The following is a 57,671-nucleotide window of genomic DNA, read 5'->3' on the forward strand; positions in this document are numbered from 1 at the left end:
TGAATCACATCCCCTGAGTGGCTAAGCATGACTCAATGTTAACCTAATAGCCAAGCCATCACCTGTTGACCAAGGCAAGTCCCATTGAGGCGATCGATCTCACGAACGCCCGTGGGGCTAGTGACATTCACTTCTGTCAAATAGCCACCAATGACATCAATCCCCACAAAGTACAGGCCATCGCGCCGTAGGGCAGGGGCTAAAGTTTGACAAATCTGGCGATCGCGCTCGGTAATTTCCACTGCTGCCACGCGTCCGCCGGTGGCCATATTGCCCCGAAAGTCATCCCCTGTGGGAATCCGATTCACAGCACCAATGGGTTCCCCATTGAGAAGAATAATCCGCTTATCGCCTTCCTTGGCCGCGGGTAGGTACTCCTGCACCATCACCGGTAGCTGTCCCCACTGAGTACTCATTTCAATCATGGAATTGAGGTTGCGATCGCCCACCTGCAAAAAGAGAATGCCTTCTCCGGCTTTGCCCCCCAAGGGCTTGAGAACGGCCATGCCCTGCTGCTGCACAAATTCCCGAATGCGCTGCTTATCTCCTGTGACAATGGTCTTGGGAGTCACACTCGTAAATTGCAGGGCATACATCTTTTCATTGGCATGGCGCAACCCTGCGGGCGAGTTGAGGACAAGGGTGGTCTGGGGATCGATTAAATCAAGACAGTACGTGGCATAGAGGTAGGCGGTATTCACGGGGGGATCCTTGCGCATCCACACGGCTCGAAAGGTGTTGAGGGGTCGCCATTCCACTGCCCCCGTCTGAAACCAAGGTTGGGGAATCTGCCACTGGCCAGCCACTAATTGCACGGGCGATAACTGGATCGGGGTGAGCGCTGCCCATACCTGACCTTCGCGGATCAGCAGTTGGGAAATTTCCGTTACCCACACCTGTGCGCCTGCCGCTTGCGCTGCTTCCATCAAGGCCACACTGGTATCGTGGCCGGGGTCAAGGCGGGCGATCGGGTCAATAATAAAGGCAATATCCACCGTCATTAAGCTGCCGCTTGCAACAGAGCGTCCAATTTCCCTTGTGCCTCTAGGGCATAAAGATCATCGCAGCCGCCAATGTGTTCGTTGTTAATAAAAATTTGCGGGAGCGATCGCCGGCCATGGGCACGTTGAGCCATTGCAGCACGAGCCGCTTCATCGCCATCAATGACGTACTCGGTAAATTTTACTCCCTTGCGGGTTAACAGCTGCTTTGCCCGAATACAAAAAGGACAACGAGACCACGTATAAATTTCCACGTTGGCCACGGCTTTACCTCGTTACAAAAATTCACTTTGATTCCAGCCTAGCAAAAAGGGAGAAGAGACACACCCCCTCTCCCTAATGTCCTGTCCTACAACTCCCTACAAATAATTGGGATCTTGGACATTGCGAATTTTGCAGGCTTCAGCAATGCCGTACTGCGGTCGCAAGAAGCGATCCATCTGAGCCACAAAGAAACGCCGGTTGGCCATGAGATGCTCCGGATTAGGATCATCTAAGGGGTAGTAGAAGGCGGCACGGGTTGCTTGCAAAACAGCGGAGGTCACCGTGTACATCGCATGCTGGAAGGCAATTCCCAACTGCACCAAAATATCATCCTCGCCGCGACAGTGCTGGTGGAAGTAATCCTTCAGGTACTGGGGTAGGAAGTGATACATGTCCTGATGCAGCAGTGTGGGGGGAATCCCCGCCGTCCCCACCGGGAATTTATCGGCAAAGAGAATGCCATAGTGGAAGTCCACCTGATCAGTGGGCACCTGATTGGCTTGGGCATTGTAGGACTTCGTTCCCCGGAAGGGCGCCGTGCGGTAAAAGACCGCTTCCACATAGGGGAAGGCCGCTTCATAGAGCCACATAAAGCCCTTTTCCTTGGGCACAAGGACATGCACCTCGCCATCAATATAGACGTGGTGGTAAATCGGGCGACCGGCAATGGCAAAAATTCCATTGACCAAGAAGTTCATGGCATCCTTGACGCTGGTAATGCTGCCCTCGTCATAGCGATCGCTCATCTCAAGGAAGACGGGTGCCATCACTTCCCAAAATAGCCCCAGCACGTTCATGTAGGTGGCTTGGCGAGCCTGCTCCAAGAAGAGGTCGGGAAAGAGCTTGTACAGCCCGAGCATCAGCGGGTTGCCTTTGAAGTAGGCGCGGATTGCCCTATCGGCGGCGGCTTTGTACTCTTCAGAGTCAAGGTAGATATCCAGCTGCCCCCCCATGCGATGCCACATCATTGAGCGCGCCAAGCTTTCGGAAAACTCCATGTTGATGCGGTCGTGCCAAAGGTGGTGGAGCAGACGCGGCATTTTCCCTGTTTCCCCCTTTGCAATAAATTCCATCAATTCGGGGTGGGCATGGGCAGGGCCACGCCAAATCCGCAGATCCGCTGTATCCCCAGCATAGTGATTGGCCAACTCAAAGTAGTCCTTGGTTGGAAAATACTTGAAGAAGGGAAAAGGATGGATAAATACCCGCTCACCGAGGTACAGCAAATTCCGCCAGTAAAAGTCCATTGGAATGGCGTAGGCCTTGTACATACCGATGATCTTCATCAGGTTCACTGGCGTGTCGGGAATGAGGGCACCCCCCGCCTCAAGGCGGTAAATAATGTCGGCGAGGGGGTGATCCAGTGGGGGCAGTTTTGCCGAACTGGGACGCTCAATTGTTTCAACCATGGTTTCCTCTCTGAGCTATAGGGGTAAACTGGCAACGGTTTCGGTGGCAGTGGGGATGGCGGCAACCAGTTGCGCACTGGTGGTTTCACTCCAACGCACCAGCCATGTTGGTTGGATGCCCAGAACCAGAATCAGCAGTGTCAGTACCATAGCGGGGAACTTCTCTGACCAAACCACCCGTGGGTAGTAGGCAGTGGCATTGTCAAGACGACCAAAGCAGGTGCGGTTAATCAAAATTACAAAATAAACAGCCGTGAGGCCGGTGCCCACCACCGCAATTAGAGTTGGCATCGGGAAGGTACCATAGCTGCCTTGGAAGATTAAAAATTCCGCCACAAACCCCACTAATCCTGGAATACCGGCACTGGCCATCCCCCCCAAAATGAGGAGAGCACTGGTGGTCGGTAACCCCCGCAGAGGATTGAGCAAGCCATTGAGCACATTGAGTTCGCGGGTGCCAACTTTCGTTTCAATGACGCCAACCAAATAGAACAGCAATGCCAAAATCAGGCCATGGCTAATCATTTGGGCAATGGCGCCGACGATGCTGAGGTGGGTATGGGCTGCTGCCGCCAACAATACGTAGCTCATGTGACCAATGGAGCTATAGGCCACCATGCGTTTAATGTCCTTTTGGGCGATCGCAGCCAGTGCTCCATAGCTAATGCCAAGAGCCGCTACAAGGGCCAGCAGGCCAGAAAACTGCCCCCAAGCCTCTGGAAAACAGCCTAAGGCAAACCGCACTAGGCCATAGGCACCCAGCTTAGCTAGGATCCCCCCAAGGAGAATGGCGGTTGGCATTGAGGCTTCCACATAGGCATCGGGCAACCAACTGTGGAGGGGCACCAAGGGCATTTTGATGCCAAAACCTAGGATCAACAGCAGCAGCAGAATCCCTTGGGTCGTCGGTGCCAAGCCAGCAACCTGAATATCTTGATAGTCAAAGCTAGGAGCGTGGGTGAGCCAGCCCATCCCCAAAAAGGCAGCTAGCACGAGAATTCCTGAGACTGCCGTATAGATCAGAAACTTGATCGCTGCCTGCTCGCGACGCTGCCCGCCCCAGATCAAAATCAACAGGTAAAAGGGCACCAACTCAACTTCGTAAAAGAGAATGAACAGCAGCAGATTTTGTGCTGCGAACGCCCCGGTAATTCCCGCATTGGCCAAAAGAACAAGGGCATAGAAGAGCCGATGGCCACTTTTTTCACCCGTGAACACAACCACAAGGGTTAAGAACGTTCCCAAGACAATCAGCGGGAGGGACAACCCATCCACACCAAGGGAATAGTTCAATCCCAAGGGCGACAGCCACGGCACAAATTCCGTAAATTGTAGTGCGGTCTGCTGGACATCAAACTGCGTCAGCATCCAGAGGGACAGGGCAAAGGTGACACCAGCGCTCACCAAAGCAACCGAACGCAAGGCTCGTTCTGGCAGCAGCGGCATCAGCAGCGCACCGATGACAGGCAAAACAATTAACAGCGTCAGCATAGGGCAAGAACCTCAAGGAATGGAGCACTAAGCCAGCAGTGGCCAACAAATGGCAATCACCAGAAGGGCGACCCCCATCAAAATGGTGAGGATATAGGCTTGGGATTGACCCGTTGTACTGTACTTCAGGCGATCGCCCCCCAACAGGGTTGCCCCGCCAAAGGCATTGCCAGTGCCATCCACAAACGTGCGATCAAACCAAGCAGTCATGCGGGAAATCATATCCACTGCTCCCACCACGGTGGCTTTGTAGAGCTTCGGCGTATAGAAATCGTAGGCCAGCAGATCCTGTACCGACGGTAGGGGAAACTGCACCGGCTTGGGAATGGCTTGGCCGAGATAGACCCATGCGGCTGCACCCCAACCCAAAAGGGCAGTTACGGTCAGTGCAACTGGGGTGGTCAAGGAGGGATGGGTCCAAATCACCCAATCAAAGCGCCCCATGAGAATGGGCAAGTGCAGCACCAGACCCAGATCAACGGTCATCGGCAAAATCATCGGCCAAAAGACCTCGGGCGATCGCGCCGTCATTGGTTTGACCTCACCGCCCCAAATCAGGCAGAACGTGCGACCAAGACTAAAGGCAGCAAACGCATTCATCAATAGAAGCACCACCCCCACCCAAGGCAGTTGGGCAAAGGCCGTGTCCAGCAATTCTGCCTGTGGGAAAAAGCTGGCCAAGGGGGGAACTGCCAGCAACCCTGCAGAACCAACGAGAAACGAAATACCGGAAATGGGGCGCCGCGACCACAGCCCGCCCAATAGGCGCAGATCTTGGGTAATGCTATTCCAAATAATGCTGCCAATGCTCATCATCAGCAGTGCCATGGCCACGCCGTAGGTGAGAATAAAGACAAAGGCTAAGCCCGGCTCCTTGAGACCAACGGCAATAAACACCCAGCCCATGTAGGCACTCACCAAATAGGAGAGGGCGCGTTTAATGTCCACTTGGGCAATGGCAATCAGGGTTCCTCCCAACGCCGTGACGCTACCAATGACCAGCAAACCTGTTAGAGCGACAGAGGAAAGGCTCAGCACCGGCGTCAGCTTCACCAGCACCCATGCCCCCGTGCCCACAACGATGGCATTCCGCAGAATAGAGGCAGGCACAGGGCCTTCCATGGCCTCATCCAACCACAGGTGCAATGGGAATTGGGCACATTTCCCCATTGGCCCGGCAATCAGCGCCAAACAAATTAAGGTAATGAGGGTGGGATCTACCTGAGCCGTAGCTGCCCAACCCGCTAAATCGTCGTAGTTCCAAGAGCCAGCAAGGGGATAAATCGCCAACACCCCCATCAGCAGCACCAAGTCTCCCACCCGCTTGGTGAGGAAGGCATCGCGGGCACCGGTCACCACCAGCGGTTGGTTAAACCAAAAGCCGATGAGCAAATAGGTCGCTAGGGTCAGAATTTCGAGCATGACATAGTTAAAAAACAGAGAATCCAGCAGCACCAGCGCCCCCATCCCCCCTTCAAACAGAGCCAATAGGGCAAAAAAGCGCGCCCAGCCCCAATCCATCTCCATGTAGCCGATGGCAAAGATCTGAGCCATGAGGTTCAAACCCGTAATCAGCATCAGGGCAGTGGTCGTCAAAATCGAAATTTCAACGGGAATGTCAAAGTGCAGACCCGCCACATCCAGCCACGTCCAGTGCAAATACTGCGGCGGTTGGTTGGCGATCGCCACCGTGGCCAACAGTGCATGAACAAAGGAGAACAACGTGAGCAAGAGATTCAAATAGCCCGCTGGACGAGGTCCCGTTTTCCGGGTGATCCCCGGTGACCAAATCAAGGACAGCACCATTCCCGCCAGCGAGTAAAAGGGAATGAGCCATACTGTGTCCGCAAATGATTGCAACATAAACCCCGCTTATGCCTATGGACAAGACTAATTAGATTTAATCTTATCTATGAATGGCACCAGACCTTCTAGGGCTAAGTGCAAAGTTGCATCAATATCTCTTATCGCCCAGATAAAAGGCAACTATGAAGGATTGAGCATTGTTTAGGATAGCTATAAACGCTTAGGGGGAAATTTGAAAGGTCACCCGTGCGGTGTAGCCCACATAACAGAAATTGCCTTCACCCCAGTCTTGATCAGCGTCTAATTCAACGCGCACTTGGCTTTGACGCGGATAGTTCTCGGGAATCGGGATCACCTGATCGTCGCCGGGGTTGAGGCGACCCAAGCCAGAGCGAATGTTGGTGACTGTGCCCCAAACCACCTTGCCTTTGCTGCCATAGAGTTCAATTTTGGCCTTGGTACCGGGGTGGATTAGCCGCAGGGACTGTTCCTCTACAAACACATCAATCCAGCGCCGTTGACAATCCAATAACTGCAAAATTTGATCCCCTTTGCCGAGAAACATCCCCGGACGGGCATCCACCCGCCAGACATAGCCGGCAATGGGAGCCGTTACCTTCACCACCTTGCGCTGAGCAACCTCCTGCCGGGCTTGGGCAACCTGTCGCTGTTGAGCCGCAATTTCCCGTTTCAGCCCTTGGACGATCGCCTGCTGTTCGCTAATCTGAATTTTTAGCTCCTGAAGCCGCAGGCGGGGGTCATAGTTGCTGCGAGTGTTGCGCAGGGTCAGTCCCAATTCAGCGGCACGGGCATCGGCCTTGAGCGCCTCTACCCTATCAGCGGCAGCCTCCACTTCCCGTTGGCGAGCAGCCACTTGCGCTTGGCTTTGCTGCAATTCCGTTAGAGCCGCATCTGCTTGGGCTTGGGGTACCGCTCCCTGCTGCGCCAACTGGCTAAAGCGCTGGTAGTTAATTTTTGCCAATCGATAGCGTGCCTTGGCATCGGCCAGATTCGCTCTAGCAGCCCCTAGTTCCGCTTGGGCAGCCGCCACTTGGCGATTGGTTTGTTTTACCTCAAGCAGCTGTTGATGGCGTTCATCCCCTTGGGCAGAGGCGAGGAGTCCTTGCAACTGAGCCAGTTTTGCCTGAGCGGCTTCTAGTTCACCCTGCCGCCGTTCCAGCCATTTTTCAACTTCCTTGAGGTTGCCTTGGCTAAGGTAGGCATTTTCTAGCACGGCTAGGGGCGTCTCCTCCGCTGGCTTGATAAATTGCCCCACCTTTGCCCTCAGTTGCTGGAGGGTTCCTTCCTCCGGAGCCCGCACATTGACAATGACGCCATTAATGACCGCATCACGACTGCGCACGGTTGTTAAATGGCGGTAGAGAAACAAGCCTGCAAAGGCAAGGATGCCACACCCGGCTGCGAACACTAACAAATTGGCAAGGAGCGATCGCCGTAGCTTCAGTTGCTGAGTCGGTACAACCTGATTTTTAATCTCCGTCAAAGGGGAGACTTGGCTTAAACTAGATGCAGAATCTGAAGCTGGCTTTTTCATAGAAAACTCACAACAAGTCAATTAAAGTGAATAAAATCGCCCAGCTATTTTGCATAATTGACAGGTAAAAGCTTTGTGCTAAAAACGCCTCATGTTTCCCTCACAATTGAACCTTAAAGAGTCTTGAATATTTTTTTACTAGCTTCATCTAAACATACTCACTAACCTTTTGTTATCCGTACAACTACTGAAGCTGACAGACATCCAATCTTGGATTACCACAGGTTTTCAGAGCCTTAGCCCGCCCCAAAAGTATGGATAGAGTACGTATGATAAAAGTATCCGTGGCAGACCCCTATGACCCACCTTCCAGACGTTGACAAACAAGCATGGCTAATTGTGCGCTCCCAAGGTACGGTGGTCGGCAAGTATCACCTCGCAGGAAAGGCGTTCTGGAAAATTGGCCGCGCCAGCGACTGTGACATTATTATTCACGACCCCTATATTTCCCGACATCAGGCAACCATTGAACTACGCCCTCGGGGCAATGCCCTAGTGTACCTGATCCGTGACAACAATAGTCGCAATGGCACATTAATTAACGGTACACCCCTGTCGGAGGAGCGAGTCTTATACCATGGAGACCTTATTATGATGGGGGATACGGATCTCGCGTTTCACTATACAAGTCCGACCCCGTCTGTCCCGCCTAATGTGTTGCAGTGCTCTTGAGAACCAACCTGTCACCCCTCGATGAATTTTTGTGGGCCATTTTAGGCCTCCTGCTGACAGTGGCTGGAACCTTCATGGAGGCGGCGATCGCCCTCCCCAACCTCCTCAATGAGGAAGGGCAATTTGTTTTGCCCAGTTCATGGGCCGCCGTTCCCGTGTATGGGTTACCCGTATCCTACCAAGTAGCAGCGGTTCTCTTGGTCGGGTGTATGGGGGGACGGCAAGCCGCCGCCCTCTCCCAAGTGGCCTATTTGATTCTGGGGCTGAGTGGCTTTCAGGTTTTTTCCCAAGGGGGCGGTCTGGACTATTGGCGTGAACCGACATTCGGTTACCTCTTGGGTTTTGTGCCGGGGGCTTGGGTCTGTGGTTGGCTGGCTTTTCGCCCCCAAAAGCGAGTGAGTTTAGAATGGCTTGCTTTGAGTGGCCTAGGGGGACTGGTGCTCATTCATGTCTGCGGAGCCCTCTACCTCAGTGGTCTGGCTCTTGCAGGGCAGTTGAGTCAACCCTTGGTGGAGCTACTAGAGCAGTATTCGCTTTTTGCCTTGCCAGGGCAGTTGGTGATTGTCTGCTTGGTGGCAGCGATCGCGCGGGTATTGCGCTTGATTTTGCTGTATTAAAGCTAAACCATTAAAATTTGCCTTCAATTAAACCTTCGGCCTCTAGGGCGATCGCTCGCAGGCGGTCTAGGATCTGCGAATCCGGTGCTTGCCACAGTTGACGCTGGGCAGCTTCGAGGAGTCGCTCCGCCATGTCCCGCAGTGCCCAAGGATTATGCTGCGCCACAAAGGCTTGCATTTCGCTATCAAGCAAATAGGTCTGAGTAATGCCTGTAAACACATAATCGGGCACACAGCGAGCCGTAGCGGCATAGCCAAAGAGATAATCCACTGTGGCGGCCATTTCAAAGGCACCTTTGTAGCCATGGCGCTTGATGCCGGCTAGCCATTTGGGATTAATGACGCGGGAGCGATAGACTCGCAGCAGTTCCTCTTGGAGGGTGCGAATTTTTGGCTGCTCTGGCCGTGAGTGATCGCCAAAGTAAACCGTGGGCTGCTGCCCCGATCGCGATCGCACGGCAACGGTCAAGCCCCCCTGAAACTGGTAATAATCATCGGAGTCCAATAGATCATGCTCGCGGTTGTCTTGGTTTTGCAGCACCACTTGCAATTGACTCAGCCGCTGCTCTAGGGCTTCCGCTGCATTGTGGCTGTGGGCTTCGCCGGTGTAGGCATAGCTACTCCAGTGAATATAGGCGCGGGCAAGATCGTCATCCCCCTGCCAGTTTTGGGCTTCGATCAGTCCTTGGAGTCCCGCCCCATAGGCACCGGGCTTGGAACCAAAGATGCGAAAGCGTGCCCGTTCCTGAGCTTGATTCAGGGAGAGACCCTGCTGTTGCCAATAGGCCGTTTCTTTGGCCACTTGCGCTGCCAAGGGATTTTGATCCGCGGGTTCATCCAACTGGCTGACCCGCTGCACCGCCTCATCAAAGAGGGCAATTAGGTTAGGAAAGGCATCGCGGAAAAAGCCAGAAATCCGCAGCATGACATCCACACGCGGTCGTCCCAACAGCGACAGGGGAATCACCTCCAAATCCACCACCCGCCGCGAGGCGCCCTCCCAGACAGGACGAACCCCCAACAGGGCAAGGGCTTGGGCAATATCGTCGCCCCCGGTGCGCATAGTTGCGGTGCCCCATACCGAAAGACCTAGGGTACGGGGAAATTCTCCCTGCTCTTGACAATAGCGTTCGATGAGGGCTGCCGCCGATCGCTCCGCCAACGCCCAAGCAGCTTCCGTCGGTACCGCTCGCAAATCCACTGCATAGAAATTCCGTCCGGTGGGTAGGACATCCGGACGACCACGACTGGGGGCACCGGCAGCGCCACTGGGAACATAGCCGCCATTGAGGCCATGGAGAAAGTGGTCAATTTCTTGGCGGGTCTGTTGCAGGGCAGGGTAGAGCACCGTACGAATCCAATCCAGTACCTGCTGAGTTGCACGGCCACAGGGGAGATCAGGGGTGCCCTTCAGTAAGTCCTCCACCAGTTTTGCCGCGGTTTCCTCGAGGACATGCTGCCACTCACCAACGGAACGGTATCCAGGTACAGGACTTGGATCGGTTGGGTTAGCGGTCAGGGGATCTAAATCAACCCCTTGATCCTTTGCTAAGGCACGAGTGAGACCCATGTGCTGGCCACTGGGACTGCGGGCGATCGCCACCATCAGATCTCGCAACTGCCGTCCCTGGGGGCATTGGCCAAGAATATGCAGGCCATCGCGAATCTGGGCATCCCGCAGATCACAGAGGTAGCCATCGGTGCGCGCTAGCCACGCCGTCCAGGTTTCCTCAGGATTGGGGGCACCAATTTCTTGATCGAGATCGAGTTCTTTGACGAGGGCTTCAATCTGCTGCCGCAGCACACTCAAACGGGGGCGATCGAACTGCTCAGCGGCGTAGTATTCCTCAATGTAGTGGCTGAGGGTCTCTAGACCACCGTACAGCTCAGCACGGGTGAGGGGGGGAGTCAGATGATCCAAAATCACTGCTTGAGCACGGCGTTTGGCTTGGGCACCTTCACCGGGATCGTTGACAATGAAGGGGTAAAAGTGGGGGACAGGGCCAAGGGCAATTTCGGGAAAACAGGTGTCACTGAGGGCAATGCCTTTGCCAGGGAGCCATTCTAGATTGCCGTGCTTGCCGACATGGACAATCGCATCCACCCCAAAAACATGGCGCAGCCAAAAGTAAAAGGCGAGATACGCTGGGGTGGGTTCCAAATCGGGGGCATGGTAATTCAAACTGGGGTCGCGATCGTAGCCCCGACTGGGTTGGACACCGACAAAAATGTTGCCCCAACAGTCACCAGCAATGGGGAGGTCTGTGGTGGGCGACGGCCAGCGTTCGTTAATGGCCACCTGTACTGCCCTTGGTAGGTTCTGAAAATAGTGCTGGTAGGCCTCAAGGGGAAGGGTGTAGCGGGGCTGCCGCCAGTGATTGCCTTCGGGGTCGTTGGTGCGGTAGCGGCTGAGGTGGTGGATCAGGGCATCGCCATCCTTGGGCAACGGGTCAGTACCCAGATCATAGCCAGCCTGCTGCAATGCCTTCAGGAGTGCTACCGTACTGTTGGGGGTGTCGAGACCGACGCCATTGGCAAGACGACCATCGCGGCAGGGATAGTTGGCTAAAATCAGGGCAATGCGGCGCTCATGGGGGGCTTTGTGGCGCAGTTTCAGCCAGTTGGCTGCCAGATCACTGACCCAGTGCAGGCGATCGCCCGCCGGGGCATAGGTGGTCACGGTGGTTTCCACATCTGTTTGAATTTGCGACACCGCCTTAAAGGACACCGCACGGGTAATGATGCGGCCATCCACCTCCGGCAGGACGACGTGCATGGCAAGGTCGCGGGGCGTCAGTCCTTGGGGATGGTGTTGCCAAGTCTCGTGGGTGCTGCTGCTGAGAATGACCTGTAGCACGGGGACATCCAATTGCTGCCAAAAGTTGACCTCCTTGGGCTTGGCGATCGCGAACCCCGTCGTATTGAGAATCAATTCCACCTTGCCCCGCCATGCCGCCAGCAGTTCCCGTTGAATGTCTAGATCTTGCAGCGAGGAGACAAACAGGGGGACAGGTGCCAATTGCCGCTGCAGCAAGGCCTGAGCGAGGGCATCCATCACCGCCGTATTGCCCGCTAAGTAATGGGCACGGTAAAAGAGAATCCCCACCTGCGGCCAGTCGCTGGCTATCTGCCCCGCAATCGGATAGCTGCCCCAGCGGGGAATCCTTTGGGGGGGTGGGGGGGGCTGACCCCAACCGCAACCGTAGTGGCCAATGAACTCTAGGGCACGCTGAATATTTTCCTGTCCGCCCTCGCGGAAGTATTGCCAGAGGCGATCAACTTGGGCCAGCGGCCAACTGGAGAGGCTCATGAGTTCTAAGTCGGGGCGATCGTCCCCCGGCAATAAGATCAACTGCCCACCGCGATCGCTGACCATTTGCTGCGCCACCTCTAGGCCATAGCTCCAATAGCCCCGTCCCCCCAAAAGGCGAATCACGACCACGTCGGCCTTGGCTAGGACGCGATCGCCATAGTCATCAATGGCCGCTGCCGCTTGTAAATGCAGTAAATTCGCCAAGCGTAGAGGGGGAAAGTTCTCGGGTAGCTGCTTGTAGGCTTGAGCCAGCAGGGCAATATCCGTATCCGCTGCCGTTAAAATAATAACGGGAGCACTGCTTTGCTGTAGAAATGCAACATCGCTGTTATCTGTGGCAACAGTCAGATCATTTAATGTAAGAATTCGATGCATGCGTTGACAACAATCATTAAAGAAACTGGTGGGTTTTCCCCCCTGTCCCCCTTGAGCCGCTACAACAGAAATTAATGGGAAAAGCCTCTAGCGATCGCAACCCGCATGGCAATGCCACTTTCTGTGATGAACCGATCAAGGATTGAACTTCAAAAACTATGCGCCAGCCCGTCTTTGATCGAATTTTACCAGCATTTTTCTACGAGCGAATCGCCACAGTCCTGCTCGCAGAAGCTAGCCATCGCGGCGCAACTGTCCTTACCCGTGAAGAGGTGATAGCGTCTGCCGATGCCCCTTTTCTCGTCGTCGTGGCAGAGACCTTTGCGCTGCTGTTGCAGGCAGAAACCGTACCGCAGATGAGTGCCTATCGGGTGAAAATCCTCACTGAGCCGGTGGCGATCGCTCGCTTTCTGCGCAAAATTCGCAGCCAGACACCCCTAGGCCAGCGTTCCCTGATCCGCTCAGTTTTGCAGCAGTTGATTCCCTTGACCGCCAAAGACCAAACGTTGCCCGCCGACTTGGCCTTTTCGCTGATGAATGTGCTCAGCGAAGACATGGCTCAGCAGTGTCAAAATTGTGCCCCCCTTGTCACTGCTGCCTTGAGCGAACGACAGGCCAAAGAGCGCCTGCTGCATCAGGTCACCACCCAAATTCGCCAAAGTCTGGAGCTACCAGAACTGTTGAAGATGGCAGTGGATCGGATTCGCGAATTTTTAGGTGCCGATCGGCTACTGGTGGGACAGTTTTACAATTCTACTGGTCAATTGCAGGGGCAAATTGCCTACGAATCTTGCCGCCATGGCGGAATTCCGTCGGTTCTTGGGCTCTGGGATGACTGCTGGCAGTGGTCTGCCCTACCCAGCAGTAGCTATCAGCGTCTCAGTCGTGGCCAAACCATCACAGTCAGTGACATTGACGAATTTTATCAAGAGGTTCCCTGCCTACAGGCCTTTGCCGCCCGCTGGCAGATCAAGGCTTGGCTAATTGTGCCAATCATTGTTCAAGAAAAACTTTGGGGAGTGCTCATTGCCCACCAGTGCGATCGCCCCCGCCAATGGCAACCCCAGGAAGTTGAGTTTTTGACCCATTTGAGTCAACACCTGAGTATTGCCATTTACCAAGCGCAACTCTACAGCGAGCTGCAACAGCAAAAGGCTACCCTTGAACAGCGCGTGAATGAACGCACCCAAGCCCTGCGGGAAGCCCTGAGTGCCATGGAAGCCGCCCATCGGATTAAGAATGACTTTTTGGCCACCATGAGTCATGAGTTGCGCACGCCCCTCACCTGTGTGATTGGGGTTTCGGCCACCCTCTTGCGCTGGCCCCTCGGTCCGCTAACGGAAAAACAGCGGGAGTATTTGGAAATTATCCATGAGAGTGGCACGCACCTGCTGGAGTTAATTAACAGCATTCTTGATCTCTCCCAAGCGGAATTGGGGCGATCGCGGCTGCATTACAGTGCCTTTTCGATTCGGCAACTCTGTACCGACTGCCTCGCAGTGGTCAAATCCCAAGCCCAGCGCCATCAAATTCACTTGCAGCATCAACTGATGATCCCGCCAAGTCGTGATCGCTTTTGGGGAGACTACCGCCGCATCCAGCAAATTCTCATTAACCTGCTCAGTAATGCCATTAAGTTCACGCCTGCGATGGGGGAAGTGATTCTGCGGGCATGGTGGAAAGAGGATGAACTGATTTTCCAAGTGCAGGACAATGGCATCGGCATCCCTGGGCACCTGCAACCCTTGCTCTTTCAGAAGTTTCAGCAGTTGGATAGCTCCTTTGGCCGTGCCTATACCGGCGCTGGTCTCGGCTTAGCCCTCACCAAGCAATGGGTGGATCTGCACAATGGCTGGATTGAAGTTGAGTCCACTGAAGGCAAAGGCAGCACTTTCACCGTTGGCTTACCTGCAACCTCTACGGACACCCTCTTGGAGCCGACCAAAGTCAAATTGGATGTGCCGCCCCTCGCCACAACGGATGTACTGGTCGAACCGGAGGGGCGAATTGTGCTTGTCAGTGAAGAGGAAGCCACAGCCACCCTCATCTGCTCGATTTTAACCACAGCGGGTTACCAAGTGATTTGGCTTGTAGACGGTGAAGTTGAGCGATTGCTAGCCCTGACGCCCATTGCCGTTATTTTGGCAGAACCCTTTAGCTCTGGGGATTTGCAGGAGCTTGTAGATCAATTGCGGCAACGCTGTACCCCTGAGCAACTGAAGATTTTTATTTTGGGATCAGAGCGCCCTTATCGGGGGGTCGATCGCCACATTTCTCTGCCCATTCATCCAGAAAGTTTTCTGCAACAGGTAACGATGGGGCTAACTTCCCTTGCGATCCCTGCCCAGTAGGGAAAAGGCTTGATCCACTTGACGGTAGAGTTCTTGAAGACCACTTGTATTCCAAAGAACGGTGTCTGCTCGTCGAATTTTCTCTTCTAGGGGAAGTTGACTGGCTAGGCGTAGGGCGGCGGCACTTTCAGAGAGACCATCCCGCTGCTGAAGGCGAGCTAACTGCTGTGCAGGTGTGGTGGCAACGACCCAGATCTGATCCACTAACCCTTCGAGGTTAGCTTCAAACAAAAGGGGAATCACGAGGGTCAACAGGGGCTGATCACATGCTTGAATGGCTTGCTGCATCTGGGCAATGACCCAAGGGTGAATTTGCGCTTCTAGCCAGTGGCGCTCTTGGGGTTGGGCAAAGACAATTTCCCCTAAACGGGAGCGATCAAGGCTGCCATCAGCACGGCAAATCTCAACACCATAGCGATCGACAATGGCTTGATAAATGGGTGTGCCCACGGCAACCGCCTGCCGCGCTAACTGGTCGGCATCGACAATAGGCACACCATACTGCTGCTGCAAATAGGCAGCCACCACCGATTTACCGCAGGCAATTCCCCCCGTGATACCGAGGCGAAGCGGTCTAGACACCCCCTTGCAGCTGTACCGCTGGCTGCATTAAGCGCACCCGTGCCCCAATATCCGCTGGCACAGTGGGGAGCATTTGTTGATAGGTCACTGTCTGACCGGGACCAACAGTTGCCGGTTCTGGTGTCGCTGCACCCGTTTGTAGAATTTGGCCATTAGGCCCCACGACCTCATAGTTAACGGATTGAATCGTTACCGGTTGGCGGTTATTGTTCGTCACGGTACCGGTCACCACTGAAGAGCCTGGTAACTTCAGTACAGGTTGAAGCTGCGGCTGCCCCACGCGGATATTGCGCAGGAGCTGTTGTTCCAGCACTTTGGGATCGACTTCTTGGGGCGTCTCTGATGGTGTTGGCGTAGAAGCGGCTGCCGTTGCGCCAGAAAGGTTGAGCAAATGATTCCAGTAGCGTTGATTGCGTCCCCACTCATAGGGAGAGTTGCCAATAATCACAATGTCGCCCGCAGCCCGCTGTGCCAAGGCAGGGAGGGGGGCGATCGCTCCAAGAAGCACAATACTGGTTAGCCAAAGGGGAAATGGCGATCGAGTTATCTTTAGCATGGCGCACGCTCCTGTCAATGCAGCCTACTCTCCATCCTACTGCAACTTGATGTGGGGTTTGGGGTCAGCCAACCGCCCTCAATATCGGCACAGGGGCAGCTATCGCAACAGCGGCATATTAACAATTTGGGGATCAATACCGGCACTCTTGAGCACATCTTGCCACTGCTGTTTGATGGCAGCGTCATTGGGATTGCTTTGCTGCAACTCCACAAGGGTTGCCAAGGTATCGTTCCAGAGTTGACTGGTGGCCAAAAGGGGCAGGCGATCAGCCGGAGGCATGGTGGTAATCACCTGGGCAAGGTTGCTGTCCAGCTCAGCCCGCTCAATCCAGCCCGTCACAAAGGGATTGGCATCGGGTTCATTGGACTTACAGGTGAGGGAGAAGATCCACTGGTATTTTTGCCCCGGTTGTAGCTTCGCCTTACTGGCATCCACTGTCACAGGTAAAATGCCGGCTTTACCATTCAGGGGCACTTGTTGGGTGAGGAGCAGATCGCCAGCTTCTGAGAGCAGCATCAGTTCCGCCGATTTGGCCGTGCTTTGGGGAACAAAGAAAAAGAGACTGGGATTGGCCGCAGCGGTCATCCCCAAGTTGTTATCGGGCACAAGAGCAACAATTTTTGTCAGAGAGCCTTGGGTACATTCCCCAAAGCGGGTGGCGCCTGCGATCCGTTGCCCTGGCATGCCGCGATTTGAGGGTACAAAGGTGAGACGATTACTCGATTGGGCAGCGTAGCGATCGCGAGCAATATAGGCCTCGACATTACTAATCGCTGTGAGGGCATAGCGGTTACCGGGGCGCAGACTGAGGGCACGGCGGAAATTCACCAAGGCGGATGGATAGTCGCGTTTGGCGGTGAGTTGATACCCCCGCTGCATGTAGCGATCGAACTCACTGGCTTCGCTAGGGGAAGTTTGGCCAACAGCAGGTAACGATGGCAAAATAACTGGCAGGGCACCCATCCCCATTGCCAAGGTACCGACAAGCAGCCACGAAAGGCCAAAACGGTGGGTAGACATAGCACTTACCTACTGAACATGCTAACTATCTTTAAGGTACTATCGGAAAGAAAACCCGATTGTGATCAGGCTTGCACATCCCCTGTGATTTCCGTAAAAGAGCAGCAAACGAGCAATCATTCCTCCCTTCCGCCGATCACGCTTCCCTTGGTGGAGATGTTCTCAGCGATTCAAGGGGAAGGCGCTAATGTGGGGTGTCGGCAAATTTTTATTCGCTTGGCGGGTTGTGATCTCCGCTGCACCTATTGTGACAGTGCCCACACATGGTTTGTTCCCGCCCATGCCCTAATTGAAGCACAAGTGGGCGATCGCTACTTTCAAACCGTACCCAATCCCGTCACTGCCGCCCATATTCTCGAAGCCGTACAGCAGCTCAATACTCCCCCCATCCACGACAGTATTAGTCTCACCGGCGGCGAACCGCTGCTCCATGCTGCAACACTGGCACTATTTTTGCCCCTCCTCAAAGCCCATAGCTCCCTGCCTCTCTACCTTGAAACTGGCGGACACCATCCAGAAGCACTGGAGCAAATTCTTCCCTATCTCGATAGTGTCGGCATGGACATTAAGCTCCCCAGCGTCAGTGGTGAGTGCCATTGGTCAGCTCATGAAGCCTTTTTGCGCCTGTGCGATCGCGCCCCTGTCGAGGTCTTTTGCAAAGTGATTATTTCCCAAACAACGGATCCTGCTGATTTAGACCGCCTCGCTACCCTTGTGGCCAGCGTCAATCCCCATATCCCGGTCTTTCTCCAACCTGTAACGCCCGTAGGTACCGGTCGCTGTACCCCCCCACCCACCCCGGAACAACTCCTCAGGTGGCAAGCGCAATTGAAGGCACAGCTGACCCAAGTGCGCGTCGTCCCCCAAACCCATAAATATCTCGGCCAGCGCTAGGGGTATTTTTTAATTACTTTTTAATCAAAATGTACGCACGGACATAATTGGGGATGCGACGGGCAGCCGCTTGATAGCTGGCACGGTCTGGAAAAATTCCCGCCAGAAAGTCCAACTGATAGAGATTGGGCATAAAAGCTCCTCCTGTATCGGCAATCACACCGAGGCGCAGTTTGGGTTGCCCCCCCTGTGTATCTTCAACTACAATGACTCGCCCTAGACCAATATTCCAGACATCTGCTGCAAAGGTGACTTCAGGTTCAATGTTAATTTTGTTCTCAATGGTGCTGCCGTAGCCCTTGATGGCGGCCACTTGGCGAAAGTACCAATAGCGTTGCTGCTCGTAGGGGGAAAGCCCCTTGACGAAGGGAATATCATTATTGCGATCCACATTGAAAAAGGCTTCAGTGCCATCGGTAAATTGCACCAGAATCGTCCCCTGCATCAGGGCATCCTCAAGCCCTCTCCTCGTCAAGTAGGCCAAAGGCTTCACCCGTCCATAGAGGGAGCCACCCGGTTCAAAAATCCCTTCCAGTACCTGTTGCTTTGTCAGTTGCTTATAAAATAAGTCCTCGGGTTGATCGGGAACACGGGGCGGCAGAGCATAAAGCGCCGTATTGTACGTCTCTGTGCGGGTGCGTGATCCGCGATGGGTAAATACCGCATAGTTGGTGAGGCGCAATTCCTTAGTTTGATGCGGATTGCGGGGGTTGTGGGGCAGCCATTGAATGACGCGAAAGTGCCGATTAATAAATGCGGGGTCTTGCAAACGAATTGGGCGCTTGCGACTAATATCCTCCGTGAGCGTTGCAATCATAAAGTCTAGGGTGTCGAGGACTTGGGGCAGCGTCACCCCCTGAATCGCCAGAATGCCCTCCCGCTGGGTAATGGGGTCTGTTTCCCTAAAGTCTTGAAAATACTGGCGAGTGCTCCGCAACACTTGCAGCAGCTTCATCGGGGCGGTGCTAATGCGGTGGGCGGGCAGGGGGCGATCGCGAAACAGGTTCCGCCCATCCACTTGAAACTGGGGCTGGCCAAACTCATCCAGCACGGTGTACAGGGGAGATACAGCCACAGGGGACGTTGTAACCGTTGCAGATGCTTCTACTGGTGCTGAGGGAACCGTTGCCGCTTGACAGCCCACTGCCAAAAACATCAGACTCAGACAACTTGCCGCACTCAGCCAATAGAAACGCATAAGCAGACCTTGAACATGTTTAGCCTGCACTCCCTAATCCTCGCATCGCAGGTGGGGGTTAAGGCGCGGCAATGTAGGGAAGCGGAGTGGCCAATCGATTCATCATCCTAACCTTATGTGGAAAACTCCACAAGGGATGCTGCTCTCACACCTATGGGAAGTGTCGTCATCTCAACCGCATTCGAGGAATTGACCAGTGGGTCACTTGGGAATACGGCAGTGGCTCTGTGAGCAGGTAGCCTTGAATGGCATCACAACCAAGGTGCTGGAGGAGTTGTCCTTGACCCCAGGTTTCTACACCTTCGGCGACAGTGGAAATCTCTAAGCCCTTGGCCAAGTCAATGATAGCTTTGACGATCGCCTGATCTTGGCCGTCCTCTTGAATGTCGGTGATAAACGAGCGATCAATTTTTAGCCCAGTGATCGGGAATTGTTTCAGATAGTTCAGTGAGGCGTAACCAGTGCCAAAATCATCCAGCGTGATCCCCACCCCAAGGGCACGCAACTCTTGAAGGATTAACTGCGTCCGTTGGACGTGATGGATGGCCGTGGTTTCTGTAATTTCCAAGGTGAGTAATTCGGGAGGAAGGTGGGCGTCCCGCAGGCACTGGCTGACTTCTTCGACAAGATTCATGTGCAAAAACTGCACTGCCGACAGGTTTACCGCTACTCCTACGCCAGCTAATCCCTGTTGTTGCCATGCCTGGCAGTCGCGACAGGCCTGTTGGAGAACCCAGCGGCCAATAGCAAGGATCAGACCATTTTCTTCAGCTATATCAATAAAGTGTTTGGGATAGAGCAAGCCCTGGCGAGGATGGTGCCAGCGCAGTAATGCTTCAATGGCGTGAATTTTGCCTCTTGTGAGATCCAGTTGGGGCTGATAGTAAATTGAGAGTTCGCCGCGTTCAAGGGCTCCATGGAGATCGTTTTCAAGGCGCAGGAGTTCTGGGGCAAGGGCATTGAGACTATTGGTGTAGAACTGATATGTGTTGCGGCCTGTTTCCTTGGCGCGATAAAGGGCGGTGTCCGCATTGCGCAGTAAGACATCGGCAGATTGACCGTGATCGGGATAGACGGCAATGCCAATACTGGTCGTCATGTGGAGATGGTGGCCATCGAGAATGAACTCGGGTTTGAGGGCGTAGAGAATGCGTTCAGCCACAATGGCCAGATCATCGGGGTGGTGGATCATGGGCAAGAGCACGGTGAATTCGTCACCGCCCCAGCGCGCTACGGTATCGGTTTCCCGCAAACAGTGGATGAGACGTTCTGCCACCTGCTGCAATAGCTGATCCCCGACGGCATGGCCAAGGGTGTCGTTAATGAGTTTGAAGCGATCAAGATCTAGAAACATCACGCCTACCCGCTGTTGTTGCCGGCGAGCTTCAGCCAGAGCCATGGGGAGGCGATCGTCAAACAGAGCACGATTGGGCAGCCCAGTGAGCAGGTCATGGAAGGCTTGGTAATGGATCGTATTTTCTGAGAGCTTGCGATCGGTAATGTCCACAACGGTGCCTTCAAAGTAGGCAAGTCGCCCTTTATCGTCATAGACGGCGCGGGCATTTTCGGAAATCCAAATGATTTGGCCATCTTTACGATAGACCTGCGATTCAAAGTCGGTAACAGTACCAGTGGCGGTGAGGGCTTGGATAAACTCTTCGCGGCGACGCAGATTGACATAGAGCTGACCAGCAATGTCAGTGATGTGAGCCTGTAGATCCGCTGGGGAGTCATAAGCGTAGATGCGAGCCAAGGCGGGGTTGACCTTGAGGTAATGACCATTGGGACTAGATTGCAAGATCCCCTCTGTGGCATTTTCAAAAATACTGCGGTACTGGCTCTCGGCAAGGCGGAGCGATCGCTCGATCTCTTGGCGCTCTAGCACATTGGTAAATACTTGACCCATCACTTGCAGCAGTGGTAGGAGGGTCTCTAGGTGGGAATGAGCCTGACGTACAAAGTCTAATCCCAAAAAGCCGATCAACTCCTCACCGCGATTGAGGGCAACCACAAGGAGGGACTGAATTTGCTGGACGTCTAGACCTTGGCGATCGGGGGAATCCTTGGGCAGGTTTTGGATGCAAGGCCAGATGACATGATCCTAGCTCTGAATTTCTTCGAAAAAACGGGGATAGTCTTGAGGCACAATCCCCTGAAGCTGTTCCTGCTGAGGTTCAATGCCGGGGGCGCACCATTCGTAGGTATTGGAAAAGCTCCCTTGGGTACCGGGGTCACGTTCAAAGAGGTAAGCGCGATCGGCCTCCGTCATTTCCCCCAAAAGACCCAGCACCTTGTGGATGGCCTGGGGAATCTCCGTCAGGGGGTCGAAAAAGGTTAGCAGTGCTCCATCCTGAAGCAGTGAAGCTACGGAGAGGTGATTCCCCAAAAGCTGCTGGCCAATGCTGTTGGCGCTAATGACTTGATATTGGGGTGGGCGGGTGGCAGAAACACCAATCAGTAATAGCCCTTGGGCACTGTAGTTAAAAAAAATCTCCAACAGGCGATCGGCCATGGAGAGGGAGGAAGCGGCCAGTGTCTGGCCTTGCAGAGGAGAGGGCTGAACCACGGCCAATGTTTCTAAATTTTATTTCTTAATCCATCTACTCTAAACGATTCTGGCCAAGATGAACGGCTAAATGGAAAACACTTTATGCCACACCAAAACGATGCCGCCTGTGGCTGTAAGGGTGATCAGGTAGAGGGAACGGCTGAGCCGCAGAGCTGCAATAATCGTGCCTTGATCAATGGGGTGCAGCGGTTCTCCTAAAAAGGGTTTCACTTTCACCGTGCCGCGATAGATATTCGTACCCCCCAGCCGTACGCCAAAAGCGGCTGCATAGGCACACTCACTCCAACCGGAATTGGGACTGGGATCCTTGGGCGCATCCCGGCAACACCACTGCCATACCCGCTGCCACTGCCTAGAGCAAAGGGCAACTAGAAAGACGAGCCACCGACAGGGCAACCACGTGAGCACATCATCGGTTTTGGCAGCAAACCATCCCCAGTGGGTGTAGGGTGGCTCGCGATAGCCAATCATTGAGTCCAAGGTACTGGCAGCTTTGTAGGCCATGACGAGGGGCAAGGGGGTCAGTTGCGGAACGATAAGGGTGGCGATCGCCCCATAAAACAGCGGTGCCATCATGCCATCGGTCGTATTCTCACTCACCGTTTCCAGAACCGCCCGCAGAATCTCAGGCGCCTCTAAGTGGGCAGTCTCGCGACCCACATACTTAGCCAAGGACTGGCGTGCCCCCTCAAGATTGCTAGCCGCCAAAGGTGCCAATACCTCTGCCGCTGCATCCCGCAGACTACGACCCGCAAAGCCACTGGCGGTGCCCACGACGGCAATCCCCCAACCGAGGAGGGGCGAAATCGTCATTCCCAGTGTCACCACCCCCCAACTGATGAGGGCAGAACCTAGGATTAAGCTCAGTGTCAGCAGCGCCCCCCCCAACCGCTGTCCCCAAACTGGCCAGCCTTGGCCATAGTTGAACCCGTTGCTAAGGGATTGAATATAGGCTCCCATCCAGCGCACGGGATGCGGCCAGCCCCACGGATCCCCAAGGCCAAAGTCAAGGAGGGCAGCAGCCAGAAGAATCGTGTAGGCAATGAAGGGGCAAGACACAGGAACGATCAACGGGGGCGATCGCTCATTTTAGAACCTTAGCGCCACCCCGCCCGGTCCATAATCCGCAGAGCGTCGGCATTGTTGCGGCCAAACACTGCAGCATTGACATTTTGGCCACGGAAGTTGCCAAAGCGCCGCACAACCGGATGCAAGGGTACCCCGGAGCGCACGGGATATTCAAAGTTGGCCATGGCAAACATTTCCTGCGCCCTAGGACTCACTAAGTATTCGAGAAAACGAATGGCCGCTTGCCGGTTGGGAGCACCGGCCACCACACCACCACCGCAGATATTCACGTGGGCACCGCGATCGCGCTGATTCGGGAAGAACAAACCAACCTTCTCAGCAACTGCGCGGTCTTCTGCTTTATCTGAGGCCATTAATCGAGCGAGGTAGTAATGATTTGTAATTGCAATACCTCCAACACCCGCTGCACAAGCGCGAATTTGGGCGGTGTCATTTCCCTCTGGGGGTCGGGCAAAGTTGGCAACCAATCCCCGCACCCACTCTTCTGTTCTTTGAGAACCATGAATCGCCAGCAGTGAGCCTACCAAGGATTGGTTATAGACATGGCTGGAGCTGCGTGTGAGGATCTGCCGCCGCCACCTAGGATTAGCTAAGTCTTCGTAGGTGGACAGTTGATTGGGATTGACGCTGGATTTGTTGTAGATTAGAACGCGTACGCGCCGCGAGAGACCAAACCAGTGTCCTTGAGGCTCCCGTAGGTTGGCTGGCACCACGCTATTGAGTACCCTTGACTGAATCGGCTGCAAAAGACCGGCCTGCTGGGCTCGCCACAAGCGACCGGCATCCACCGTAATCAACACATCGGCAGGACTCCGACTGCCCTCACTGCGAATCCGTTCAATTAGGGCATCAGCCTCAGCTTCAATGAGATTGACCCGAATGCCAGTTTGCTCGGTGAAACCGTTGTAGAGGGCTTTGTCGGTATCGTAGTGCCGTGCTGAATAGACATTAATTACACCCCCAGCCTGTCGCTGTTGGGCATTGCTGGATTCTGCTTTTTGGTTCCAGAGGTGGTGGGCGACATAGGCCGTTGCCCCAGCGCCCATGCCCAAGAGTACACGGCGACCGACTTTCTGCATAGTTGAGAATTTCTCCTAAGTCCAATCTGAAAAATATTCTAGGACGATGGCTTCGTTTTTGCAATTTAGTTGCAATAAGTTAAGTCTTTGCTGTACCACCACTGGCGATCGCTAGGGGATAACTCCACCCAATAGAGCGTAATCACCATCATGGCGCCCGTTTCGAGGTGGCGCACCCAATAGCTGGGATGCCGTTTTGTGGCACTGTCGAGAACAAGCCGCCGACCAATGCGCCGCCAACTGGGTTCTTTGCTGCGCCAAGCAATGCGGCAACAGGGCCATGGTAACTGCTCGCGGTCAAAAAGGCGACAACAGGCACCGACCACTTCATAGCTAAAGGAATAGCCGGGACTGTAGAACTGAGTCCCACTCCCTAAGACCGGTGGTTGTTCTATTGTTGAAGATGAGCCAATCAAGGACGTGTGCTAGCGTGCAGGCCAGCTTTCCAGTGTATCAGGAATCCCCCCTAGGGTTCTTGGGCGGCAATCAAAAGGGCACAGCAGCTAAAGCCAATGACGAGGGGGAGCAAAGACTGCAGCCAGCCACTCAAGCCCGTGGTGACTAGGGCGATCGCCAGTGCCAACATCTGTAGGCGGCGTTGCTGCGGGGATGGAGCAGCCGGCAGGTCAATGAATTGCAAGCCATCGGTGGGCAAAGGTAAGGGCATCACGCCGCCAGGGGGAAACGCCCAATACTGGTACTGCTCAATAAAGAGATCTGTCCACCCATGTTCTTGGCACCAAGCCACTGCGGACTGATAGGAGTATTTGATTAATTGCAACGAAGAATGACGATCCATAGGGGCACTGGTCAGGGCCAGACAATGAACATCTCTATTGAGAACATAACAGAACTGGGAAATCGGTTTGGAACCCTTGTAGTAACTCTTAATCCTTTTGCTTGGGAGAAAATTAAGATTCCCGAAAAAGGTCAGCAGATATACTGAAAGATAGATAGAGTTGTGTCAGAAAGCACAACGGTTCCTACACCACCGTTCGTTGCAGCCGAGTGATGTAAAGAAGTGTTTATTTATGTTTTGCAGTGAGGGGTATTGTTAAGCCATCAATTCATGGTTTTCAAGAATCACTAAATTTCCCGCAAATCCCCATGAAATCTGGCTTTGCCATGAGTCCAACCGAATCATGAATTCCCTTAAAATCATCTAGGAGGCGGTTATGTTGCTGGAGGCACCGACTGTACCGGTTTCACCGGTTGCCTTGCTCCATAGCTTGTTAGAACTGCGGCAGGAAATTACTAAAGAGGGGGAAGCCCGTTTTCAACAGTGGCAATCAAAAATTAAGCGATCCGAATTTATACCTAGTGCCCGCAATCTTGCCTACTATTTGGCCTTGCGCTGGCGGGATCTACGGGCAATTCAAATGGCCTTGATGCCTTGGGGGTTATCGTCCTTAGGACGGATCGAGTCGCGGGTGCTCCCCAATTTGGATGCGGTGATCAATACCTTGGGCGCTCTGTGCCATACCCATGAGTCACTGCCCCCCCGCCCACCCTTAGATGCCTTTTTTGCGGGCGATCGCCAACTGCGCCGCCAGACGGAAGAACTCTTTGGACCCATTCGCGGCAAACGCCATGGGCGCATCATGGTGACCCTGCCCCCTGAGGCGGCGACTGACCCCCAATGGAGCATTACCCTGCTGCGCAAGGGCATGAACTGTGCCCGCATCAACTGTGCCCACGATGACCCTGCCACTTGGGAAGCGATGATTGAGCACCTGCAAGCGGCAAGCCACATTACGGGTCAACCCTGCAAAATTCTCATGGACTTGGGGGGGCCAAAACCCCGCATTGCCGACATTTTTCCGGAAACGGTGCGCGTCCACGGCGGCGATCGCCTGCGGCTGACAACGGAAATTTGCCCTGATGGTGGAGAAATACCGCAATTCACCTGCTCCTTGCCAGAAATTTTGCCGCAATTGGCGGTGGGGCAGCGGGTTTGGATTGATGATGGTCACATTGGCGCTCGCATTGTCAGCAAAGATGAGCAAGGGGTGGAACTGACTATCACCCACTGCAAAGAAGGACAGCGGTTGAAAGTGGCCAAAGGCTTAAACTTCCCCGATAGTGATTTACACCTGTGTCCGTTGACCGCTAGCGATCGCGAGCATCTGGCCTTTGCTTGCCGCCATGCCGACATCATTGGCTACTCCTACGTCCAGTCCGCCGAGGATATTGCCCTACTGCAACGGGAACTGGAGCATTGTTGTGGCGATCGCGCCGACCAGATGGGCATCATTGCTAAAATTGAGACCCCGAAAGCAATTCGAGCACTGCCAGAAATGATCATCCAAGCGGCGGGTCGGCAACCCTTTGGCGTCATGATTGCCCGGGGTGATCTCGCGGTTGAAATTGGCTACCAACGCTTGGCAGAAATGCAGGAGGAAATCCTCTGGCTCTGTGAAGCCGCCCATGTGCCCGTGGTTTGGGCGACCCAAGTCCTTGAAAACTTGGTGAAAAAAGGCGTGCCCTCCCGTGCAGAAATCACGGATGCGGCGATGGCGGAGCGAGCGGAGTGTGTCATGCTCAACAAAGGCCCCTATGTGGGACTGGCAGTAGACATCCTCGATGATGTCCTTGCCCGCATGGAAGCCCACCAGCAGAAGAAAACACCGCAACTGCGGGCACTGCACTCGTGGCACCCCTACGAGACAATTGTGCGCCAATAAACCTCTAGTTAGCCTTCAGAGAGGATGCTGGGGCGAATTTTATCCCCGTCCCGCAGGGGCCGACCCGAACGGACGACATAGCGATCGCCGGCATTCAAACCACTGAGGATTTCCACTTTGCCCTCCCGCCGTTGACCCAGGGTGACCTGCCGCTCCTGCACGCGATCGCCAACCACCACAAAAACGCTGCCTTGCCGTGAGGATAGTTGCCCCTCCTCAAAACCACTGAGGGCGGATTGCGGAATCATCAAGCGCGGCGCATTCGCTCCTTGGAAGGCCACCCGTGCCAGTAAACCACTGCCCAAGCGTTCATCGGCATTGTCAATCACGACTTCCACAGGAATCAGACGGGCAGCGGCGGCGGCAGGTGAAATTCGCGTAATCCGTCCTTCATAGGTGCGGTTGGGCACGGCATCAAACGTCACTGTTGCCCCTTGGCCGGGAGCTAATCTCGCTAATTCCCGTTCCGAGACTTCCACAACAACTTTGAGTTGACGAATATCGCCAAGGCGAAGAACTTCTCCCCCCGGTTGCAGTAGGTTGCCCACTTCTGTCAGTCGCTCTAGCACCACGCCATTGAGGGGCGATCGCAGGAGGGCTTGATTCAACCGTGCCCGTGCCTGTTGGACAAAGGCGATTTGGGCTTGCACCCGACCTTGGGCAACGGCCACCCCCTGTTGGGCGGTCACCACCTCTGCTTCACGAGACCGCAGTACCTGCCGTGCTGTTTGCGCCGTTGTGCGTGCCTGTTCCGCTGCTTGCGCTGAGACGGCACCATCCCGCAGCAGGGTTTCAAGGCGGCGGGCGTCACTTTCCGCCTGTTGGAGGGTAAGACGGGCTTCTTCGACGGCTGTACGGGCGCGATTGACGGTGGCTTGGGCTTGGATCACCTCGTTGCGACGGGCAGCCAGTTCTGCCTCTGCTTCAAAGACGGCATTTTTGAGGACAACGGGATCCACCTCCGCCAACAGTTGCCCCGATTGCACGCGATCGCCCACATCTACACTCAGGTGAAGAACTTGTCCCTCCACCTGCGATCGCACCATCACTTCACGGTAGGGGCGAGTGGTACCTGTCAGGGTTGAGCCTGTTTCCAGCCGTTCCAAGCGTGCCACCGCCACATCAGCAGTAACCCCTTCACTCTCCGGACGCGCGACTGCCGGTGATTCTAAGCGATTTATTGCCGACTGGCATCCCCCCAAGAGCACCGCGATCGCGATCGCCCCCAGCCATTGTTGTTTCGCCATCATCTGTCTATTTATCTTCCCAACTGCTGCCGATAGCCTATCACACCGTCCCCAACTGCATCAGTAACACCTCCCAGACAAGGCGAGGCTGAACGTACTGCTGCAAATACTGACGGGCACGCTCCAATTGCTGAAGCATAGACACCTTCTGCGGGAACGATCCCCCTTGCCAAATTTGCTGCTGCATTAGACCGAGGAGCCAGAGCTGTCGTTCCACATCAAGGGATTGGCTAATATCTCGTGCCAATTCCAAAGCAGTTTGTAAAGGGAGGGGTGTGGTCAATTGTTTGCCGAGGTGGCGGAACGGCTCAGGAATCTCTCGCCATGTTTGCCACGCTTGCAGAACTGCTCCTGGGGAGCCAGCTCCTAGGTCAAAGAGGGCAGGGCTAACCTCCTGCCAAAATTCAGGGGGGGCGACCTGTCGCAGAACCTGCTCCAGATCCGAACGATTCAGGGGATAGAAGGGAATTTTCTGACAACGGGAAACTATCGTATTCAAGAGCGCTGACGGACTGGGAGCAATGAGAATCAACGTGGCACGCCCCGGTTCTTCGAGGGTTTTTAGCAGGGCATTGGCGGCGGCTTCGTTCATGGTTTCAGCTTGGGTCAAGACCACTAGCGATCGCGACGCACGCATCGGCGGTTGGCTGAGGTGACGGCTGAGTTGGCGAATTTGCTCTAGACGAATCTGGGGGGCACTGCGGGGAATCTCCTTCTCAGCGGCGAGGAGTTGGCGACGGGTGTAGAGCGTCCCTTGGACACTGTAGGTGGGTTCAATCCAGAGGACATCCGGGTGGTTGCTGAGATCACTTGCCTCGTTGAGAATCGCTTGCAGAAAACAGCGGGCAGTGAGGGCACGGCCTACCCCTTCAGGTCCAACAAAGAGATAGGCGGGGGCGAGTCGCTGGCGATCGAGGGCATGGGTCAAGAGTTGAACAGCGGTTGGCTGACCAATGACAGAGCGAAACCAATTCATGACTTCGGGAAATGGGCTTTAACATAGGCAATGGCACTGGGGCGATCGCTGACAAGGCCATCGAGCATTGCCGATCGCAGGGCAAGGAGAATTTGCCGTAACTGCGGTCCGCGAGGATAGCCCAACTGTTGCAGATCATGGCCATTTAGGGGCGGCTTTTGCAATCGCCAATGCCAGAGATACTCCTGCAATAGGGCGACATCCCCTAAATCGGCTTCGCTACCTTTTGCCTGATGTACTGCGGCCAAAAGCACAATGACGGGTAAGGGGTGACGCTCTAAAAATTCACAGTAGCGACTGCGCTGTTGCTGGCTCTGCCGCAATCTCTGCCACTCCTGTTGGCATTGAGGAAAAGTGTCCAGCCACTCACAGATGTGCTCCCCCAGTTGCAGTTGACGAGCGATCGCCCCCGCCGTGGGGACAGTCACAATCAAGGCCAAGAGTTCTAGCTCCCACAGGGGAAAGGTTTGCCACTCTCGCCGCTCAGGCACTTCTGGCCACCACTCCCAAACCAATTTCAAGCGCACCTTGGCCGCCTGATCAAAGGTGACTTGGCGATCCAAACACTCAAGGGCACCCAATTCCGCCAGCAGGGTCAAGGCACGCTCACCGCCAAAGTGTTCCGTTGGCGCAAGGGGCAGTTCAAGGATGTGGCGCAGTTCATTACGCAGCCGACTTTGGAGGGAAGGCCGTTTTGAGGTGGGGCGATCGCGGGTGGCAAAGACACCACTTGTGAGGGCATATTCAATGTACTGGCGGGTTTGCGGCTCTAGGTCAAAGCCAAGGCGCACAGCAAAGCGCACGGCTCGAAAAATCCGCGTCGGGTCTTCAATAAAACTATTGGGGTGGAGCACCCGAATCAGTCGCCGCTGCAAATCCTCCCGTCCGCCAAAAAAATCAAGGACTTCCCCATGGCGCGGTGGTGTTAGGCGCATGGCTAGGGCATTGATGGTAAAATCGCGACGGTAGAGATCTTGGCGAATCGAACTGGCAGCCACTTCCGGATGCGCGGCTGGATAGGGATAAAACTCACTGCGGGCGGTGGCAATATCCACAGCAAACCCGGCTAAGGGCGAGGCCTTCGGCCAGTGAAGTGCAGCGGTTTGAAACTGACCGTAGATCTGTAGATCGGTCTCTGGGTAGAGGTCATGAAGCGCTTGTGCCAAATGCACGCCAGCAGCTTCCTCCTGTTGCACCCCATCCACCACCAAATCAAACTCCCGTGTCGGTAAATGGTGATTCCCTTGGGCGATCGCCAGCAGCAGATCCCGCACTGCGCCACCCACAAGGTATAGTTGCCAGCCGCGTTCCTTGGCGATCGCTGCCGCCCGTTGCAGTAGTGCCCACAGTTGCTCCGGCAGCCGTTGTTGCAGTGCCTCGTAAAGATTTAGGGTTGGCAAGGGGCAGACCGTTTCCGTTTCGCGGCTGAGGGCATAGAGGTGGCGCAGCACATCGGTACGGGTGACAATTCCGACCAGGTCACCTTGCTCATTCACCACCGGTAACCGCCCAATATCGTACTGCACCATTAGGGCTTGAATCTCTGGCAGTGACGTTGTCGGGGAAACCGTGCGCACCGGTGCTTTCATGTATCCTTTGACCGGGGCATGGGCAAAGCCATGGTGCAGCGCCACATCCAAATCCCGCCGTGAAATAATCCCCAGCAGTTCCCCTGCGGCACTCACCACCGACAGACCAGAGTGGCCATAGCGCAGCAAGACGCGGTGGGCATCGGCAATCGGGGTTTCTGGGCGTACTGTTCGTACGGGTGAGGACATGAGTTCTGCCGCTGTTGGCGGATGGGGAATCTGTGCTTGAAGCGCTGTAAATATCTCTTTGAGCACCGCCTCTGGCTGGTCTGTGGTCATCGTCACTGCGGCGGCTTGGGCATGCCCCCCCCCGCCAAGGGGAGCCAGTAAATGGGCAACATTGACATTGGGAATTTGGCTGCGGGCAATAATGGCGAGATGATGTTGGCGATAGCTATGCCCCAGAAGAATGGCGTCACATTCACTGAGATCTGCCAATTGGGTGATTAACCGCGAGAGGCCGGGGAGATACTCCGCCGTGTGCAGCAGCACCCAGCCCAGCCGATAGCCCTGATAAACCACTTGCTGGAGATTTGCCCATGCTTGGCGCAGATAAGGTTGCAGGTCTGCACTCAAGCCAGCCTCGGAATAGGTGGCGATCGCCCGCTGATTGGCGCCTTGGCTCAACAGCCATGCCAAGGCCTGCACATCCCGCACCGTGGTTTGCTCAAAGGTCAAGGAACCCGTATCGGCGTGAATCCCTAGGGCAAGAACCGTTGCTTCTGTGGGTGTCAGGCGAATCTCTGCGGTCTGCAACTGTTCGCAAATAATGGTGCTGGTTGCCCCCACGGGTTCTAACCATTGCTGCTGTGGGACAATATCCCCCGTCATCTCCAAATGGTGATCGTACAGGCCAATTTGGACTTGGGGTTGATCCAGCCATCCTGCGGCTTGCCCCAACTGGCGACGCCACTGCGTATCCACCACCCAAATCTGGCGCAATTGACTGGGGTCAACGGCTCTTGCTTCAATGAGGGGATATTCATCGCGATGGTAGGCCAAAAACTCCCCCACCTTGGGATGGGTTCCCCCCGTTAAGACAATTTTGGTTCCCGGATAAAGGCGTGTGACACCGACGGCTGCCCCAAGAGTGTCAAAATCAGCAATTTGATGACAAAGGACAACATCCATCAAAGATTCCGCAAGGGGATTGCAATCATAGCGTAGCTTAGTGGCCTAGGCAATAAATGAGTACAAAAATTAGTGTTAAGTATTTTAGTACAGGAAGGGAATCAGTTTCTTCACCCTTTGCCGATACGTGGCATAGTCCTTAAACTTGGCCAACAGCCACTGTTCCTCCTGAGCGGCCTTGCGGTCAAAGAAGATAAAGAGGGCGATCGCCCCCAGCCCGTGGGAAAGACTCATTTGCCATACCCCATAGGCCAAGGCCAAAAAGATCACACTGCTATAGATCGGATGGCGCACCCAACCATAAACCCCCGTGGTCACTAACTGACTGTCCTCCTTGGGATGGGGTAGGGGCGTCAAGTTGTTCCCTAGGTGAAACAAGCCAGCCATGCCTAGACCAAGGCCAATCAGACCCAAGCCAAGGGTCAATCCTAGGCGCACCACCAAGGGCAGGCTAACCACTCGGACCACTGGCAAGAGAATAAAGCCGATACTGAGTACCGTTTGGCCAATGACCCAAAATTCTCCCCGTTGATTGCGCCACCAGTCTTTGCTGAAGCCCCACTCTTGCAGTTTATTCACCTTGGTTGCCGCTGTTGGTGGATATCTTCAATTCTAGCGATCGCACGCTCATTCCACAGGGGGCAACAATTTTGTGGCTTTCGCACTGGCTTTTTTCGCCTTCGTCTGGCCACTTCCCAGTTTACCCAAGGATTCTTGGAGTGTGCCCATCGGGCAAATCGCGCACCATGCCCGCTGATGAAAGATCACCCCTAAAAGAATCGCAACAATGGAGGTGACGACGCACATATTGACAAAGAGGCCACCTACCGCCACCCAGTTGCCCCATGCCAATGTCATGCGAAGGGCAAAAACCGTCATGATGAAGCTAAACACCGCCCAGCGAAAACTTTGTTTTTTGAAGAGTTTGGGATAGGGACGGTGGGGACTAAAGTGATAAAGCACAATGTCTAGGAACGCGCCACGCGGGCAGAGGTTGCCACACCAATAGCGGCTACGAAAATAGGCCAGCGCAGGAATACCCAGCATCATGGCCAGCATGAGGTACCCCAGCCACGGATACCAGAGGCCACCGATCGCAATTAGAAAAAATAGCCAAATCATTGCCCACTGACTGGGCTTGCCCCGCAAGAATCGCTTCATAACCTGCCTAGTCGTATAGTCTTATATGACTATAAAGTTATTTAACAGAAAAATCAAGGCCTAGATGCAGTGTCTTCATGACTCTTTACGTTGCTCAGGGCAATAGCTAGCCGTGCCGCTCTAGAGCCAATTGCACCAAGCGATGGACTAATTCCGGAAAGGGCACACCACTCGCCGCCCACAGTTGGGGGTACATACTCAGGGCGGTAAACCCCGGTAAGGTATTCACTTCATTAATCAGGATTTCGCCAGTGCTGGGTACATAGAAAAAATCAAAGCGGGCAAGGCCAGCGGCATCAAGGGCTTGAAAGGCCTGTAGGGACATCGTGCGGATCTGCTCACTCACCGCTGGGGGAATCTCCGCAGGAATATGGAGTTGAGCGCGGCCATCGGTGTATTTGGTTTCGTAGTCATAGAACTCACTGCTGTAGGTAATCTCCCCCACCACCGAAGCTTGGGGTTTATCATTGCCGAGCACCGCGCACTCTAGCTCACGGGCAACCACACCCGCTTCCACAATGATGCGGCGATCCAGTTCGGCAGCGGCCTCAAGGGCAGTTGTCAGTTGTTGGCGATTTTTGGCCTTGGAGATGCCCACCGAGGAGCCAAGGTTGGCGGGTTTAACAAAGCAGGGATAGCCCAATTCGGTTTCAATGCGATCGCACAAATGGTTGTAACGACAGGGATCCGACCACAGGTCACTGCGCTGCAGGGCTACGTAGCGCACTTGGGGTAAGCCCACAGCCCCAAAGACCGTTTTCATCAAGATTTTGTCCATACCAATGGCCGAGGCAGCCACCCCCGACCCCACGTAGGGACGTTGCATCAATTGCAGCAGGCCTTGCATCGTACCATCTTCACCATTGGGGCCGTGGAGAATCGGAAACCAAACATCAATGGTTTCGGCAACCGCAGGAAACTGCCACAGGGAGTCCTCTGGTGCTGCGCTATTGGGGATGCCAACATGGTCTGTGGAGCGCCAGCGGCCATCTTTTTGGATGTAGATCGGAATCACTTCATAGCGATCGCGATTGTCACCCTCGGTAAAGGCTTGGGCGATCGCTGCCGCCGAGACCACCGAAACTTCATGCTCCCGTGAGCGACCTCCAAACAATAGCCCGACCCGCAGACGACCCATAGGACAAACCCGTGTGAATGTGACGGTTTCTTGGTACGATTTTCAAGGATTATACAAAGTTTGGGAGTTGCTATGGACGTGGGGCAAAAAGTGCGCGTCTGTCGAATTCGCGATCGCGTCGCCCAAGACATCATTCAAAAACTCGGCCAAGTGGGTCAAATTACTGGTTTTAAGATGACCGATGGCAGTGGGGTTGGCGTCATTGTCACCTTTGACGATCGCTCCAGCACTTGGTTTTTTGAGGACGAAATTGAAGTCGTCGGCTAATTCCTGCCCTGCCGCCTTTTTCACAGCAACTGAGCGGGGTCAATAAGACCTCAGATTTGGATCCCACTGAATCCGATAGAAAAAGGCTGCATTAGTGGTACGTTGTATTGTGGTGCGCTTGCACCAAACGCTGCATTCCACTTTCAGTCTCGATCGTTGTGCCCCTTGGGGAGCGATCGCCCTCTGAAAAAACGCAAATGAATTTACCTAGACAGTAGGCAAACGTCCATGGTCATATCAGCAGAACGAACCAATGTAGGCTTTATTACTCAGGTCATTGGCCCTGTCGTTGACATTGAATTTCCCAGCGGCAAAATGCCCGCCATTTACAACGCCCTGCGGATTCAAGGCAAAAACGAGGCCGGCTTAGACGTGGCTGTAACCTGTGAAGTGCAACAACTCCTTGGCGATAACCGCGTCCGTGCCGTTGCCATGAGCAGCACCGATGGCTTAGTGCGGGGAATGGAAGCCGTAGATACCGGTGCCCCCATCAGCGTGCCCGTAGGGACAGCCACCCTTGGTCGCATCTTCAACGTGCTGGGTGAACCCGTGGACGAAAAAGGCGCTGTCAGTGCCACTGAAACCCTGCCCATTCACCGTCCTGCTCCCAGCTTTACGCAACTAGAAACCAAGCCCTCGGTGTTTGAAACGGGCATCAAGGTGATTGACCTGCTCACCCCCTATCGCCGTGGCGGTAAAATTGGCCTCTTTGGCGGTGCGGGCGTCGGCAAGACCGTGATCATGATGGAACTGATCAACAACATTGCCACCCAACACGGTGGAGTATCGGTGTTTGCTGGCGTGGGCGAACGTACCCGCGAAGGCAATGACCTCTACAACGAAATGATTGAATCGGGCGTGATCGACAAAAACGATCCCAGCAAATCTAAAATCGCCCTTGTGTACGGTCAAATGAACGAACCCCCCGGCGCACGGATGCGTGTGGGTCTGTCGGGGCTGACGATGGCCGAATACTTCCGCGATGTCAACAAGCAGGATGTGCTGCTGTTTATTGATAACATCTTCCGCTTTGTGCAAGCCGGTTCTGAGGTGTCGGCGCTACTCGGTCGGATGCCCTCTGCGGTGGGATATCAGCCCACCCTCGGTACCGATGTGGGTGCCCTACAAGAGCGGATTACCTCGACCACGGAAGGTTCGATTACTTCGATTCAAGCGGTCTATGTGCCTGCGGACGACCTGACTGACCCTGCTCCGGCCACGACCTTTGCCCACTTGGATGGGACAACGGTGCTCTCCCGTGGTCTAGCTGCAAAAGGGATTTACCCCGCTGTGGATCCCCTTGGCTCCACCTCCAACATGTTGCAGCCGGACATTGTGGGTCAGGAGCACTATCAAACAGCACGGGCGGTGCAAGCGACCCTTCAGCGCTACAAAGAGCTGCAGGACATTATTGCCATTTTGGGTCTCGATGAACTCTCTGAGGAAGACCGCCTAACCGTGGCGCGGGCACGCAAAATTGAGCGCTTCCTGTCTCAGCCCTTCTTTGTGGCGGAAGTGTTCACCGGTGCCCCCGGCAAATACGTCACCCTCGAAGAAACCATCAAAGGCTTCCAGATGATCCTCAGCGGTGAGCTGGATGATCTGCCCGAGCAAGCCTTCTACATGGTGGGCAATATCGAAGAAGCCAAAGCTAAGGCTGAAAAACTCAAAGCCTAGGTTTCACAGGTGTCCATACAGGGTGGGGCAACCCGCCCTTTGATCATTGAGTGGCAAGGGAAGCGTTATGGTGATGACCGTCCGGGTAATTGCACCCGATAAAACCGTTTGGGATGCCCCCGCTGAGGAAGTGATTTTGCCCAGCACAACGGGGCAATTGGGTATTCTCTCAAATCATGCCCCTCTCTTAACCGCCTTGGAAACGGGCGTGATGCGGGTGCGCCAAGACCGCGAATGGGTGGCGATCGCCCTCATGGGGGGCTTTGCCGAAGTTGAAAACAACGAAGTGACCATTCTTGTCAACGGTGCTGAGCGCGGGGACACAATTGACCTCGAAAAAGCCAAGGCCGAATTTGCTGAAGCACAGGCCGCCCTCGTTAAAGCCGAGCAGGGGGAATCTAAACAGGCCAAAATTCAAGCCACCCAAGCCTTTCGTCGTGCCCGTGCTCGCTTGCAGGCCGCAGGGGGCGTGGTCGAGATTTAGGTTCTTTCCCTGATTTGCTGAACTGCAATTGCTCCCCCTAGGGGGAGTTTTTTGTTTAACTCGCTTCCTCCGTTTGCTGCCGCAGGTAGGCTTGGATAAAGGGATCGAGGTCACCATCCATTACCTCTTGAATGGCTGTCGTTTCCACCTCCGTGCGCAGGTCTTTGACCAGTTGATAGGGATGGAAGACATAGTTGCGAATTTGGTTGCCCCAAGCCGCTTCAACGGCATCACCGCGAATATCAGCAATTTCTTTGGCCTTTTGTTCTTGGGCAATCACCAATAGCTTGGCCTTGAGAATGGCAAGGGCTTTTTCCTTGTTTTGCAGTTGCGATCGCTCCTGCGTACAGCGGACGGCTAAGCCCGTTGGCTTATGGACAATGCGCACGGCTGTTTCCACCTTGTTGACGTTTTGTCCTCCCTTGCCGCCACTGCGAGAGGTGGTAATTTCTAAGTCGCTTTCGGGAATCTCTACCGTAACGGATTGATCCAGTTCGGGCATCACATCCACGCCGGCAAAGCTGGTTTGCCGTTTACCATTGGCATTAAAGGGAGAAATGCGCACCAGCCGATGGGTGCCCTTTTCAGAGCGCAGATAACCGTAGGCATAGCGCCCCCGAATTTCTAGGGTGGCTGACTTAATGCCCGCCTCCTCCCCCTCCGATAACTCGGCCAGATGGGTTTGGTAACCATGGCGCTCCGCCCAGCGGGTGTACATTCGCAGCAACATTTCTGCCCAATCCTGAGCATCAGTCCCGCCAGCACCAGCATTGATCGTGAGAATGGCGTTGTTTTTGTCGTAGGGGCCACTAAGGAGTTGTTCCAGTTCCCAGCAACTCAACTGGGCGTCTAAATCCTTGAGCAGCGTAGTCGCCTCTGTCACCAGCCCTTCATCCGGCTCTAGCTCCAGCAGTTCCAGTGCCGTTTCCACGTGTTCAATCGTTTTTTGCCACTGCTGAAGTTGGTTGAGGACGTCTTTGGCTTCGGTCAACTGTTGGAGTGTGACTTGGGCGATCGCTTGATCATTCCAGAAGTCTGGCTGAGCGGCGGTGTGCTCAAGGTCGTGAATCTTAGCGCTTAATGCTGCTGGGTCAAAGATAGTCCTGGGTATGACCCAGGCGATCGCGCAACAAAGAAAAATCGCGTTTGAGGGTACTTAAATCAATCATTCTACGATGCAAAAGAGAGGAATTCTGTTGATATTTTATCAAAGGCTTGCCCGCTTCCTCACTGTAGCGTCGGGCATTTCTAGGCTAGCTGCGGGGTTGAGTGACCGAATGTTAAGCTTCTTACCCTTGCCCTGAGTCCCTTCCAAGTGTCACCATGATCGGTAGGTGAACTCTGGGGAATCTAACCTATGGCCATCAAGAACCCGCCCGAAGTACCCCGTAATCGCTGGATTGGTAATCTGCTTCTTTTCGTGGGGTTGGGATTTCTCCTATTGAACCTACTTTTCCCCCAACTTTTTGCCCCCCGTCCACCTCAGGTTCCCTACAGTATGTTTATCCATCAGGTGCAAGAGGGGAAAGTGGTGCGTGCCTATGTCAGCCAAAATGAAATTCTCTACCAATTAAAGCCAGAGGAAGATAAACCGCCCCAAGTACTAGCGACAACACCGATCTTTGATCTAGAGCTGCCGAAACTCCTACAGGAAAAAGGTGTTGAGTTTGCCGCTGCCCCCCCACCGCGCAACAGTTGGTTGTTGAATGTCCTTGGTTGGGTCATTCCGCCGATTGTGTTTGTGCTCATCTTTCAATTCTTTGCCAGTCGCCAAGTGGGCGGTGGTCCTCAGGGGGTTCTCTCCATCAGTAAAAGCCGCGCTAAGGTCTATGTCGAAGGTGCGAACACGGGCATCCGCTTTGATGATGTGGCTGGGGTTGAGGAAGCTAAGGCGGAACTGGTCGAGATTGTTGATTTTCTGAAAAATCCCCAACGCTATATTCAAATTGGTGCCCGCATTCCCAAGGGGGTGCTGCTGGTGGGGCCACCGGGAACAGGGAAAACCCTGCTGGCCAAAGCTGTTGCTGGCGAAGCCAATGTCCCCTTCTTCTCCATTTCGGGTTCGGAGTTTGTCGAGCTATTTGTGGGTGTCGGGTCTGCCCGCGTACGGGATCTCTTTGAGCAGGCGAAAAAGCAAGCCCCCTGTATTGTCTTTATTGATGAATTAGATGCCATTGGTAAGTCCCGTTCCAGTGCCGGTTTTTATGGCGGGAACGATGAGCGGGAGCAAACCCTCAACCAACTGCTCACAGAAATGGATGGCTTTGATGCTACGGGGGCAACGGTGATTGTCCTTGCCGCAACGAACCGCCCAGAAACCCTTGATCCGGCATTGCTGCGCCCTGGACGCTTTGACCGCCAAGTCTTGGTCGATCGCCCCGATTTGAGTGGTCGGGAGGCAATTTTGAAAATTCATGCCAAAAAGGTGAAACTGGCTCCTGAAGTGGATCTGCACGCGATCGCTGCCCGTACACCGGGGTTTGCTGGCGCAGACTTAGCCAACCTAGTCAATGAAGCAGCCCTACTCGCGGCGCGCAATCAACGGGAAGTGGTGACGCAGCAGGACTTTGCCGAAGCCATTGAACGCATTGTGGCTGGCCTTGAGAAAAAAAGCCGTGTCCTCAACGACAAGGAGAAGAAAATTGTCGCCTACCACGAAGTCGGTCATGCCCTTGTCGGCTGTGCGCTGCCGGGCAGTGGTCGGGTAGAGAAAATCTCGATTGTGCCCCGTGGCATGGCGGCTCTTGGTTACACATTGCAGTTGCCGACGGAGGATCGCTTCCTCCTTGATGAGCAAGAATTGCGCGCCCAAATTGCCACGTTGCTAGGGGGGCGATCGGCAGAGGAAATTGTCTTTGGCACGATCACAACTGGAGCCGCGAACGATCTACAACGGGCCACAGATTTGGCAGAGCGGATGGTGCGCAGCTACGGCATGAGCAAAGTCCTTGGTCCTCTTGCCTTTGAGCAACAGCAGGCGAGCTTTTTGACGAACAATGGCATGATGCTACGGGCAGTCAGTGAGGAAACCGCTCAAGCCATCGATCGCGAAGTCAAAGAAATTGTCGAGTCAGCTCACCAGCAGGCGCTCAGTATTCTTAAGGAGAACCGTGATCTTCTCGAAGCAATCGCCCAAAAACTCTTGGAAAAAGAAGTGATTGAGGGCGAAGAACTCCACGAACTACTGAGCCAAGTAAAAACCCCAACCGCTGCCTAACCAAGGGAGCTGCAAAACCGCCAAAAAAAAAGACCAGCGGATTACTGGTCATTCAGTCCAATGTTTTGTCTCAGAAGAGAAGTCAAGGCGCACACAAAGCGGTGAGGGCGATCAAAAAGCTGCACTGCCTTAGCTCCCCTTCTTCTTCCATGATAATGTAGCGAGAGTCACAAAAATTCACATATAAAATCTTTAGGCATTTCTACTCAAACCCATAACCGCAGGTAATCAGTTTAGCGGCCACCGACGGTAATGGCATCGACTTTAATGTGGGGTTGACCAACGGTGACGTAGATGCTGCCACTGATGGAACCACAAAAACCGGGGGCAAGGGCAAGATCATTGGCTGACATTGAAATTCGCTGCATGATTTCCTTGGCTTCGCCAATCAGTGTGGCTCCCTTGAGGGGCTGTTTGATTTGGCCATGTTCAATCCAGTAGGCTTCCTCAACGGCAAAGTTAAATTGCCCCGTGGCACCGACACTACCGCCCCCCATGCGTTTGCAGTAAATGCCGCGATCAATGGAGGCAATTAAGTCCTCAACACGGTATTCACCGGGGGCAATGTAGGTATTGCGCATCCGCGAAGCGGCGGCATAGGTATAACTTTGGCGGCGGCCACTGCCCGTGCGAGGGTGACCTGTGCGCATCGAACCCGCGCGATCGCTCAGGAAATTCTTAAGGATGCCATTTTCAATCAGCAACGTGCGCTGCGTCGGCATCCCCTCATCGTCCATATCAATACTGCCAAAGGCACCGCTGGTAATTCCCTCATCCCAAGCGGTCAAGTTTTCATGGGCAATTTTTTCGCCTTTTTTATCGGCAAAGGGGGTCGTACCGCGTTCAATTTGAGTAGTTTCCAAGAGGTGACCACAGGCTTCATGGAAGATCACCCCGCCAAATTGGTTGGCCATGATCACCGGGTAAGTACCCGATTCCACATAGTCAGCATAGAGCATTTTGCCCGCCGCTTCGGCAACGGTATCGGCCAACGTGGTGTAGTCCCACTGGCGCAAAAAGTCTGGATTACTGGTATCGCCATTGCGCTCACCAATGGAGGCGCGGTGCTCGCCATCCGCACAGAGAACAGAGGCCACTGCTGATTGGGTGAGGCGAATATCGCGACCAAAGGTGCCATCACTGGCGGCCACCATGACCTCTTGCCAATCGCGAAAATAACTGAGGCGGCGGGATTGCAGATGCTGGGTTTTCTGGCGTAGGCGATCGCTCCCCGCCAGCAGAATATCGGCCACTTCAGCAATAGAACTACACGCGGCTAGCCAGCCTTCCTTGCGGCCTTGGGCATAGTCCCGCAGCAATTCAAGGTGGATTTCAGGCACGTAAGCTTGCGGACTGGGTAAGAGCAACCCCATTAAGCCCAGAGCCTTCTCTAAAGCTGCCTGCAACCCCTTAAAGCTGAGATCATTGGTGCTGACATAGCAATCACTGGTACCGCGAAAAACGCGAATACCCGCCCCTAAACTCAAGCGAGGGGAGACACTCGTCAGGCGATCGTCCTCGACAAGAGTACTGAGGTAATGGTTGCGCTCAAGGAAAATCTCGACAAAATCAGCGCCAGCCGCCCGCCCAAGGCCAAGGAGCGTAGCGAGGGGAGATTCCCAAGAGCCATCAAAGCGATCGCCTTCGGGGGCATAGCTAAGGTGAGCAAGATCTGCAGAACGAAGGAGCGTGGCTGGCATTGTTAACAATCACTTAACATATCCCCACTATAGCAAATTCCCCCTTGCAGCCTAGTTTTCAGCTTTAGCTAAAAAGGAGAGGTGGTAAAGGGTATCCTTGGCGGGGTGGGCTTGCACCTCTTGGAGCACCACCGTTCCCTGCCACGGCAAATCGGGGATCGAAAGCTGGATCGGGGTTTTCTGGAGACGGGCATCCCGCACCAAAAATTCGGCGGCGTGGGTATCCACCACCAAAGAAATCGAAGACTCAAGCGTCGGGCCGTAGAGGACGGCAGGGGTTTTGCCCTCACGGCGTAGGGCATTGGGTTTAGCATCGGCAGGGCGTAGTTGCCCCTCAATAGCTAAGGAACGAGACATTGCTGCAACTCCAATTAAGATAAAACGGGATGGACTTGGGTGCCATCATCCTTGAGGAGTGCCCGTTTCGGACCATGGATTGGATCCTCAACAATGATGGTTTGGCTGCGCTCTGCCCCCAACGAGACAATGGCGATGGGCACAGACATAATTTCAGCCAAAAACTTGAGATAGTTCAATGCCGCCTTGGGCAGATCATCAAGGGAGCGGCAATGACGGGTGGATTGCTGCCACCCCGGCAGGGTTTCATAGATGGGACGACAGCGGGCAAATTTGAGGGCATTGCTGGGGAAGTGTTCGCAGCGCTCACCGTCAATATCGTAGGCAACACAGACTTTGATCTCTGGCAGCTCATCGAGGACATCGAGCTTCGTAATTGCTAAGCAATCGAGACCATTGATGCGCACCGCATAACGGCCAATCACGGCATCAAACCAGCCACAGCGGCGGCGCCGTCCAGTTGTGGTACCAAATTCAGCACCGCGATCGCCCAAGAGTTCTCCCACCTCATCCAGTAATTCCGTTGGAAAAGGCCCTTCGCCGACCCGCGTGGTATAGGCTTTGGCCACACCAATGACGCGGTCAATCATCGTTGGACCAATCCCCGCCCCGACACAAGCACCCCCGGCCACAGGGTTTGAGGAGGTGACGTAGGGATAGGTGCCATGGTCAAGGTCTAAAAGAGTACCTTGGGCACCTTCAAAGAGAATGTTGCGCCGCCGGCGGATGGCATCATCCAGCACGAGGGAACCATCGACAATGTGCGATCGCAGGCGCTCACCGTAGGCACAGTACTCTTCAATGATCGGCTGCGGTTCGAGGGGCGCCAGTCCGTAGAGCTTTTCGAGGATCAAATTCTTTTGGGCGATCGCCCACTCCAGCTTGGCGGCCAACTGATCAGCATCCAGCAGATCCAGCATGCGGATCCCCGTGCGCTCCGATTTATCGGCATAGGTAGGGCCAATGCCGCGTCCCGTGGTACCAATGCGGCGCGAGCCACGCCGTTCCTCAGCGGCAATATCCAACTGGCGGTGGTAGGGCATTGTCACATGGGCTGTTTCTGCAATCAGCAGATTCTCAGTGCTTACCCCCAACTGTTCCAGTTGTTCGAGTTCCTCAAGGAGCACCTTCGGATCCACCACCGTTCCCGCGCCAATGATGCACTGGGTATCAGGGTAGAGAATCCCTGACGGAATCAGGTGCAATTTCAGGGTCTGGTCTTTGACGACAATCGTGTGACCTGCATTGACACCGCCCTGATAGCGGACTACCACATCGGCAGACTTGCTCAGGAGATCGGTGATTTTACCCTTGCCTTCATCGCCCCACTGGGCACCAACAACGACGACGTTTGCCAAGTGATTTTCTTAACTCGTTAATTAACACAATCGTCTATTATAACCTTTGGAGCAAATGCACACAAGCGCGCGATCGCAAAAATTTTGCCATTGCCCTGCCCGTCCTAGGGGCGATCGTGCTAGTATAAGAAATGCTTTGAATGCCGATGTAGCTCAGTGGTAGAGCACTCGATTCGTAATCGAGCGGTCGTGAGTTCGAATCTCATCATCGGCTTGGCTCACCCATTTCCAATCGTCTGCGAGCAGGAACAGACTGTGTTTGCCTACCTCAGAGGAACTGTTGTTGCCCATCAATCGGAGGGGAGCCATCGCTCTGCCCTCATCCTAGAGGTGAATGGGGTCGGCTATCGCTTACTGGTCCCGTCCCATCTGTTGCGGCAGTACCCACCGAGTGCTGAGGTGGTGCAGATTTTTACCCATCTCAGTGTCCGTGAGGATCAGATGCTCCTCTATGGCTTTGCCTCGGCAGCGGAGCGGGATCTCTTTTTGCGTTTGATCCGTGTCAATGGGGTTGGGTCACAGATGGCGCTATCGTTGCTGGATACCCTACCTTTGCCAGAGCTAGTCCAAGCGATCGTCAGTGGCAATACCCGTCGTCTCAGCCGCGCGCCCGGAGTCGGCAATAAAACCGCTGAGCGCATTGCCTTGGAACTGAAAGCCGCCCTGAGTGCTTGGCGACAGGAAACGGGGTTAACAACGGCTCCCGCTGGCCTGCCCACGGAAGCGATGCGTGAAGAACTGGAGTTGACTCTTTTAGCCTTGGGTTATAGCGATCGCGAGATTGAAGCTGCCCTTACTGCCATCGGCCAAACGAGCACCCTCGCCAAGAATAGCGATCCAGAGGCATGGCTACGGGAAGCCATCACATGGCTAAGTGCCAATACCTAGGCTTTAGGATAAATAGAGACGACACTTAACTCTAGACTGCTATGGGGCAGCCAACCTTCATTGATCTATTTGCTGGCATCGGTGGCATGCGGCTCGGTTTTAGCCAAGCAGGTGGTTGCTGTGTTTTTAGCTCAGAGTGGAATAAGTTTGCCCAAATAACCTACGAAGCAAACTTTGGCGAAGTGCCAGCAGGAGACATTACTCAAATCCCCTCGGAGAGGATTCCTGACCATGACATATTATTAGCGGGTTTTCCCTGTCAGCCCTTTAGCATTGCGGGTGTCAGCAAGCACAATGCCCTAGGAATGAATCATGGTTTTCAGCACCCGACTCAAGGCAATCTATTTTTTGAAATTGCGAGGATCATCAACGATAAACGTCCTAGGGCTTTTTTGCTAGAAAATGTTAAAAATCTTCAAAGCCACGATCGCGGTAGAACCTTTCAAAGGATTCAAGAAATTCTAAATGATTTGGGATACTACATCTATTACCAAGTCATCAATGCTGTTCATTTTGTGCCCCAGCATCGAGAAAGAATTTTTATTGTGGGTTTTAGAGAACCCCTTGAATTTACATTTCCTCAGGTACCAATTCAGCAACATAGAGTTAGGGATATTCTGGAACCGTCAGTAGATGCTAAATATACGTTGAGCAATCATCTGTGGCAGTATTTGCAAAACTATGCTGAAAAGCATCGTGCCCGTGGTAATGGATTTGGCTATGGTCTAGTTGATTTAGAGGGAGTAACCCGAACATTAAGCGCAAGGTATTACAAAGATGGCTCGGAAATCCTCATTCCCCAAGAAAACAAGAATCCCCGCCGCCTGACGCCAAGGGAATGTGCCCGCTTAATGGGGTTTCCCGACTCTTTCAAAATTGTGGTGAGTGATACAAGGGCATACCAGCAGTTTGGCAATTCAGTTGTGGTGCCGTTGGTGAAAGTTATTGCTGATGAGATATTAAAATCCCTAAAGCAGGGAAAATTATTAAAACAAACTAGGCAGCTTACGCTCTTTTAGTTCAGATATGTCATTCAAGGTTTTAAGCAAGCAGGAAAAGAAAGTTTTAAGAAAGATATGTTCAGGCAATAAGTATTACATGAAGCCTATTGTTAAGAGAATTAATCAATGGGTTGCTAGTCAGAAAAACATTAAGGAAGCATGGCTATTAGTGCTTAACCAGTTACACGACATCATACGAGCTTCTCAGATTGATGTGGAAATACTTTTAGATCAAAAGGTTCAACAGGGGAAAATAGAGAATAAAAATCAAGCAATAAAGAGCATTGCTGGCAATGCTTTTTCAAACGCCTTAATTTACATCTTTCTTGTTAACAAGTGTTGCAAAAACATACCTGAATGGATGTTCATAACATCTCAGCTATCAAGTGTTCCAAATTTCAGGCAGTCAATTAATATCAATATCCAAAATGAAGTGCAAAAACCAGATATGGATATTGTGATTTATGCAAATAATAATATTAAGCAAAAACATACACCTGAAAGCTATATCATTTTGTCTCTTAAAACATCCTTAAGGGAAAGGGCGGCTCAAACTTATAAGTGGAAACTCCTAATGGAAGTTGCTCTACATAGCCCTGAATTATGCGAAAAATATAATATCTCCTATCGATCGTCAGTAGTTCCGATTATTTGCTTTGCAACAACAAACTTTTATAACGAAATTAATAACCCTCAGCAACGCGGAATGTTGAAATTCTTTGATCGGTCTTTTATCGCTAAGGAAATAATAGATTTTACAGAAGATGCGTTTATTTATCCTCTTTCTAACTTAATTCCATTTGCTATAGAAAAGCTGTCAAATCCCTATGTTCAGCTTAGTTTGTTTTAACCCCCAAATAAAAAAGGGGCAGTTTTATGCCCCCTAGTATTAGCAAACTATAGCGAACAATTTGAATCTCTAGGAAAACATCGGCAGGTGAGAATAGATGGCTGTCCACAGCGGACTCCAAGGCCCAAGGTTGAGTACTAGAGTTGCGATCGCCACGGTGCTGCTGAGCCATGTCAGCCATTGGGCGTAGATATTTGCTCCTTGCTTCTGTGTTTGCAGGTGTTCAACAGTTTGCTGAAGCTGCTCGACTTCTTGGTTAAGATCTGTAATCTCATGGCGTAGCCCGTCAATTTCACGATCGCGATCGCTGAGCGTGGCATGACAGGCCGCTAGTTCTGCCTCTTTTTCGCGACAGGTGGCTTCAATCGTGGTCAGAGAAGCGGTCAATGTCGCCGTTTGACTGGCGTATTCTTCTTCGAGGCTGCTACTGCGCTGGTAGGCGGTTTCTAGCTCTTGGCGATAGCGATCGCAATTGTCCCGTAGGGCTTTGTTTTCCGCTTGGCTAGTGTTGAGGGCATGCGTCAATTCCGCCACCTGTTGGCGATAGTCACTAACTTGAGTGTGTAGTTGCTGTTGTTGGTCTTCTAGCTCTTGGCGATAGCGATCGCAATTGTCCCGTAGGGCTTCGTTTTCCGCTTGGCTAGTGTTGAGGGCATGCGTCAATTCCACCACCTGTTGGCGATAGTCACTAACTTGAGTGTGTAGTTGCTGTTGTTGGTCTTCTAGCTCTTGACAGCGGTTTTGCAACCGTTCCACCTCTGAGCGCAATTGCTCAATTTCTTGGCGCTGGCGATCGCGCTCCTGTTCACTACGGCTGACCAGTTCCTTTAGCCCTTCAATGCGCTGGGTTTGTTCGCTGACAATCCGGTGCAGGCGATCGCACTCTTCCTTCAAACGTTGCACAGAACCCTTGTACTGCCGCTGTACCCAAGCCCGCAAAAACGATAGGCCAGAGATGGTAAATCCAATCAGGGCATAGGTGCCCACCAATATATGACCCGTGGCCGACATCTGTAACATATTGAACCCCTGAACTTCAGTTGAATGTCAATGAAAACGCCGCCATCCAGAATACAGCCCTTTTCCCAAGGATGGAACCCGCCCAAAACAGTCAAAGCCGCTGTCGGACAGGCCTCTATCTCTTTATCCTTTGGCGATCGCTCCCCTATGCAGGGGCACAGCGATAACTTTATGGGAATGCATGCAGAAACTTCTATTTCCTAGTCTAGCGAGGGAGAATGACCGCTGGGGCTAGCTTCTTGCCAGCATTGGTACAATAAGGGATGCACTTGAATTTGCAAGGGGAAGACCAATGACCGAGGCACCTGTATTGCCCATTCTATTGATGGGGATTGCGAACTTTTTGCAGATCTACTTAATTGTGCTGCTGATTCGAGTTCTGCTGTCGTGGTTTCCCAATATCAACTGGTACAATCCGCCCTTTTCGATTCTCAGTCAGTTAACGGATCCCTACCTGAATATCTTTCGTGGCCTGATTCCCCCCATCGGTGGCCTTGACTTTTCGCCGATTATTGCCTTCTTCCTCTTGCAATTTATTGTCCAACTCTTATCGGGGTTCTCCAGTAGCGCCACGTTCTTCTAAACCATCGCTAGCCTAGGGTGCAATCGCCATGTCAACGCTGCCTGCGTTTCAGGATGAATTTGATGTCATTGTTGTTGGTGCCGGTCACGCCGGCTGTGAAGCGGCCTTGGCAGCGGCACGGTTGGGTTGTCGTACCCTCTTGCTGACCCTCAACCTCGATAAAATTGCTTGGCAGCCCTGTAATCCTGCCGTGGGTGGCCCCGCAAAATCGCAACTGGTGCATGAAGTGGATGCCCTTGGGGGCGAAATTGGGCGTGTGACCGATCGCACTTATCTGCAAAAGCGGCTCCTGAATGCCTCACGGGGGCCAGCGGTCTGGGCATTGCGGGCGCAAACCGATAAGCGCGAATACAGCGCCGTCATGAAGCAGGTGGTGGAAAATCAGCCCAACTTGCTCGTGCGCGAAGGCATGGTCACGGATTTAGTCCTTGATGCCAATGACACGGTGATTGGGGTTGAAACCTACTTTGGCGTCGCCTTTCGCTGTCAAGCAGTGATCCTGACAACGGGAACCTTCCTCGGTGGCCGCATTTGGGTGGGAAATAAATCCATGGCCGCTGGTCGGGCTGGCGAATTTGCCGCTGAGGGACTCTCCCAAACCTTAGCACGGCTCGGTTTTGAGGTGGATCGCCTGAAAACAGGAACGCCCGCACGGGTAGATCGGCGATCGGTGGACTACAGCAAGATGGAACCGCAACCCCCAGATGAGCAGGTACGCTGGTTTAGCTTTGACCCCACCGCATGGGTGGAAAGACCCCAAATGAACTGCTACTTGACGCGCACCACCGCTGCTACCCACCAACTCATTCGCGAAAATTTGCACCTGACGCCCGTCTATGGCGGTTGGGTGGATGCCAAAGGCCCCCGCTACTGCCCCAGCATTGAGGATAAAATTGTCCGCTTTGCTGACAAAGAAAGCCATCAAATTTTCATTGAACCCGAAGGCCGCGATACACCAGAACTCTATATCCAAGGCTTTTCCACGGGGCTACCGGAACCGCTGCAATTGCAACTGTTGCGCACCCTGCCGGGGCTAGAAAACTGCATCATGCTGCGTCCGGCCTATGCAGTGGAATACGACTACTTGCCGGCAACCCAGTGCTTTCCCACCCTGATGACGAAAAAGATTCAGGGGCTGTTTTGTGCCGGACAAATCAACGGTACCACCGGCTATGAGGAGGCCGCCGCCCAAGGGATTGTGGCCGGGATCAATGCGGCTCGCTTTGTTCAGGGGAAACCGATGATCACCTTCCCACGCCAAGAGAGCTACATCGGCACCCTGATTGATGATCTGTGCACGAAGGAACTGCGGGAACCCTACCGCATGCTCACCAGCCGCTCGGAATATCGCTTGGTGTTGCGATCGGACAATGCTGACCAGCGGCTCACCCCCTTGGGGTACGAGATTGGCTTGGTGAGTGAAGCCCAGTGGCAAGTGTTTCAAGCAAAGCAACAGCGCCTTGCGGCGGAGACCCAACGCCTGCAAATGACGCGCATTAAAGCCCATGAACCCGTGGGCGAAGCGATTGTGGCCGCGACGGGTCAAGCGATTAAGAGTGCCATTGCCCTTGATGAGTTGCTGCGGCGATCGGGGGTACATTACGACCTACTGGATCGCCATGGCCTTGGCAATCCCGATCTGACTCCCCAAGAGAAAGAGGCGGTTGAAATTGCCATTAAATACGCCGGCTACATTGAACGGCAGCAACGGGAAATTGAGCAGATTGCCCGTCAAGACCAGCGTCCGCTCCCTGCGGATTTGGATTACTTTGCCATCCCCACCCTTTCAATGGAAGCACGGGAAAAACTCAGTACCATCCGCCCCCTCACCATTGGTCAAGCCAGCCGTATTGGTGGGGTCAACCCGGCAGATATTAATGCCCTTTTGGTCTATCTCCAAGTGCAACAGCAGCGGCAATCCCTAACGGCGGTGGGGAGCTAGAACCGTGTGGCCGGCTGAACTAGAGTTGTCCTATGTCAGACATCAAGCTCCCCTGTATACTTCTGGCAACCCAGTTGGGGAAGCGAGCAAGCATCTCCCTTGGCCAAAAGCTCCCTTTTTTGCAAAACAAACCCATGATTGCTCTGAACCTGCGTCCCACGATTGAATTAACTGATGAAGCCTTCGAGCAACTTTGCCGTAGTAACCCTGAGCTACGGCTAGAGCGTAGCGCTCAGGGAGAATTGATTGCCATGGCGCCTGCCGGCAGTGAAAGTAGCCGTCAAAACCTCAGTCTCAGTGCCCAGTTATGGCACTGGAACCAACAAACAAAGCTGGGTGTAGCCTTTGACTCCTCCGCTGGTTTTCGTTTACCCAATGGCGCCATTCGCTCCCCTGATGCTGCTTGGATTGAAAAAAGTCGCTGGCAACGCCTCACCCCTGAGCAACGGCGCCGCTTTGCCCCCATCTGTCCTGATTTTGTGTTGGAACTCAAGTCGCCAACGGATGATTTGGCTGCTCTCCAAGTCAAGATGCAGGAGTATGTGGACAATGGTGCCCAACTGGGTTGGTTAGTTGATCCCGAAATGCGACAGGTTTACTGTTATCGATCTGGGCAAGCTGTGCAGGTTTTGGAACATCCCCCTTGTCTTTCAGGAGAGCCCCTGTTGCCTAACTTTGTAATGGATTTCACCTTGATTTGGGATTAGGGATTCTCTATTATAGGACGGCTCTGCCGTTCGTACTGCCCTTTCCCAGCATGAGTGTCGAGGCTTGGCGCGCCCTAAGTCAGTGCCCTGATTCGTGGAGTGGTTTGTCGCTATCGCGGTTACTCTATGGGGGAATTATGGCGCTGGTTTGTGGCGGCTTGGCAATTGCTGCGGCAGGAGCAAGGTTCTCATCTTACGGTTTGTTATCGCCGGGTGTGGCCACGATGACCCGCAATCTTGCTCTTACGGATTATGAGCGGCAACAAATTAAAAAAATCAGTGCGTGGCTGCGGGAGGAAACGAACCCTCTGCAACAGGCGGTGCAATCGGTCAATGCCACAGTCGAGCGTCGTATCAGTCGGATGTTGTCCCCTGAACATCTAGCGATTCTGCGTCAGGCGGGCGATCGCCTACTGGCCAATAGTGATCAGGCTTGGCAACACCTGAAACAGCGATTGGGGAACACTCGGATGCCAGTCGATCATTGGCAGGATCTCAAGGATCAACCCCTAGAGGTGTGCGATCGCCTGCAAGCCAGCGTTGCCGGTGCGGCCTTGACCAAAGCTGCTGTGGAAGCCCTGATCACTGCTCCCTTTGACTTTCTGGGCGAACTGGTGGATGTGGGGTTGACTCTGCTATTGGGTCTCAAAACCATTCAAGCGGTGGGCTTGTGCTATGGCTTTGGCAGTGAGACCACAGTTGAACAGCACATCATCTGGGGCACATTGGGGATCAGTTTTGCCGGCACTGCCAAGGAACGTCAGCATCTATTGTTGAGTTTGCTGCATCCTTCTGAGGACAGTGAACGGGGGGCGATCGCCGGCCTCTTGGAAGACAGTGCCTTTGAAGTTTTTACCGACAACACGGTGGAGGCGGTGTTGAGTCACGCATTAGTGATGTTGAGCGAAGAATTGAGTGGCGAGTTGATCCCCGTGATTGGCACTGCTTTGGGGGTTCTGGAAAGCGAACAATTTGCCCGAGAAGTGGCAACGACCGCGCGATATGTTTATCAGTTGCGTTGGCTACTGCGTGCTCACGGTGGCAGCGGAGTGGATGGTTGACAACGGCTACCGCCGCCAAAGTCCATGGTCGTGCCAAAATCTCTGTGGAAGAAACAATCCACTACTATCTTGCCGATGACGCTGTTTTGGAATGGCTACCTCAAGAAAAGAAACAGTCGTTTGTCACTATCGGGGTTACTCAATTTTATTCAATTAATGGAGTCAATTCTCTTTTCATTTCTTCTGCTGTCTTGATACAGTTAAATCCCCAAAAATAGTTACAGGCTTCATACTGATCATGTGTAACACTCAGTGAGATATCGCGAAATAAATTCGTTAAATATGATGAAATTGATTGATATGTTTTTCTTTCTTGATAAGATTTTATACCATTCTCTACCCTGATTTTCAAGGGAATGTTGATCAGAACATCTGCTGTACAGATTATCTGTTGTTCAAATAGCCAATGGGGTTTATTCATGTAAATACAGTACCCAATGTGAGTACCAATAGCGTTAGAAGCAGTGACATCTGACAGCCAGATGATTGATTTAAGACGATTCAGAAAATTCCAATCATAAATGTGACCTGCTGTTGTGCAGTGAAACCCTGCATTCAGGTAGAGTTCTACAATTTCAGGACGGCAATCTTTCCAGTAAAAACAAATAAGTACTGATTCAAACTGATGATCCTTTGATACTCTTCTAAGCCATTCGATAGCCTGTAAATGATTGAATGAAGTTTTAATTAGATGGGTTGAGTGTGCAGGGAAAAATAGTAGCGTTTTTCCAAGTTTTTTCTTGTAATTCTTTAGTGTTTCAATATCGATTAACTCTGCGTAATGTATATATGGCCCTATCGGTAATACTTTCCTCTCTGTATACTTTGAAATAACTTCTTTTCTAAACTCACTGAATGTAATAATTGCCCTTGCAAAGGGATCATCGTCAGGTGCTCCGGAATCATCTAGATAGCAACCATGTTCGATAGGCGCCAGAAGCTTTTTTTTAGGCTGAATGCCAGCGTAATGCTTGATTGTTTTGGATATACCATAGAGTGAGTTTTGTGAAAATTCTTCCGGAACTAAGTGATAGCAAATTCTCATAGGGATATCTACGTTATTAATATCCCGGTCAAACTGAAGTATGTTTGCATTCTTTTCTATGTAGGGCAAATATAGGTAAGACTCAAGTTTTGTAATTGGGTTTCTTGCAGGTGCAATCAGAAACAGTCTAATAGCCCTGATCGTTTTCTCAATCCCTCTTGACAAAGATTGATTTAGTAGCATGACCTCTTGTATATCCTTTTTTAGAGGAGGAATAATTCTTCGTCTAAGATTATACTAGGCGCTGATTCTTATTAACAGAAGCTAAAGCTAATTTGGTTAGTAATAGAGTTTATTAAGTTTGGGCAAATGACATTGGCGGTGCTGTTGGGTCTGAAAATGATCCAAGAGTCGGATCTATGCTCCCAGCAGTGAGATTGCGGCTGAACAGAAGATCATTTGGGGCACGTCGGGGTGAGTTTTCTAGCTATAGTCTATAGTCAAGGATCATTAGTATCTCTACAGTGCTGGCTGCTGCGTGCTCACGGTGGCAGTGGAGTGGATCTCGCTTGCAGTTGATCGCCAATGCGCTGTAGGGCAGCCATAGAGCCAGTGAGGAGGAGGCGATCGCCCGCCATTAGGGGACAGTCCTCCTTGGGTTCCAAGAGCAGCGTTCCCTCTCGCCGCAGGGCACGGATGGTGACGGTCTCAGGCAGATGCAGATCGGCAATGGTGCGATGTTGTTCGCCAATCTCTTTGGGCAACATGATCCAAAGAAACAAGGTTTCTCCTTGGGGCACACTGACACGGCCATTGATCAGGGCTTCACAAGCTGCAAACTCTGCTGGCTGACCAACAATCAGGAGGCGATCGCCCCCCTGCAGACAGGTTTCACCACTGGGATAATCCACCTCAGTACCATCGGCACGGACAATGGCCAACAGAGTCACCCCCGTCAACTGGCGCAGTTGAATTTCCGCAAGACTCATGCCCCGAATGGGGGAATCCTCAGGGACGGTCAGCCAGCGACTATTCATATCCTGAGCCGCTTGCCGCAGGAGACGGGCGGTTCTCTCAGGGGGAGTATCGCCGCGCAAATTGGCGTAGTGGCTGTCGCGCACCTGTTGTACCTGCTGCTGAATGTGGCGTTCACCCATGCCTAGCGTAAAGAATAGATGAGCGGCCAACTCCAGACTGGCTTCAAACTCGGGCTGCACCACCTCCCGTGCCCCCAGTTGATAAAGCAACTCAATGTCGCGATCGCTATTGGCGCGCACAATGACATCCAGTTCCGGGGCAAACTCTAGGGCACGCTTGAGACAGAGGCGGGTACTCATACTCTCCGAGAGGGCGATCGCCATACCAAGGGCTTGATCGACGCCTGCTTTGGCCAGAATGGTGGTACTAGCAGCATTGCCGTAAATGTAGGGCAGTTGGGCAGCGCGCACTTCGTTAATCACCGTTTCACTTTGCTCAATGACCAACACGGGATAATTTTGTTTTTGGAGGAGTTTCACCACACTCTTGCCGACGCGACCATAGCCACAGACAATCACATGGTTCCGCTGCGGCAACCCCGTTAAATCCATGTCGAGGATTTCATCTTCCTTGAGGATGCGGCGCAGTAGGGGCAGTTCCAACAGTACAGGCACCAGCTTTAACAAAAAGGGCGTCACCAGCAACGTCACTGCTGTCGTGCCGAGGGTGAGCAGATAAACTTGTTGGGACACCAATCCCAAGCCCCGCCCTGCCGTCAGCAGCACAAAGGAAAATTCCCCAATCTGAGCCAGCCCAATCCCCGCCAGTAATGACGTTTTCCACGAATAGCCAAAGAGCTTGACTATGGGGGTGGTGATCAGGAATTTACCCAGAATCACTAGGCTGACCAGTTCAATAATGCGATCCAAGTGCTGCCAGAGAAACACTGGATCAATGAGCATACCAATGGAAGCGAAGAAGAGCGTGGTAAAGACATCGCGGATCGATTCCACGTAATCGAGAGTTTGATCGGCATACTCCACCTCGGAGATCATCAGACCGGCAATAAAGGCACCAATCTCAATCGAAAGCCCCAAATACTGGGTCAGCAGGGCAATTCCCAAACAGAGGGCAACGACGCCTAAAAGGAAAAGCTCACGACTTTCTGTTTTGGCCAGTAGCCGTAGCAGAGGCGGCAGCAACCACATCCCAGCGGCGATCGCCCCCACGGCAATCAAAGCAATGGTCAAGACTGCTTGGCCGAGGGCAAGTCCCAACTCCTCTGGGGGTTTGTTCAGGGCGGGTAAGACGGCAATCATCAAGCCCACCGCCAGATCCTGCACCACCAAGATGCCCAGCATAATTTGCCCTTGGATCGACTCCAGCTCATTGCGATCCATGAGGCTGCGCAGCACCACTGCTGTTGAAGAGAGGGAGAGGACAGCACCGAGGAAAATCCCCTGATTGGGGGAACTTACCCAGCCAACTCCAACGGAAATGAGCATTGTAACTGCAATGGTCAGGAAAATTTGCAGGGCACTGCCCCCCAAGCTAACCCCTTGAACTTTGCGAATTTCACCGAGGGAGAAGCTCACCCCCAGGGCAAAGAGCAAAAAGGCCACCCCCAGTTGTGCCAAACCTTCCACTTGAGGTACTTCCTTGAGGAGTCCCAAGCCCGTTGGCCCGACCAACATACCGGCCAACAGGTAGCCCAGCAGGATCGGTTGTCGCAGCAAAGCCGCCAACACACCCCCCACTGCCGCTGCCCCCAGTACCACACTGAGGTCAATGACAAGGCGAAAATCTTCGGTCATGGGATCTCATGCTAGGGCATCAAGGCTAGCATCTGAGCCACAACGGCAAAACTCTCACTGTAGAGGAAGTCTTGTCCCCAGCGCTGAAGTTCCTGACTCAAGAGGATCTCAGCCGTGAGATCACTCAGGGGAGACACATGATAAGTACGGCACATTTGAGCACTGCCCCCGGCCTCCATGCGCATACAGCCACGGGTTTCTGAGCAAATGATTGTACAGCAATCGGCTTGGAGATTGGAGGAGGTGAGTTTGAGGTCAATTAAATCCCCCAGCACGAGGCCAGCATCACCCGTGGGAATGCCTGCTAATTCTGCCTTAATCAACCGTTGATCGGAGGCCACCAGTTCCACGTGATAGACATCATAGTCACCGCACTCGTGGCGGATCTGGCGCGGCTGCCACTGAAGCCGGGAAGCTAACCAGCCAAGGTACATTAAAGCTTGGGCGGGATTGCCCTTTTCGTAGTCAATGACCACCTGATCAATTTCCTGAATGGCCAAACGGCGTTCGGGGGGATCAAAGGCTTCGGCGGCCAGTTCTTGCCATGCCCCCAGACGGCGCCAGTTCAAATCTGCGAGGGGAAGGTTCTGCTCCAGCAAAGGCGCGATCGCCCGCAAGCCCCGCAGCGGATCGAGAAATTCACTGGAATCCACAATCACGCGGCTAAATTGGGGCGCAAGGGTTTGAAACAACTCAAAGTTATTGAACAAGTCCCCCTTCCACCACAAAAAGCGGGGGAGTTCGCGAATGATTAAAGACTGCAACAGGGGTTCCACCCGCTGGAAGGCGCTATGGGTGCCCTTGAGGGTAATGTATTCACAGCAAACGAGGGAACTGCGCATCTTTTTGTTGATCGGGCAGTAGGCCGCCACCTGAGCAGTAATTCCCGTATCTTCGCCAAGGGTAGGACACAGGGCAATCACCCGACAGGGATTTTGGCTGGCGATCGCGTCAGCAATGCCACTACCGCGCATATCCACGGCATAGCGATCGCTCCGAGAGGTTCCCTGAGCATATTCTGCCTGCAAGGCCTGCCGCAGTTGGGGCGTGACTCGACCTGTCAAGGGCAAGTTGTGATTCTTTTCAGCAGCACGAATCGCCGACTGCATGCGGGGGCCAAGGATACCATCAATGGGGCCTGTGTAGTAGCCCAAGGCCGCTAGCAATTGTTGGGTATCATCCGCCTCATAGACAACTAGGGTAAAGGTGGTTGCCCGCACTGCTGCTGGCGCCGTACCATCCCCGCCATGGCTGAGCCAAATTTGCCGCAAACTTTGCTCAATATCATCCAACGAGACATCCACGGGATCTTGGAGCGCTACGAGGGGAGTTGATTCAGTTGCCATACCTAGCTACCTATCTGTGAATGAAGTTCGGCCTTGATTCCCATCTCTTCCCATGATGGATAAAGATCACAGTCGCCGCCACCGCCGACCATCGGCATTAATCATCGCTTCTGCGGCATCGGGATCCCATGTCCCCGCTTCATAGGTGGGAATCGTGTCCGGATCCGTAGGGGCATCCCAAGCACTGAGCACCGGCATCACCACCCGCCAAGCCGCTTCCACCTCATCCGCCCGGGTAAACAGGGTTTGATCCCCGAGCATGCAGTCCAGCAAGAGCCGCGCATAGGCATCCGCCGTTGCCATTCCAAAGGAAGAGCCGTAGCTAAAGTCCATTTCCACCGTGCGCGTGCGCAGATCTGCACCGGGCATCTTTGCCTCAAAGCGCAGGGCAATCCCCTCATTCGGCTGGATACGCATTGTTAGAATATTGGGGTTGGTTTGGCGGGCGGCCGACTGGAAAATCAGCAGGGGCACATCGCGAAACTGAATCGAGATTTCCGTCACTTTTTTTGCCAAGCGTTTACCCGTGCGCAAATAAAAGGGCACCCCCTGCCAGCGCCAGTTATCAATCACCAGTTTGAGTGCCACATAGGTGGGCGTGGTGGAGGTGGGACTCACCCCCGGTTCTTCGCGGTAACCCACCACAGGTTTGCCCTTCATCCAGCCGGCTCGGTATTGGCCGCGGACAGCACAGGCATCGAGATTATCCAAATCTGCTAAACGGGTGGCTTGGAGCACCTTCACCTTTTCGTTGCGCAGACTATCGGCATCAAGGGCATTGGGGGGTTCCATGGCGGTCAAGGCCAATAACTGAAGAATGTGGTTTTGCACCATGTCCCGCAGAGCACCCGAAGTTTCATAGTAGCCCGCGCGGTCTTCAACCCCCACGGTTTCGGCAACGGTAATCTGCACATGATCTACGTACTGGCGGTTCCAGAGGGGTTCAAAAATAGCATTAGCAAAGCGAAACACCATCAGGTTTTGAACGGTTTCTTTGCCGAGGTAGTGGTCAATACGGTAAACCTGCTCCTCTTTGCACACCGACTGCACCACTTCATTGAGGGCTTGGGCAGAGGTGAGATCGCGGCCAAAGGGCTTTTCAATGACGAGGCGATGCTTTTGGGGATCACTCAATAGACCGGCTGCCCCTAGTTGTTGAATCGCTTCAACAAAATAGTTCGGTGCGACCGCAAGGTAAAAGACGCGATTGCCGCGAGTTTGGCACTTTTCATCCAGCTCGGCCAAGAGGGTTTTCAGCTTGGTGTAGGCGGCGGGATCATCCATATTGCCAGAGCAGTAAAACAGGCCTTGGGCAAATTCCTGCCACAGGGGTTCCGCCTGAATGCCGCCGCCAAATTCCTCGACCCCTTGGCGCAGGTGCTCGCGAAAATAGTCATCACTCCAGTCGCGACGCGCCACACCAACAATCGTAAGTTCTGGGGGCAGACGGCGTTCCAGTTTCAGTTGATAAATGGAGGGAATGAGCTTGCGCTGGGTGAGATCTCCACTGGCACCAAAGATCACTAGAATCAGTGGTTCTGGGGTGCGCTCTTGGCGTAATCCGACCCGCAGGGGATTTTCAAATAGGGTTACCATGGGTTACACCTGTGTCACAGTTGCGTTGGCAGGGGTAGGCTGAATAAAGGATTCCACAAGGGCAACGTTC

At 53.5% G+C, this 57,671-nt stretch carries 49 protein-coding genes and 1 tRNA gene (1 of these 50 running past the window's edge); 17 read left to right on the forward strand and 33 right to left on the reverse strand.

Translation table 11 applies throughout. The features are described 5' to 3' along the window. Positions 1-38: 38 nt before the first annotated feature. The 6 genes from gshB to RHJ31_RS11245 form a co-directional block, all read right to left on the reverse strand. Positions 39-995, reverse strand: coding sequence for a glutathione synthase (gene gshB / locus RHJ31_RS11220; RefSeq protein ID WP_302677816.1), 957 nt, complete (start codon positions 993-995; stop codon positions 39-41). A 5-nt stretch (positions 996-1,000) separates the two neighbouring features. After that, complete coding sequence (gene grxC / locus RHJ31_RS11225; protein WP_250682073.1) at positions 1,001-1,264, reverse strand: glutaredoxin 3; 264 nt, start codon at positions 1,262-1,264, stop codon at positions 1,001-1,003. 96 nt (positions 1,265-1,360) lie between these two features. Next, entirely contained in the window at positions 1,361-2,674 is a 1,314-nt protein-coding gene (locus RHJ31_RS11230) for a CO2 hydration protein (RefSeq protein WP_302676644.1), read from the reverse strand. Positions 2,675-2,689: 15 nt separating this feature from the next. Further along, the gene (locus RHJ31_RS11235) at positions 2,690-4,165 is read right to left on the reverse strand and encodes an NADH-quinone oxidoreductase subunit M (protein WP_206201277.1); all 1,476 of its coding nucleotides are present in this window, start codon (positions 4,163-4,165) and stop codon (positions 2,690-2,692) included. Positions 4,166-4,192: 27 nt separating this feature from the next. Then, positions 4,193-6,028: an NAD(P)H-quinone oxidoreductase subunit F gene (locus RHJ31_RS11240; protein WP_302676645.1), complete on the reverse strand. Its 1,836-nt coding sequence runs from the start codon at positions 6,026-6,028 to the stop codon at positions 4,193-4,195. A gap of 163 nt (positions 6,029-6,191) precedes the next feature. Further along, positions 6,192-7,526 (reverse strand): HlyD family secretion protein, encoded by a 1,335-nt coding sequence (locus RHJ31_RS11245; protein ID WP_206201275.1) that lies wholly within the window; start codon positions 7,524-7,526, stop codon positions 6,192-6,194. A 297-nt stretch (positions 7,527-7,823) separates the two neighbouring features. On the opposite strand from RHJ31_RS11245, the gene RHJ31_RS11250 reads away from it, so the two are divergent. Both RHJ31_RS11250 and RHJ31_RS11255 read left to right on the forward strand, forming a co-directional pair. Next, on the forward strand, positions 7,824-8,198 hold the full coding sequence (locus RHJ31_RS11250; RefSeq protein ID WP_206201274.1) for an FHA domain-containing protein: 375 nt from the start codon (positions 7,824-7,826) through the stop codon (positions 8,196-8,198). Positions 8,199-8,272: 74 nt separating this feature from the next. Next, positions 8,273-8,815, forward strand: coding sequence for a biotin transporter BioY (locus tag RHJ31_RS11255; RefSeq protein WP_302677817.1), 543 nt, complete (start codon positions 8,273-8,275; stop codon positions 8,813-8,815). A gap of 10 nt (positions 8,816-8,825) precedes the next feature. Here RHJ31_RS11255 and cobN read toward each other — a convergent pair whose 3' ends face one another. Continuing rightward, positions 8,826-12,503 carry a cobaltochelatase subunit CobN gene (gene cobN, locus RHJ31_RS11260; protein ID WP_302676646.1) on the reverse strand — a complete coding sequence of 1,226 codons (3,678 nt, stop codon included), beginning with the start codon at positions 12,501-12,503 and terminating at the stop codon, positions 8,826-8,828. 158 nt (positions 12,504-12,661) lie between these two features. Between cobN and RHJ31_RS11265 the strand changes: the two genes are divergently transcribed. Then, complete coding sequence (locus RHJ31_RS11265; RefSeq protein ID WP_302676647.1) at positions 12,662-14,854, forward strand: ATP-binding protein; 2,193 nt, start codon at positions 12,662-12,664, stop codon at positions 14,852-14,854. Here the strand turns inward: RHJ31_RS11265 and coaE are convergent. The 3 genes from coaE to RHJ31_RS11280 form a co-directional block, all read right to left on the reverse strand. Further along, positions 14,825-15,436 carry a dephospho-CoA kinase gene (coaE, locus tag RHJ31_RS11270; protein WP_302676648.1) on the reverse strand — a complete coding sequence of 204 codons (612 nt, stop codon included), beginning with the start codon at positions 15,434-15,436 and terminating at the stop codon, positions 14,825-14,827. The genes RHJ31_RS11265 and coaE overlap by 30 nt on opposite strands. Next, a complete protein-coding gene (locus RHJ31_RS11275) occupies positions 15,429-15,992 on the reverse strand; it encodes an FxLYD domain-containing protein (RefSeq protein WP_302676649.1) in 564 nt (187 codons plus the stop codon). The genes coaE and RHJ31_RS11275 overlap by 8 nt, the downstream gene beginning before the upstream one ends. Before the next feature lie 99 nt (positions 15,993-16,091). Beyond that, entirely contained in the window at positions 16,092-17,015 is a 924-nt protein-coding gene (locus tag RHJ31_RS11280; RefSeq protein ID WP_206201269.1) for a DUF928 domain-containing protein, read from the reverse strand. A 156-nt stretch (positions 17,016-17,171) separates the two neighbouring features. Between RHJ31_RS11280 and RHJ31_RS11285 the strand changes: the two genes are divergently transcribed. After that, the gene (locus tag RHJ31_RS11285) at positions 17,172-17,909 is read left to right on the forward strand and encodes a 7-carboxy-7-deazaguanine synthase QueE (RefSeq protein WP_315862989.1); all 738 of its coding nucleotides are present in this window, start codon (positions 17,172-17,174) and stop codon (positions 17,907-17,909) included. 13 nt (positions 17,910-17,922) lie between these two features. Here the strand turns inward: RHJ31_RS11285 and RHJ31_RS11290 are convergent, their stop codons facing one another. The 7 genes from RHJ31_RS11290 to RHJ31_RS11320 form a co-directional block, all read right to left on the reverse strand. Next, positions 17,923-19,107 carry a hypothetical protein gene (locus RHJ31_RS11290; protein WP_302676651.1) on the reverse strand — a complete coding sequence of 395 codons (1,185 nt, stop codon included), beginning with the start codon at positions 19,105-19,107 and terminating at the stop codon, positions 17,923-17,925. 166 nt (positions 19,108-19,273) lie between these two features. After that, on the reverse strand, positions 19,274-21,118 hold the full coding sequence (locus tag RHJ31_RS11295) for a bifunctional diguanylate cyclase/phosphodiesterase (RefSeq protein WP_302676652.1): 1,845 nt from the start codon (positions 21,116-21,118) through the stop codon (positions 19,274-19,276). 90 nt (positions 21,119-21,208) lie between these two features. After that, positions 21,209-21,673 (reverse strand): hypothetical protein, encoded by a 465-nt coding sequence (locus tag RHJ31_RS11300; RefSeq protein ID WP_302676653.1) that lies wholly within the window; start codon positions 21,671-21,673, stop codon positions 21,209-21,211. A 66-nt stretch (positions 21,674-21,739) separates the two neighbouring features. After that, a complete protein-coding gene (gene cbiB / locus RHJ31_RS11305; protein ID WP_302676654.1) occupies positions 21,740-22,735 on the reverse strand; it encodes an adenosylcobinamide-phosphate synthase CbiB in 996 nt (331 codons plus the stop codon). A 38-nt stretch (positions 22,736-22,773) separates the two neighbouring features. After that, a complete protein-coding gene (locus RHJ31_RS11310; RefSeq protein ID WP_302676655.1) occupies positions 22,774-23,844 on the reverse strand; it encodes a Fe(3+) ABC transporter substrate-binding protein in 1,071 nt (356 codons plus the stop codon). Between the two features lie 65 nt (positions 23,845-23,909). Further along, complete coding sequence (locus RHJ31_RS11315) at positions 23,910-24,257, reverse strand: hypothetical protein (protein ID WP_315862990.1); 348 nt, start codon at positions 24,255-24,257, stop codon at positions 23,910-23,912. A 53-nt stretch (positions 24,258-24,310) separates the two neighbouring features. Next, complete coding sequence (locus RHJ31_RS11320; RefSeq protein WP_302676657.1) at positions 24,311-24,643, reverse strand: hypothetical protein; 333 nt, start codon at positions 24,641-24,643, stop codon at positions 24,311-24,313. A 376-nt stretch (positions 24,644-25,019) separates the two neighbouring features. Between RHJ31_RS11320 and RHJ31_RS11325 the strand changes: the two genes are divergently transcribed. Beyond that, positions 25,020-26,528, forward strand: a complete 1,509-nt coding sequence (locus RHJ31_RS11325; protein ID WP_302676658.1) for a pyruvate kinase — start codon at positions 25,020-25,022, stop codon at positions 26,526-26,528. Between the two features lie 8 nt (positions 26,529-26,536). Here the strand turns inward: RHJ31_RS11325 and RHJ31_RS11330 are convergent, their stop codons facing one another. The 6 genes from RHJ31_RS11330 to RHJ31_RS11355 all read right to left on the reverse strand — a co-directional run bounded on the left by RHJ31_RS11330 (position 26,537) and on the right by RHJ31_RS11355 (position 33,770). Then, positions 26,537-27,778 carry an efflux RND transporter periplasmic adaptor subunit gene (locus RHJ31_RS11330; RefSeq protein ID WP_302676659.1) on the reverse strand — a complete coding sequence of 414 codons (1,242 nt, stop codon included), beginning with the start codon at positions 27,776-27,778 and terminating at the stop codon, positions 26,537-26,539. 37 nt (positions 27,779-27,815) lie between these two features. Beyond that, a complete protein-coding gene (locus RHJ31_RS11335) occupies positions 27,816-28,751 on the reverse strand; it encodes a DNA polymerase III subunit delta' (RefSeq protein ID WP_302676660.1) in 936 nt (311 codons plus the stop codon). Beyond that, a complete protein-coding gene (locus RHJ31_RS11340) occupies positions 28,748-31,471 on the reverse strand; it encodes a CBS domain-containing protein (RefSeq protein WP_302676661.1) in 2,724 nt (907 codons plus the stop codon). The genes RHJ31_RS11335 and RHJ31_RS11340 overlap by 4 nt, the downstream gene beginning before the upstream one ends. Before the next feature lie 84 nt (positions 31,472-31,555). Beyond that, positions 31,556-32,050 carry an isoprenylcysteine carboxylmethyltransferase family protein gene (locus RHJ31_RS11345; protein ID WP_302676662.1) on the reverse strand — a complete coding sequence of 165 codons (495 nt, stop codon included), beginning with the start codon at positions 32,048-32,050 and terminating at the stop codon, positions 31,556-31,558. Positions 32,051-32,098: 48 nt separating this feature from the next. Next, a complete protein-coding gene (locus tag RHJ31_RS11350; protein ID WP_302676663.1) occupies positions 32,099-32,632 on the reverse strand; it encodes a 4Fe-4S binding protein in 534 nt (177 codons plus the stop codon). 106 nt (positions 32,633-32,738) lie between these two features. Next, positions 32,739-33,770: a D-alanine--D-alanine ligase family protein gene (locus RHJ31_RS11355; protein ID WP_302676664.1), complete on the reverse strand. Its 1,032-nt coding sequence runs from the start codon at positions 33,768-33,770 to the stop codon at positions 32,739-32,741. Positions 33,771-33,842: 72 nt separating this feature from the next. On the opposite strand from RHJ31_RS11355, the gene RHJ31_RS11360 reads away from it, so the two are divergent. The 3 genes from RHJ31_RS11360 to atpC all read left to right on the forward strand — a co-directional run bounded on the left by RHJ31_RS11360 (position 33,843) and on the right by atpC (position 36,198). Further along, a complete protein-coding gene (locus RHJ31_RS11360; RefSeq protein ID WP_149817325.1) occupies positions 33,843-34,037 on the forward strand; it encodes a DUF2862 domain-containing protein in 195 nt (64 codons plus the stop codon). A gap of 228 nt (positions 34,038-34,265) precedes the next feature. After that, positions 34,266-35,714, forward strand: a complete 1,449-nt coding sequence (gene atpD / locus RHJ31_RS11365) for a F0F1 ATP synthase subunit beta (protein WP_149817323.1) — start codon at positions 34,266-34,268, stop codon at positions 35,712-35,714. Between the two features lie 67 nt (positions 35,715-35,781). Then, a complete protein-coding gene (gene atpC / locus RHJ31_RS11370) occupies positions 35,782-36,198 on the forward strand; it encodes an ATP synthase F1 subunit epsilon (protein WP_302676665.1) in 417 nt (138 codons plus the stop codon). 55 nt (positions 36,199-36,253) lie between these two features. Here atpC and prfB read toward each other — a convergent pair. Next, positions 36,254-37,367, reverse strand: a protein-coding gene (gene prfB / locus RHJ31_RS11375) for a peptide chain release factor 2 (RefSeq protein ID WP_302676666.1) whose coding sequence is annotated in 2 segments (ribosomal slippage) — positions 36,254-37,291 and positions 37,293-37,367 — 1,113 coding nt in all. Because the reading frame shifts where the segments join, the coding sequence is not laid out codon by codon here. Positions 37,368-37,555: 188 nt separating this feature from the next. On the opposite strand from prfB, the gene ftsH4 reads away from it, so the two are divergent. Beyond that, positions 37,556-39,415 carry an ATP-dependent zinc metalloprotease FtsH4 gene (gene ftsH4 / locus RHJ31_RS11380; RefSeq protein ID WP_302676667.1) on the forward strand — a complete coding sequence of 620 codons (1,860 nt, stop codon included), beginning with the start codon at positions 37,556-37,558 and terminating at the stop codon, positions 39,413-39,415. 233 nt (positions 39,416-39,648) lie between these two features. Here the strand turns inward: ftsH4 and RHJ31_RS11385 are convergent, their stop codons facing one another. Genes RHJ31_RS11385 through RHJ31_RS11395 form a run of 3 tightly spaced genes read right to left on the reverse strand, consistent with a single transcriptional unit; the run spans position 39,649 to position 42,830 of the window. Continuing rightward, positions 39,649-41,115, reverse strand: coding sequence for a TldD/PmbA family protein (locus tag RHJ31_RS11385; RefSeq protein ID WP_302676668.1), 1,467 nt, complete (start codon positions 41,113-41,115; stop codon positions 39,649-39,651). A gap of 51 nt (positions 41,116-41,166) precedes the next feature. Continuing rightward, complete coding sequence (gene rplY, locus RHJ31_RS11390) at positions 41,167-41,472, reverse strand: 50S ribosomal protein L25 (RefSeq protein WP_302676669.1); 306 nt, start codon at positions 41,470-41,472, stop codon at positions 41,167-41,169. A gap of 14 nt (positions 41,473-41,486) precedes the next feature. Next, the gene (locus RHJ31_RS11395; RefSeq protein ID WP_149817309.1) at positions 41,487-42,830 is read right to left on the reverse strand and encodes an adenylosuccinate synthase; all 1,344 of its coding nucleotides are present in this window, start codon (positions 42,828-42,830) and stop codon (positions 41,487-41,489) included. Positions 42,831-42,972: 142 nt separating this feature from the next. Between RHJ31_RS11395 and RHJ31_RS11400 the strand changes: the two genes are divergently transcribed. The 4 genes from RHJ31_RS11400 (at position 42,973) to RHJ31_RS11415 (ending at position 45,569) form a co-directional block, all read left to right on the forward strand. After that, positions 42,973-43,044: transfer RNA gene (locus RHJ31_RS11400), tRNA-Thr, on the forward strand. Positions 43,045-43,085: 41 nt separating this feature from the next. Continuing rightward, complete coding sequence (gene ruvA / locus RHJ31_RS11405) at positions 43,086-43,718, forward strand: Holliday junction branch migration protein RuvA (RefSeq protein ID WP_302677818.1); 633 nt, start codon at positions 43,086-43,088, stop codon at positions 43,716-43,718. Positions 43,719-43,759: 41 nt separating this feature from the next. Next, on the forward strand, positions 43,760-44,737 hold the full coding sequence (dcm, locus tag RHJ31_RS11410) for a DNA (cytosine-5-)-methyltransferase (protein ID WP_302676670.1): 978 nt from the start codon (positions 43,760-43,762) through the stop codon (positions 44,735-44,737). A gap of 7 nt (positions 44,738-44,744) precedes the next feature. Further along, positions 44,745-45,569, forward strand: coding sequence for a BsaWI family type II restriction enzyme (locus RHJ31_RS11415; RefSeq protein WP_302676671.1), 825 nt, complete (start codon positions 44,745-44,747; stop codon positions 45,567-45,569). Positions 45,570-45,638: 69 nt separating this feature from the next. On the opposite strand, the gene RHJ31_RS11420 is transcribed toward RHJ31_RS11415, so the two are convergent. Next, positions 45,639-46,589 carry a hypothetical protein gene (locus tag RHJ31_RS11420; protein ID WP_302676672.1) on the reverse strand — a complete coding sequence of 317 codons (951 nt, stop codon included), beginning with the start codon at positions 46,587-46,589 and terminating at the stop codon, positions 45,639-45,641. A gap of 292 nt (positions 46,590-46,881) precedes the next feature. Here RHJ31_RS11420 and RHJ31_RS11425 point away from each other — a divergent pair, with 292 nt between their 5' ends. From RHJ31_RS11425 to RHJ31_RS11440, 4 genes are all read left to right on the forward strand, one after another. Further along, positions 46,882-47,172, forward strand: coding sequence for a YggT family protein (locus tag RHJ31_RS11425; RefSeq protein WP_149817300.1), 291 nt, complete (start codon positions 46,882-46,884; stop codon positions 47,170-47,172). A gap of 28 nt (positions 47,173-47,200) precedes the next feature. Then, the gene (gene mnmG, locus RHJ31_RS11430; RefSeq protein ID WP_302676673.1) at positions 47,201-49,114 is read left to right on the forward strand and encodes a tRNA uridine-5-carboxymethylaminomethyl(34) synthesis enzyme MnmG; all 1,914 of its coding nucleotides are present in this window, start codon (positions 47,201-47,203) and stop codon (positions 49,112-49,114) included. 134 nt (positions 49,115-49,248) lie between these two features. Continuing rightward, positions 49,249-49,821 carry a Uma2 family endonuclease gene (locus RHJ31_RS11435; RefSeq protein ID WP_206201247.1) on the forward strand — a complete coding sequence of 191 codons (573 nt, stop codon included), beginning with the start codon at positions 49,249-49,251 and terminating at the stop codon, positions 49,819-49,821. A gap of 224 nt (positions 49,822-50,045) precedes the next feature. After that, the gene (locus RHJ31_RS11440; RefSeq protein ID WP_302676674.1) at positions 50,046-50,882 is read left to right on the forward strand and encodes an EcsC family protein; all 837 of its coding nucleotides are present in this window, start codon (positions 50,046-50,048) and stop codon (positions 50,880-50,882) included. 145 nt (positions 50,883-51,027) lie between these two features. Here RHJ31_RS11440 and RHJ31_RS11445 read toward each other — a convergent pair whose 3' ends face one another. From RHJ31_RS11445 to fbp, 5 genes are all read right to left on the reverse strand, one after another. After that, positions 51,028-52,110: a hypothetical protein gene (locus RHJ31_RS11445; RefSeq protein ID WP_302676675.1), complete on the reverse strand. Its 1,083-nt coding sequence runs from the start codon at positions 52,108-52,110 to the stop codon at positions 51,028-51,030. A 299-nt stretch (positions 52,111-52,409) separates the two neighbouring features. Beyond that, positions 52,410-54,659 carry a cation:proton antiporter gene (locus RHJ31_RS11450; protein ID WP_302676676.1) on the reverse strand — a complete coding sequence of 750 codons (2,250 nt, stop codon included), beginning with the start codon at positions 54,657-54,659 and terminating at the stop codon, positions 52,410-52,412. 11 nt (positions 54,660-54,670) lie between these two features. Then, positions 54,671-56,005 (reverse strand): glucose-6-phosphate dehydrogenase assembly protein OpcA, encoded by a 1,335-nt coding sequence (gene opcA / locus RHJ31_RS11455; protein ID WP_302676677.1) that lies wholly within the window; start codon positions 56,003-56,005, stop codon positions 54,671-54,673. Positions 56,006-56,071: 66 nt separating this feature from the next. Further along, a complete protein-coding gene (gene zwf / locus RHJ31_RS11460; protein WP_302676678.1) occupies positions 56,072-57,601 on the reverse strand; it encodes a glucose-6-phosphate dehydrogenase in 1,530 nt (509 codons plus the stop codon). 3 nt (positions 57,602-57,604) lie between these two features. Next, a protein-coding gene (gene fbp, locus RHJ31_RS11465; RefSeq protein ID WP_206201242.1) for a class 1 fructose-bisphosphatase crosses the window boundary here: on the reverse strand, positions 57,605-57,671 show its end. It continues 980 nt past the right edge of the window; 67 of the gene's 1,047 nt are visible here — the last part of the coding sequence; its start codon lies off the right edge, out of view; its stop codon occupies positions 57,605-57,607.

This window comes from Thermosynechococcus sp. JY1331 (assembly GCF_031583475.1).
Taxonomy (GTDB): Bacteria; Cyanobacteriota; Cyanobacteriia; order Thermosynechococcales; family Thermosynechococcaceae; genus Thermosynechococcus.

Bases quoted from the DNA above. Each gene is read 5' to 3' on its own strand.
- atpD (WP_149817323.1), top strand. From the start codon at position 34,266: ATGGTCATATCAGCAGAACGAACCAATGTAGGCTTTATTACTCAGGTC.
- RHJ31_RS11255 (WP_302677817.1), top strand. From the start codon at position 8,273: ATGGAGGCGGCGATCGCCCTCCCCAACCTCCTCAATGAGGAAGGGCAA.
- atpC (WP_302676665.1), top strand. From the start codon at position 35,782: ATGGTGATGACCGTCCGGGTAATTGCACCCGATAAAACCGTTTGGGAT.
- RHJ31_RS11360 (WP_149817325.1), top strand. From the start codon at position 33,843: ATGGACGTGGGGCAAAAAGTGCGCGTCTGTCGAATTCGCGATCGCGTC.
- RHJ31_RS11340 (WP_302676661.1), bottom strand. From the start codon at position 31,471: ATGGATGTTGTCCTTTGTCATCAAATTGCTGATTTTGACACTCTTGGG.
- RHJ31_RS11450 (WP_302676676.1), bottom strand. From the start codon at position 54,659: ATGACCGAAGATTTTCGCCTTGTCATTGACCTCAGTGTGGTACTGGGG.
- RHJ31_RS11415 (WP_302676671.1), top strand. From the start codon at position 44,745: ATGTCATTCAAGGTTTTAAGCAAGCAGGAAAAGAAAGTTTTAAGAAAG.
- RHJ31_RS11290 (WP_302676651.1), bottom strand. From the start codon at position 19,107: ATGCGTTTCTATTGGCTGAGTGCGGCAAGTTGTCTGAGTCTGATGTTT.
- RHJ31_RS11240 (WP_302676645.1), bottom strand. From the start codon at position 6,028: ATGTTGCAATCATTTGCGGACACAGTATGGCTCATTCCCTTTTACTCG.
- RHJ31_RS11355 (WP_302676664.1), bottom strand. From the start codon at position 33,770: ATGGGTCGTCTGCGGGTCGGGCTATTGTTTGGAGGTCGCTCACGGGAG.
- RHJ31_RS11285 (WP_315862989.1), top strand. From the start codon at position 17,172: ATGTTCTCAGCGATTCAAGGGGAAGGCGCTAATGTGGGGTGTCGGCAA.
- ftsH4 (WP_302676667.1), top strand. From the start codon at position 37,556: ATGGCCATCAAGAACCCGCCCGAAGTACCCCGTAATCGCTGGATTGGT.
- RHJ31_RS11250 (WP_206201274.1), top strand. From the start codon at position 7,824: ATGACCCACCTTCCAGACGTTGACAAACAAGCATGGCTAATTGTGCGC.
- RHJ31_RS11280 (WP_206201269.1), bottom strand. From the start codon at position 17,015: ATGTCTACCCACCGTTTTGGCCTTTCGTGGCTGCTTGTCGGTACCTTG.
- RHJ31_RS11275 (WP_302676649.1), bottom strand. From the start codon at position 15,992: ATGCTAAAGATAACTCGATCGCCATTTCCCCTTTGGCTAACCAGTATT.
- RHJ31_RS11235 (WP_206201277.1), bottom strand. From the start codon at position 4,165: ATGCTGACGCTGTTAATTGTTTTGCCTGTCATCGGTGCGCTGCTGATG.
- RHJ31_RS11325 (WP_302676658.1), top strand. From the start codon at position 25,020: ATGTTGCTGGAGGCACCGACTGTACCGGTTTCACCGGTTGCCTTGCTC.
- RHJ31_RS11230 (WP_302676644.1), bottom strand. From the start codon at position 2,674: ATGGTTGAAACAATTGAGCGTCCCAGTTCGGCAAAACTGCCCCCACTG.
- RHJ31_RS11385 (WP_302676668.1), bottom strand. From the start codon at position 41,115: ATGCCAGCCACGCTCCTTCGTTCTGCAGATCTTGCTCACCTTAGCTAT.
- RHJ31_RS11350 (WP_302676663.1), bottom strand. From the start codon at position 32,632: ATGAAGCGATTCTTGCGGGGCAAGCCCAGTCAGTGGGCAATGATTTGG.
- RHJ31_RS11320 (WP_302676657.1), bottom strand. From the start codon at position 24,643: ATGGATCGTCATTCTTCGTTGCAATTAATCAAATACTCCTATCAGTCC.
- dcm (WP_302676670.1), top strand. From the start codon at position 43,760: ATGGGGCAGCCAACCTTCATTGATCTATTTGCTGGCATCGGTGGCATG.
- mnmG (WP_302676673.1), top strand. From the start codon at position 47,201: ATGTCAACGCTGCCTGCGTTTCAGGATGAATTTGATGTCATTGTTGTT.
- RHJ31_RS11435 (WP_206201247.1), top strand. From the start codon at position 49,249: ATGATTGCTCTGAACCTGCGTCCCACGATTGAATTAACTGATGAAGCC.
- RHJ31_RS11335 (WP_302676660.1), bottom strand. From the start codon at position 28,751: ATGAATTGGTTTCGCTCTGTCATTGGTCAGCCAACCGCTGTTCAACTC.
- RHJ31_RS11310 (WP_302676655.1), bottom strand. From the start codon at position 23,844: ATGCAGAAAGTCGGTCGCCGTGTACTCTTGGGCATGGGCGCTGGGGCA.
- RHJ31_RS11265 (WP_302676647.1), top strand. From the start codon at position 12,662: ATGCGCCAGCCCGTCTTTGATCGAATTTTACCAGCATTTTTCTACGAG.
- RHJ31_RS11245 (WP_206201275.1), bottom strand. From the start codon at position 7,526: ATGAAAAAGCCAGCTTCAGATTCTGCATCTAGTTTAAGCCAAGTCTCC.
- zwf (WP_302676678.1), bottom strand. From the start codon at position 57,601: ATGGTAACCCTATTTGAAAATCCCCTGCGGGTCGGATTACGCCAAGAG.
- opcA (WP_302676677.1), bottom strand. From the start codon at position 56,005: ATGGCAACTGAATCAACTCCCCTCGTAGCGCTCCAAGATCCCGTGGAT.
- RHJ31_RS11330 (WP_302676659.1), bottom strand. From the start codon at position 27,778: ATGATGGCGAAACAACAATGGCTGGGGGCGATCGCGATCGCGGTGCTC.
- RHJ31_RS11420 (WP_302676672.1), bottom strand. From the start codon at position 46,589: ATGTTACAGATGTCGGCCACGGGTCATATATTGGTGGGCACCTATGCC.
- cobN (WP_302676646.1), bottom strand. From the start codon at position 12,503: ATGCATCGAATTCTTACATTAAATGATCTGACTGTTGCCACAGATAAC.
- RHJ31_RS11445 (WP_302676675.1), bottom strand. From the start codon at position 52,110: ATGCTACTAAATCAATCTTTGTCAAGAGGGATTGAGAAAACGATCAGG.
- RHJ31_RS11425 (WP_149817300.1), top strand. From the start codon at position 46,882: ATGACCGAGGCACCTGTATTGCCCATTCTATTGATGGGGATTGCGAAC.
- RHJ31_RS11440 (WP_302676674.1), top strand. From the start codon at position 50,046: ATGACCCGCAATCTTGCTCTTACGGATTATGAGCGGCAACAAATTAAA.
- rplY (WP_302676669.1), bottom strand. From the start codon at position 41,472: ATGTCTCGTTCCTTAGCTATTGAGGGGCAACTACGCCCTGCCGATGCT.